This window comes from Pseudomonas sp. H26/SER47-MNA-CIBAN-0231, from assembly GCF_040310465.1.
GTDB lineage: Bacteria > Pseudomonadota > Gammaproteobacteria > Pseudomonadales > Pseudomonadaceae > Aquipseudomonas > Aquipseudomonas atacamensis.
In genome coordinates this window covers 57,072-114,742 of the sequence record NZ_JBEOPW010000013.1, presented here as the reverse complement: position 1 = coordinate 114,742, position 57,671 = coordinate 57,072, and the positions used below count along the sequence as shown (strand labels likewise).

The following is a 57,671-nucleotide window of genomic DNA, read 5'->3' as shown; positions in this document are numbered from 1 at the left end:
ACCAGCCCCAACAGCATCAGCACCCACACCGAAACGAAAAACAGCGCCGCCGTCAGCCGCGCCGTGCGCACATGATCACTGAGCCAGCCACCGAGCATCGAACCGACCAGCAGCCCGGCGCCATAGGCCGAAAGCAACCAGCCCACGGTTTCAATCGCCAGGCCCAGCTCCTGACGCAGGTACAGCGCCATGAACAGCTTGACCATGGCGCTGAGGCGGTTGATGAACAACAGAGCCGCGAGGACCCAGGCCATGGGGGTGAAATAGCCTTTAAGAAGCAGCAGGGGATTCAGCCGACTTGTCACTCCATTGACCTCTTCGAACGACTTGCAGGGACTGGAACACTACCGGTCAACATGGCGGTTGTCGCATACCAGCACATCCAAAACACGGGAAAAAGGAACCGCCCTACAACACGCTGTAGGAAATGTCGCAGGCTGAGAACTTTTGACCTTGCTTTTCAGGCTCGCAGTCTTCAACGACCGAATTGGATTGAGTGCATCAAACAGAAAATCGTCGGCTCGCAGATTGCCTTCGCGAGCAGGCTCGCTCCCACAATTTGACCGCGTACCTCCTCAGAAACAGGCCGGCTGTCAGGCCGCCTTCGCGAGCAGGCTCACTCCTACAATTTGACCGCGTACCTCCTCAGAAACAGGCCGGCAGTCAGGCCGCTTTCGCGAGCAGGCTAGCTCCTACAATTTGACCGCGCACCTATTCAGAAACAGGCCGGCTGTCAGGCCGCTTTCGCGAGCAAGCTCGCTCCCACAATTGGATTGGGGACGACCTCAAGAAACAGGTCGGCTGTCAGGCCGCCATCGCGAGCAGGCTCGCTCCCACAGAAAAGCAAAGCAGCGCAGCTGCCCGCGGCGAAGCCGCCCCACTCAACAATGAGCGCAAGCTCGAGTGCTCTTGATCTTGATCCACCGGCGACGTCGGAAGGCTGAGTGGAGGGATTGATTCGGGGGTGGGAGCGTAGCGACCGTTCGACGCAGTCGAACACAGCGGAAGGAGGTGCAGCGAAGCAAACCGTAGCCGCTGCGCCCGGATCGATCCCGGAGCGAAGGAACCCGAGCCTGCGAGGGCCGAACGTAGGAGCAAGCGTTTTTTGCTTACTTTTTTAGGCGCTTGTAAAAAAGTAAGTCGCCGTAAGGGCGAAACCGCCAGCCGCAGCACCCGCAGCAAAGGATATTCAACCAAAACCCCAACAGCCTGGTCGGCCCAACGGCCGCCAAGAGCAAAACCGGCAGCCCATAAAAAAGCCCCCAAGGCCTACACCTCAGGGGCTTTCAGAAAAACACCTCAAACCTTAATGATGCTCACGCGTCGCGCGGAATTTCACATCCGGCCAGCGCTCTTCCATCAACGCCAGATTCACCCGCGTCGGCGCCAGGTAAGTCAGGTGACCACCGCCATCCAGCGCGAGGTTCTCCACCGCCTTGTTGGAGAATTCCTCAAGCTTCTTCTTGTCGTCACACTCGATCCAGCGCGCCGAATACACGGTGATCGGCTCATACGAGCACTCGACCTTGTATTCCTCTTTCAAACGGCTGGCGACCACATCGAACTGCAGCACACCGACAGCGCCGAGAATGATGTCGTTGCTGCGCTCGGGGAAGAACACCTGCGTCGCGCCCTCTTCCGCCAACTGCTGCAAGCCCTGACGCAACTGCTTGGATTTCAGCGGATCACGCAGACGCACGCGACGGAACAGTTCCGGGGCGAAGTGCGGAATACCGGTGAAACCGAGGACTTCGCCTTCGCTGAAGGTGTCGCCAATCTGGATCGTGCCGTGGTTGTGCAGACCGATGATGTCGCCAGCGTAGGCTTCTTCGAGCTGTTCACGCTCGGAGGAGAAGAACGTCAGGGCGTCGCCGATGCGCACGTCCTTGCCGGTACGCACGTGGCGCATCTTCATGCCTTTTTCGTACTTGCCGGAGCAGATACGCATGAAGGCGATGCGGTCGCGGTGTTTCGGGTCCATGTTCGCCTGGATCTTGAAGATGAAGCCCGAGAACTTCTCTTCCACCGGCTCGACAGTGCGCTCGTTGGCCACACGGGCCAGCGGACGCGGCGCCCAATCGACGACAGCATCGAGCACATGGTCGACACCGAAGTTGCCCAGCGCGGTACCGAAGAACACCGGGGTCAACTGGCCGTCGAGGAATTCCTGCTGGTTGAATTCGTGGCAGGCGCCCTGCACCAGTTCCAGCTGTTCGATGAAGCGCTCGTACTCATCGCCCAGGTGCGCGCGCGCCTCGTCAGAGTCGAGTTTCTCGATGATCTTGGTTTCGGTGCGCTCGTGACCGTGACCGGCGGTGTAGACGATGATGTAGTCGTCGGCCAGGTGATACACGCCCTTGAAATCGCGGTAGCAACCGATCGGCCAGGTGATCGGCGCCGCCTTGATTTTCAGAACGGCTTCGATCTCGTCGAGCAGTTCGATCGGGTCGCGAATGTCACGGTCGAGCTTGTTGATGAAGCTGACGATCGGCGTGTCACGCAGACGGCAGACGTCCATCAGCGCAATGGTCCGTGGCTCTACACCCTTACCGCCGTCGAGCACCATCAAGGCCGAGTCCACCGCTGTCAGGGTGCGGTAGGTGTCTTCGGAGAAGTCTTCGTGACCCGGGGTGTCGAGCAGGTTGATCATGTGTTCGCGATAGGGGAACTGCATGACCGACGTGGTAATGGAAATACCCCGCTGCTTCTCCATCTCCATCCAGTCGGATGTCGCATGGCGATCGGATTTACGGGATTTCACCGTACCGGCCACTGCAATCGCCTTGCCCATCAACAGGAGCTTTTCGGTGATCGTGGTTTTACCGGCATCGGGGTGGGAAATAATGGCGAAAGTGCGGCGTTTCGCGACTTCGGCGGCCTGTTGGGTCATGGGAAATCGCCTGGCGGTGATTCAAAAAAGGGCGGCGAGTATAGCTTAAAAAGTGATCGCCAAACCACCGTCCCTCGGCCGCGCAAAACCCCGTAGGAGCTGCCGAAGGCTGCGATCTTTTGATCTTGTTTTCAGCAGCAAAGTCAAAAGATCGCAGCCTTCGGCAGCTCCAACAGGGTGGCCAAATAGTGTCTAACGTGGGAACCTTTTAAAGCACGGAGACGTCCATCCCCTGTTACGAACTTTCGTCAGGGGCTGAAAAATCAGCAAGTTAGCCTGACGAGGCTGCGCTCATGGCTCGCTTTCAGACCGCTTTGCCGGCTCTGAAAAACGGCTACTTTTCGCGAACGACGCTCCCGGCAGCCAAGGCTTGGCATGCCACACGGGACTGCGCTCGCCGACTACAAAAAAAGGAGTCCGCCTGTGGCTATCCGCTATGGCAAAGGGCTGATGGGAGGTGCGGTGGTGATCGCGCTCCTGGCCCTGCTGGTCCACTGGATCGGCATCAACACGATCGAACACTACCGCGACGATTTGTTGTTTTACCTGCAAGCTCATCTGATTCTCGTCCTCGCTTCCATGCTGGCCGCCCTCGTCGTGGGCATCCCCGCCGGTATCTTCCTCAGCCGCCCGAGCATGGTCGGCCGCGCCGAACGCTTCATGCAGATCTTCAATATCGGCAACACCGTGCCACCGCTGGCCGTGCTCGCGATTGCACTGGGCATCCTCGGCATCGGCAGTGGCCCGGCAATCTTCGCCCTGTTCCTCGCCTCGCTGTTGCCGATCGTGCGCAACACCTATGAAGGCCTGAAAAATGTGCAGGGCTCGCTGAAAGAAGCCGCAGTCGGCATCGGCATGACCCCGCGCCAAGTGCTGTGGAAAGTCGAATTGCCCAACGCCGTGCCGATCATCGTCGGTGGCGTGCGGGTCGCACTGGCAATCAACGTCGGCACCGCGCCGCTGGCGTTCCTGATCGGCGCCAACAGCCTCGGCAGCCTGATCTTCCCCGGCATCGCCCTGAACAATCAGCCGCAACTGCTGCTCGGCGCTGCGTGCACCGCGCTGTTGGCGCTGCTGCTCGATGGCGTGGTCACCCTCGCCAGCCGTCTCTGGCTGGAACGCGGTCTGCGCCCGTCTTAAGGCTTTGCGAAGGAATATTTATGAAACGACTTAGCTTGATCTTAGGCTGCGTCCTGCTGTTCGCAGGAATCGCGCAAGCCGCTGAAAAACCGGTCATCCGCCTCGGCGCCCGGGTTTTCACCGAGCAGACCCTGCTCGCCGAAATCACCGCGCAATACCTGCGCAGCAAAGGCTACGACGCGCAGATCACCGGCGGCCTGGGCAGCAACCTTGCCCGCAGCGCCCACGAAAGCGGCCAGTTGGACCTGCTCTGGGAATACACCGGCGTGTCGCTGGTGGCCTATAACCATGTCACCGAGAAACTCGACAGCGCGCAGTCCTACGCCCGGGTCAAAGAACTCGACGCGAAAAAAGGCCTGGTCTGGCTGACGCCTTCGAAGTTCAGCAACACCTACGCCCTCGCTTTGCCGAAAAAAGTCGCCGAGCAATACCCGCAGATCGGCAATATCAGCCAGCTCAACGAAGTGCTGCGCGCCGAGGCCAAGACCAACCACCTGGTGGCCCTGGATACCGAGTTCGCCAACCGCTCTGACGGTCTCGACGGCATGGTCAAACTCTACGACATGAACCTGACCCGCAAGAACATCCGCCAGATGGATGCCGGCCTGGTCTACACCGCGCTACGCAACGGTCAGGTGTTTGCCGGTCTGGTCTACACCACCGATGGCCGCCTCAATGCCTTCGGCCTGAAATTGCTGGAAGACGACAAGCATTACTTCCCCGACTACACCGCCGCTCCCGTGGTGCGTCAGGCCACGCTGGACGCCAACCCGAAACTGGCCGAGCAACTCAAGCCGCTCGCCGAACTGTTCGACGACGAAACCATGCGCCAGCTCAACGCGCGGGTCGACGTCGACCACGAGAGCCCATCGTCCGTTGCCGCCGATTTCCTGCGCCAGCACCCACTGAATTAAGAGAGGAGAAGTCATGGAATTTCTGAACGCCTTTTCCCATCTCGACTGGCAGCAGGTAATGCACCTGACCTGGCAGCACATCACCCTGGTCGGCATCGCCGTGACCCTGGCGATCGTCATCGGCGTGCCGCTGGGCATCCTGATGACGCGTTTTCCCACCCTCGCCGGGCCGCTGCAAGCCAGCGCCACGGTGCTGCTGACCGTGCCGTCGATTGCCCTGTTCGGTCTGCTGCTGCCGTTCTACTCCAAGTTCGGCCAAGGCCTGGGGCCGCTGCCGGCAATCACCGCCGTGTTCCTTTATTCGCTGCTGCCGATCATGCGCAACACCTACCTCGCCCTCACCGGCGTCGAGCCGGGCATCCGCGAAGCCGCGCGCGGCATCGGCATGACCTTCGGCCAGCGCCTGCGCATGGTTGAGCTGCCGATCGCGGTGCCGGTGATTCTTGCCGGCGTGCGCACCGCCGTGGTGATGAACATCGGCGTGATGACCATCGCCGCGACCATCGGCGCCGGCGGCCTCGGTGTATTGATCCTCGCCTCCATCAGCCGCAGTGACATGTCGATGCTTATCGTCGGCGCGCTGCTGGTCAGTCTTCTGGCGATTTTCGCCGACCTGTTTCTCCAATGGCTGCAACGCTCGTTGACTCCAAAAGGACTCCTGAAATGATCGAACTTCAAAACCTCAGCAAAACTTTCCAAAGCAACGGCAAAGATGTCAAAGCCGTGGACTCGGTAAGCCTGACCGTCAATGAAGGCGAGATCTGCGTGTTCCTCGGGCCATCGGGTTGCGGCAAAAGCACCACGCTGAAAATGATCAATCGCCTGATCAAACCGACCTCGGGCAAGATCCTCATCAACGGCGAAGACACCACCGATCTCGACGAAGTAACCCTGCGCCGCAACATCGGCTACGTGATTCAGCAGATCGGTCTGTTCCCGAACATGACCATCGAAGAGAACATCGTCGTGGTGCCGAAACTGCTCGGCTGGGACAAACAGAAATGCCACGACCGCGCCCGCGAACTGATGAGCATGATCAAGCTCGAGCCCAAGCAGTATCTGCATCGCTACCCGCGTGAATTGTCCGGTGGTCAGCAACAGCGTATCGGCGTGATTCGTGCGCTTGCGGCTGACGCCCCGCTCCTGTTGATGGACGAGCCGTTTGGCGCGGTCGACCCGATCAACCGCGAGATGATCCAGAACGAATTCTTCGAGATGCAGCGCGCGCTGAACAAGACCGTGATCATGGTCAGCCACGACATCGACGAAGCGATCAAGCTGGGCGACAAGATCGCCATTTTCCGCGCCGGCAAGCTGCTGCAGATCGACCATCCGGACACCCTGCTGGCGCATCCGGCGGATGATTTCGTCAGCAACTTCGTCGGCCAGGACAGCACGCTCAAACGCCTGCTGTTGGTGAAAGCCGAAGACGCGGCTGACAACGCGCCGTCGGTCAGCCCGGAAACACCAGTGGCCGATGCGCTGGAGTTGATGGACGAACATGACCGTCGCTACGTGGTGGTCACCTGCGCCGAGAACAAGGCACTGGGTTACGTGCGCCGTCGCGACCTGCACCGCCAGACCGGCACCTGCGCGCAATTCCTTCGTGAGTTCAACGCCACCGCAGCGTACGACGAGCACCTGCGCATCCTGCTGTCGCGCATGTACGAGTTCAACCGCGCCTGGCTGCCGGTGATGGATGCCGAACGGGTATTCCTCGGCGAGGTGACGCAGGAGTCGATCGCGGCTTACCTGAGCTCGGGACGTTCGCGGGGGATGAAGACCAGTATCGTCTCGCCGGCTGAAACCGTCGTCGCCTAAAAATACAGGCCCTGTGGGAGCGAGCTTGCTCGCGAAAGCGAAATATCAGTCGATAACGATGTCGACTGTGAAAATGCCTTCGCGAGCAAGCTCGCTCCCACAGGATCCGAATGATTTTTTCTTCACTCATCAGGCGGAAAAGAATCTCAACATATGATATTCAGAGAGCGCCTGAAAAACTCCGTCCCAAACAGCCAAAATCCCCCTCCCACCCATCTATCGCCGCCAACGTCGCCGATGTTGCCGCTATCGCACTTACCCGCGATCTAGCGGACAAAAGCCGCGAACGTGCAGGTATTTTTAACACTCGAAAATTCGCCGGGAACATCTGCCCGTCATCTCGGTCGGGTAGAAGGAGTGATGAACGCGACGCACGTCAGAAGCGTGCAAAAACGCGACATTTTTAGTTGATCTCGCGCCCCTCACGCCCTAAAGTTCGCGCCGAACGTCCATGCTGGAAACGATCCATCCGGCTCAAGTACTGACGACGAGACAGCGAGGCCAAGGGACAGCTGCACATCCCCAGGCCTTTTTGCTTTCGGCGGCAATGCCTTGGGAAGTAGGCGAACCAAAGTGGGGATACGGAGGGCGTTCATGCACCCATTGTTTTTACGAGTTTGCCCATAGGAGCACCCAGCATGTCGATCCAGGTCGAAGACTATTTCGCGCGCGCTACATTCGACAAAATGAAGGCGTTCGCCGACAAACAGGAAACCCCGTTCGTGGTGATCGACACCGCGATGATCGCCCAGGCCTACGATGACCTGCGCGCCGGTTTCGAATTCGCCAAGGTCTACTACGCGGTCAAGGCCAACCCGGCCGTCGAGATCATCGACCTGCTCAAAGACAAGGGTTCGAGCTTCGACATTGCCTCGATCTACGAGCTGGACAAAGTCATGGATCGCGGTGTCAGCCCGGACCGTATCAGCTACGGCAACACCATCAAGAAATCCAAGGACATCCGCTACTTCTACGAGAAGGGCGTGCGTCTGTTCTCCACCGACTCCGAAGCCGACCTGCGCAACATCGCCAAGGCTGCACCGGGTTCGAAAGTCTATGTGCGCATCCTCACTGAAGGCTCGACCACCGCTGACTGGCCACTGTCGCGCAAGTTCGGCTGCCAGACCGACATGGCCATGGACCTGCTGATCCTCGCCCGCGACCTGGGTCTGGTGCCGTATGGCATCTCGTTCCACGTCGGCTCGCAACAGCGCGACATCAGCGTCTGGGACGCGGCGATCGCCAAGGTCAAAGTGATCTTCGAACGCCTGAAAGAAGAAGACGGCATTCACCTGAAGCTGATCAACATGGGCGGCGGCTTCCCGGCCAACTACATCACCCGCACCAACAGCCTGGAAACCTACGCCGAAGAGATCATCCGCTTCCTGAAAGAAGACTTCGGTGACGACCTGCCGGAAATCATTCTGGAGCCAGGCCGTTCGCTGATTGCCAACGCCGGTATTCTGGTCAGCGAAGTGGTACTGGTTGCGCGCAAGTCGCGCACTGCCGTCGAGCGCTGGGTGTACACCGATGTGGGCAAGTTCTCCGGCCTGATCGAAACCATGGACGAAGCGATCAAGTTCCCGATCTGGACCGAGAAGAAAGGCGAGATGGAAGAAGTCGTGATCGCCGGCCCGACCTGCGACAGCGCCGACATCATGTACGAGAACTACAAGTATGGCCTGCCGCTGAACCTGGCGATTGGTGATCGTCTGTACTGGTTGTCGACCGGTGCGTATACCACCAGTTACAGCGCGGTCGAGTTCAATGGCTTCCCGCCGCTGAAGTCGTTTTACGTTTAAGGAGCAGCTGCAAGTTTCGAGCTGCAAGCTGCAAGAGAAAAGCCCACGAATTTGTGGGCTTTTTTGTGGGTGTTCGGCTGGGGAGGTTTTTTGTACTAGATACCATAGCCCCTCACCCCAGCCCTCTCCCGAGGGAGAGGGAGCCGACCGAGTGGTCTTCCGTCCGACATCGACCTGAACCACCTTGGCGATTATGGATTCGGCAAAACCATTGCAGGTCGGCGTACCTCCCAAGCATCCCTCGGTCGGTTCCCTCTCCCCCTGGGAGAGGGCTAGGGTGAGGGCTCGGCGGTTTCAGCCGCGCTGCAACTCTGCATACCGAGCGGCATACCGACTAGCCATCGCCTGAATTCGCAAGCCTGTCGCATCAGCCAGCGTCTGGCTCGCCACCCGCAGAAAATTCAGATTGCCGGCGGCCAAGGCTTTCTCAAGCCAATCGACCGCTTCATCAACCTGCCCCTCAGCCGCCAACACCGCCGCATAACTGAACTGCCCGCGAAAATCCCCAGCCTCGGCCGAACGCTGATACCACTCGCGTGCAGCAATTGGATCCGCCTGACACACCTGCCCTTCCTCCAGATAACGCCCCAGCAGATTCATCGATTTCGCATGGCCCAACTCAGCCGCGCGCCGATACAACGCCAGCGCTTGCTGATGATCAACCGTCACCCCGCGCCCGGTCGCCAGCAAGTTGGCCAGGTTGTACATCGCCCAATCAAGACCTGACTCGGCAGCGATTCGATAATGCTGCGCCGCCACCGAGGCATCCGCCGCACATCCCCAACCATGCTCATGACAACGCCCGAGCATGTTGCGCGCCATCAGATGCCCGCGACCGGCGGCGATGCCGAACCAGCGCAATGCAAGCGGTTGATCCTGCGCGATGCCCTGACCGTCCAGCAGGATCTGCCCAAGCAACGCCTGCGCTTCAACCTCGCCCTCGCCCGCCGCCAGCAAAATCGCCTGCGCAGCGCGGGCCGGGCTTTCTTCAAGCATCGCCGCCAACCCGGCCGCATCGAGAACTTCCTCGCGGCGCAACTGGAAACTCATACCTCGACCCAACGCCGCAGCAAGTTGTGATAAGTGCCGGTGAGGCGGATCAGCGAAGGGTGATCGGGAACGTCCTGGGTCAGCTGCTGAATCGCCCCGTCCATTTCAAACAGCAATGCGCGCTGGCTGTCTTCGCGCACCAGGCTTTGCGTCCAGAAAAACGAGGCATAACGCGCACCACGTGTAACCGCGTTGACCTTGTGCAAACTGGTGCCCGGATACAACACCATGTCGCCGGCCGGCAGCTTCACTCGCTGGGTGCCGTAGGTGTCCTGGATCTCCAGTTCGCCGCCGTCGTAATCTTCCGGCTCGCTGAAGAACAGCGTCGCCGACAGATCGGTGCGCACCCGCTCGATGCTGCCCTTGGGCTGGCGCACGGCGTTGTCGATGTGAAAATCAAAACTGCCGCCGGCCGTGTAGCAGTTCACTAGCGGCGGGAAGACCTTGTGCGGCAGTGCGGCAGACATGAACAGCGGATTTTTCCACAGCCGCTCAAGCATCGCCGCGCCGATTTCCTTCGCCAGCGGGTGGCCTTCGGGCAATTGCAGATTGTGCTTGGCCTTGGCCGACTGGAAGCCAGCGGTGATCTTGCCGTCGGCCCAATCCGCTTGCTCTAGGGCCTGGCGGATGCGCTGCACTTCGTCTTTTGCGAACAGCCCGGGAATGTGCAGCAGCATGGCAATGTCACCTGATGGCAAGAAGGCGGCAATGGTATTGATTCTTATTGACCGTGTAAAACCCCCAAGACGGATGAACAAGCAGAAACCGTAAGGGCAAATTGTAAAGAATGTAAATTCAATGCGAATAACAATGTTTCGCAATTGATACGAATACCTGTTTACCCTATATTCCGCCGCCTCAAATCCTTGGGGAGGGGAATAAAAATGGCACGTCAACACGCACAATTACCGGTCAGTTCACCACGTCTGCTCGCCTCGGCAATCGGTGTCGCAATCACCGCCGGCTCGGCTGGGCAGATGGTCTTCGCGGCGGAAAAAACCGAGAGCAAAACTTCCGGCAACGCCATTGCCCTGGACGCCACCGCCATCACCGGTGAAGCCCAGGACTCGACCTCCTATCAGGTCGAAAAAGCCTCCTCGCCCAAGTACACCGCGCCGCTGGTCGACACCCCGCGCTCGGTCACCGTCATCCCGCAACAAGTGCTCAAGGACACCGGCGCGCTGAACATGCAGGACGCGCTGCGCACCGTGCCGGGCATCACCTTCGGCGCCGGTGAAGGCGGCAACCCGCAGGGCGACCGTCCGTTCATTCGCGGCTTCGATGCTCAGGGTGACACTTACCTGGACGGCGTGCGCGACACCGGTTCGCAGAGCCGCGAAATCTTCGCCGTGGAAAACATCGAAGTCAGCAAAGGCCCGAACTCGGCGATTGGCGGTCGCGGCGCGGCCGGCGGCAGCATCAACCTGGTGAGCAAGAAAGCCCATCTGGGCAACTCCTTCGACGGTGGCTTCACCTACGGCTCCGACCAGACCCAGCGCTACACCCTCGACGGCAACTACCAGTTCAGCGACAGCGCTGCCGGCCGTCTCAACCTGATGAGCCACGAGAGCAACGTCGCCGGTCGCGACAAGGTCGATTACGACCGTTGGGGCATCGCGCCGTCGCTGGCCTTCGGCCTGGGCACTGATACCCGCGTCAACCTCGACTACTACCATCTGGAAAGCAACGACACCCCGGACTCGGGCATCCCATACACCATTCCCACCGGTGGTTCGGCCGCACGCACCAAGTCCAACCCGGACAAGCCATACGCCGGGGGCGATCACGGCAACTTCTATGGTCTGGATCGCGACTTCCGCAAGGGCCGCACCGACACCGCGACCTTCGCCATCGAGCACGACCTGAACGATGCGCTGACCATCAAGAACACCCTGCGCCACGGCAGCAGCATGCAGGATTACATCCTCACCCAGCCGGACGACAGCAAGGGCAACGTCAACAACGGCAGCGTCTGGCGTCGGGCCAACACGCGGGTGAGCAACACCGAAACCACCACCAACCAGACCGACCTGTTCGGCACCTTGTACGTGGCCGGTTTCAAGAACAGCTTCTCCACCGGTGTCGAATACACACGCGAGCAGAGCGAGAAATCCTCGTACAACGTCAACACCGACACCACGCCGCGTACGACCAATGTGCCTTCCAGCAGCAACTGCACACCGGCGATGATTGGCGCCTCGAGCAATTACAACTGCACCTCGCTGTCGAACCCGAACCCGAACGATCCGTGGAACGGTGCGATCTCGCGCAACTACGCCGGCACCGACACCCAGGCCGACACCTACGCGCTGTACGTGTTCGACACGCTGGAGTTGTCCGAGCAATGGCTGGTGAACATGGGCCTGCGCTACGACCACTTCGACACCGACTACAAGACCTACAACGCCGCAGGGACCACCACCTCCAAGGGTGATGACACCAGCGAATTCGTCACCGGCCAGTTCGGCGTGGTCTACAAGCCGGCGGAAAACGGCAGCATCTACGCCTCCTATGCAACCTCGGCGACGCCGCCGGGCAACACCTTGGGCGAAGGTCAGGAAGGCAACCCGCTGGGCGGCACCCCGGATCGCAGCGGCAACCTGTTGAGCAGCGACATGGAGCCGGAAACCACCAAGAACTACGAGATCGGCACCAAGTGGGATCTGCTCAACGATCGCCTGTCGCTGACCGCCGACATCTTCCGCACCGAGAAGGAAAACGCTCGCGTGCAGGTCGACACCAGCTCCTACGAGAACGCCGGCAAGACCCGCGTGCAAGGCTTCGAACTGTCGGCCAGCGGCAAGATCACCGACAAGTGGCAGGTGTTCGCCGGTTACGCTTTCATGGACAGCGAACAGGTTGACGGTGGCCCGCTGGGTCGCGCCAACGACGGCAACGATCTGCCGAACACGCCGAAAAACAGCGCCAGCCTGTGGACCACGTATCAGGTCACGCCGAAGCTGACGATCGGTGGTGGCGCGTTCTACGTCGACGACGTCTACGGCAGTGTCGCCAACACGACGATGGTCGATTCGTACGTGCGTTACGACGCGATGGCGGCCTACAAGCTGACCAAGAACGTCGACCTGCAACTCAACGTGCAGAACCTGACCGACGAAACCTATTACGACAAAGCCTTCTCGACCCACTTCGCCAATCAGGCGGCGGGACGCACGGCGCTGTTGAGCACCAATTTCCACTTCTGACCAATGTGAAAACCTGTGGGAGCGAGCTTGCTCGCGAAAGCGGTGGCTCAGTGAAGTCGATGCTGACTGACACGACGCCTTCGCGAGCAAGCTCGCTCCCACATAAGATCTGCGAAACGGATCAGGCCCCGTTCATTCAGTTGAACGGGGCTTTTGTGTGTTACGCAAAACGCATCTTGATAACCCACGGCATAATGCGCGCCGTGATGACAATTTCCGAACGGACGGCGAGTGACGTGTTGAAGAAAACCCTGTTCCAGTTGCACTGGTTTTTTGGCATCACCGCAGGACTGGTGCTGGCCCTGATGGGCATCACCGGCGCGGCCTATTCGTTTCAGGACGAGATCCTGCGCGCGCTGAATCCGTCCGTTCTGCAGGTGGAAAAGCAGGTCGCCGGCGTGCTGCCACCAGTGGAACTGGTGGAACGCATTGAAGCTGCGTCCGGCAAGAAAGTCGCGATGCTCTGGGTCGAGACCGACAGCGGTCACGCCGCACGGGTATTCTTCACCCCGCCCAAGGGCGAACGGCGTGGCGAGATGCGCTACTTCGATCCGTACACTGCCGAATTCAAGGGCGACGCCACTGGCCAGGACTTCTTCGGCCTGATGCTGCAACTGCACCGCTTCCTCGCCATGGGCGACACCGGGCGCAACATCACCGGCGCCTGCACCTTGATGCTGTTGTTCTTCTGTCTCTCTGGCCTGTATTTGCGTTGGCCGCGCCAATGGAACAGCTGGCGCGTGTGGTTGACCCTGGACTGGAAAAAGAAGGGCCGCGCGTTCAATTGGGATCTGCACTCGGTGGCCGGCACCTGGTGCCTTTTGGTTTATCTGCTGCTGGCGTTGACCGGTTTGTCATGGTCGTACGAGTGGTACAACAAAGGCCTGACCCGACTGCTTTCCGACGCGCCGCAAAACGAACGCGTACGCGGCGGTCGCGGCCCGGCGCCGGAAGGCCCGGCACCGACCGCCGACTACGCGGCGATGTGGAGCAGCATCTACAGCGCTGCCGGCCCGGGTCTTGCCGCGTACAACATTCGCATGCCGGCGGTGGCCGGCCAGCCGGCGACGGTGTTCTACCTGCTCGACAGCTCACCCCATGACCGCGCGCTGAACCAGATCACCCTCGACCCGGCCACCGGCGTGGTCAAACGCGTCGACCGCTATGCCGACAAAAGCTTCAAGGCCCAACTGCTGACGAGCATTTATGCGCTGCACGTGGGCAGCTATTTTGGCCTCGTCGGGCGCATCATCGTGACGATTGCGGCGGTGTGCATGCCGCTGTTTTTCATCACTGGCTGGCTGCTGTATCTGGACCGTCGACGCAAGAAAAAGCAGATCAAGGATGCCCGCCAAGGTCTCGCACAACCGTCCGCCGATGCTTCGGCGTGGCTGATCGGTTTCGCCAGCCAGAGCGGATTCGCCGAGCAACTGGCGTGGCAGACCGCCGGACAATTGCAGGCCGCCGGATTGCCGGTCAACGTGCAGCCGCTGGCCAATCTGAGCGAACAGGATCTGCGTGAGTCGAACAACGCATTGTTCGTGGTCAGCACCTTCGGCGACGGCGAAGCGCCGGACAGCGCCCGTGGTTTCGAGCGCAAAGTGCTGGCCAAGGCCTCGGCACTCGACAGCCTCAACTACGCCGTGCTCGGTCTCGGCGATCGGCAGTATGCGCACTTCTGCGGCTTCGCCAAGCGCCTGCATCAATGGCTCGGCGAGCACGGCGGCAAGACCTTGTTCGCCCCGGTGGAAGTCGACAGCGGCGATCCTTACGCGTTGCGTCACTGGCAAACGCAACTCGGCCAGCTCACCGGACAGGCGCCGAGCGAAACCTGGCAAGCACCGAGCTATGACAACTGGACGCTGGTCCGTCGCGAACTGATGAACCCCGACAGCAGCGGCGCGCCGGTCTACCTGCTCGGCCTCAAAGCCCCGGACACCCGCAGCTGGCTCGCCGGTGACCTGGTCGAAGTGCTGCCACGCAACTGCCCGTGGGCCATCGAACATTTCCTCGACGGCCTCGGCATTCGTGGCGAAACTCAGGTGAAGGTCAACGGCATCGACGAACCACTGGAAGTGGCCCTCGCCTCACGGCAACTGCCCGAGCACCGCGCGCATCTGGTCGGCTTGCATGCGCAGTCGCTGGTCGACGCGATGGTGCCACTGGCGATGCGCGAATACTCGATCGCCTCGATTGCCGCTGACGGCTTGCTGGAGCTGATCGTGCGCCAGGAACAGCACAACGACGGCAGCCTCGGCATCGGCTCCGGCTGGCTCACCGAACACGCGCCAGTGGGCGGCAGCATCAGCCTGCGCGTGCGGCGCAACAGCGGTTTCCATCTGCCGAACGAACCCGTGCCGATGATCCTGCTGGGCAACGGCACAGGTCTCGCCGGCCTGCGCAGCCTGCTCAAGGCACGCATTGCCGACGGCCAGCAACGGCAGTGGCTGCTATTCGGCGAGCGCAACCGCGAGCACGACTTCCTCTGCCGCGCCGAGCTGGAAGAGTGGCTGGTCAATGGTGATCTGGCGCGGCTGGATCTGGCGTTTTCGCGGGATCAGGCTGAAAAGATTTATGTGCAGGATCGCTTGCGTGAGTCGGCGGATGAATTGAAGAAATGGTTAGCAGATGGTGCCGTCATCTATATCTGCGGCAGCCTTCAAGGTATGGCCTCAGGCGTAGACCAGGCGCTCAACGATATCCTCGGCAGCGCCGAAGTCGAACGCCTGATCGAACAGGGCCGCTATCGCCGGGATGTTTACTAACGCCTGCGAAAAGCCCCTCACCCTAGCCCTCTCCCAATGGGAGAGGGGACCGACTGGGGGATGCTCGAGATCGACGCCGACCTGAGCGTTCTTCACTGAATCCATAGCCATAATCACCTCGGTCGGCTCCCTCTCCTCCTGGAAGAGAGCTGGGCGGGCGGCGTTCCGATGAGGGAAATGGGCTACTGTTAAATCTCCACTCAACTTCACAAGGACCGTGAAGCCATGCCAAGCCGCCCTACCCTCGCCCAATTCGCCCGCCACTTGCGCACCAACCAGACAGATTGCGAACACCTGCTCTGGCAGCGCCTGCGTTCCCGGCAGATAGCCAACCTGAAATTTCGCCGACAGTTTCCATGTCCGCCGTTTGTGCTGGATTTCTATTGTGTGGAGTTGAGATTGGCGATTGAGCTGGATGGTGGCCAGCATTATGAGACGGCCGGGGTGGTTCACGATCGGCGCCGGTCGAACTTCCTGTCTCAACAAGGCATCGACGTCGTGCGATTCAGCAATCTTGAGGTGCTTCAGCAGATGGATGATGTGTTGGAGCAGATCATCAGAATTGCGGCAGAGCGGAAAATGCCCTCACCCTAGCCCTCTCCCAGAGGGAGAGGGGACTGATTGGGGGATGCTCGAGATCGACGCCGACCTGAGCGTTCTTCACTGAATCCAAAGCCATAATCACCTCGATCTTCCAGGTCGATGCATGACGCAAGACACCTCGGTCGGCCCTCTCCCTCCCAGAGGGCGAGGTGACTGATTGGGTGATGCTTGAAATCGACGCCGACCTGAGCGTTCTTCACTGAATCCAAAGCCACAATCACCTCGGTCTTCCAGGTCGATGCATAGCGCAAGACACCTCGGTCGGCCCTCTCCCTCCCAGAGGGCCAGAGGACTGATTGGGGGATGCTTGAGATCGACGCCGACCTGAGCATTCTTCACTGAATCCAAAGCCACAATCACCTCGATCTTCCAGGTCGATGCATGACGCTAGACACCTCGGTCGGCTCCCTCTCCCTCCGGGAGAGGGCTGGGGTGAGGGGCTTTCGATCCAGCGTGATTAAACAGGCTGCAACTTCTGCTCAAACACTGCTACCCCATCCAGATCCCGCAACACCACACTCATCTCCCCGCTCTGCCCTTCGATATTCACCTCACCAAAAAACTGAAACCCGGCAAACGGCGAGGTGTTCTGTGCGGGCGGTGCTTTCTCGAACACCACCTCAGGCCCGAACGTCTTGTCCAGTGGATTCGGCCCGAAACTGCCGGCGTTCAACGGCCCGGCGACGAATTCCCAGAACGGTTCGAAATCCTGAAACGCGGCGCGGTCCGGGTGGTAGTGATGCGCCGCGCAGTAGTGCACGTCCGCCGTCAGAAACACGAAATTACGCACCTGCTGCGCACGTAAAAATCCGAGCAATTCGGCAATTTCCAGTTCACGCCCCTGCGCCGCGCCGGGGTCGCCGTTGGCCACGGCTTCCCAACGCGCAACGCCCGGGCTGACCTCGCCGTCCGGGACGCCAAGGCCGATGGGCATGTCGGCGGCGATGACTTTCCACTGCGCCGTCGACGCCTGCAATTCACGCTTGAGCCAGTCCAACTGCTCGCGGCCGAGAAACGGTTTTGCCGCGCCGAGGTTGTCGTCGTTGGCTTCGCGATAGCTGCGCATATCCAGCACGAATACGTCGAGCATCGGCCCGTAACTGAGCTTGCGATAAATGCGCCCGCCGCCGTCCGCCGCTTGCAAACGCATCGGCGCATATTCCAGCCACGCCTGCCGCGCGCGGCCGACCAGCTTGTGGATATCTTTCTCCTGATAACGCTCATCCAGCTGCTTGCCCGGCGACCAGTTGTTGACCACTTCGTGATCGTCCCACTGCCAGATCTGCGGCACTTCGGCGTTGAAGCGGCGGATGTTTTCGTCCATCAGGTTGTAGCGATAGTTGCCGCGATAATCGTCGAGAGTCTGCGCGACTTTGCCCTTGGCTTCGGTGGTGATATTGCGCCAGATGCGCCCACTCTCGGTAGTCAGTTGCGCGGGCACCGGGCCGTCGGCGTAGATGGTGTCGCCGCTGTGGATAAAGAAGTCCGGCAGACGCAGGCGCATGGCTTCGTAAATGCGCATGCCGCCGATGTCCGGGTTGATCCCGAAGCCCTGGCCGACGGTGTCACCGCTCCAGACAAAACGGATGTCGCGTTTTGTCGTTGGCACACTGCGCAGATGGCCGAACCATGGTTCGCTGGCGACGCCGCTCTGGGCGTCTTCGAAGTGCACGCGATAGAAAATTGCCTGGCTGGCCGGCAGGCCGGTGAGTTCGACGCGGGCGGTGAAATCGCTGCGCGCATCGGCCAGTGGCGAGACGAATTTGCGCGGGTTGCCGAACAGGCTGCCGGTGTCCCACTCCACCACCATACGCGCCGGCCGATCGCTGCGGCTCCAGATCATCGCGCGGTCGCCGAGCAGGTCGCCGGACTGCACGCCGTCGGTGAGCTGCGGACGATCCTTGACCGAGGCAATCACCGCCGGCGCCAGCCCCGGCAGCAACAGCCCGGCGCCGACCGCTTGCATGACGCGACGCCGGCCGAGATTGAAATCGCTCATGGTGTTCTCCCTGCAAAAGGGAAAACTTAAGCACGGGTGTATGAACCGGCTATGACAATGCAGACTCCTGTGGGAGCGAGCCTGCTCGCGAAGGCGTCCTGCCAGTTACCACATCTTCAGCTGGCACTCCGCTTTCGCGAGCAGGCTCGCTCCCACAGGGATTTGGTGTTGTCGGTCAGGCCTTGGCGGGCTCCAGCGGTAGCTCGACAGCCTCCGGCCGTTTGAGCAGCGCATACACCACCGCCGTGACCAGGCTCCCCGCAACAATCGCCAGCAGATACAGCAGCGCATGGTTGATTGCATTGGGGATCGCCAGCACGAACAAGCCACCGTGCGGCGCCATCAGTTTGCAGCCGAAGTACATCGACAAGGCACCGGTCAGCGCGCCGCCAGCGATGCTCGCCGGAATCACCCGCAGCGGATCTTTCGCGGCAAACGGAATCGCCCCTTCGGAGATAAAGCACAGGCCGAGCACGAACGCCGCTTTGCCGGCCTCGCGCTCGGTCTGGGCGAACTTGCGCCGGGCAATGAAGGTGGCGATGCCCAGGCCAATCGGCGGCACCATGCCGGCGGCCATGGTCGCGGCCATCGGTGCGTAACTCTGCGAGGCCAGCAGCCCCACCGAAAACGCATAGGCAGCCTTGTTGATCGGCCCACCGAGGTCGACGCACATCATGCCGCCGAGCAATACGCCGAGCAGAATCGCATTGGTGGTGCCCATACTGTCGAGGAACTGGGTGAGCGCGGCGAGCATGCCGGCGACCGGTTTGCCGACCACGTAAATCATCACCAGGCCGGTGACCAGACTGGCCAGCAACGGGATGATCAGAATCGGCTTCAACGCTTCCAGGCTCTGCGGCAATTTCACATAGCGGGCAATGGCTTTGGCGGCATAACCGGCGATGAAGCCGGCAATAATCCCGCCGATGAATCCAGCGCCCAGAGTGCCTGCGAGCAAACCGCCGATCATCCCCGGCGCAAGGCCCGGGCGATCGGCGATCGAGTAGGCGATGTAACCGGCGAGCAGCGGCACCATCAGCTTGAACGCGGTTTCGCCGCCGATCTGCATCAGCGCCGCCGCCAGCGTGCCTTCTTCCTTGTACGCGGTGATGCCGAACACGAAGGACAACGCGATCAGCAAACCACCCGCCACCACCATTGGCAGCATGTACGACACACCCGTGAGCAGGTGCTTGTAGACGCCGGTTTTTTCAGACTTGGCCGCAGCCTTGCCGTCACTTGCCGCACTTTCCACTGCGCCTTCGGCCAGGGCTCTTTTCAGGGTCGCTTCGGATTGCTTCAGCGCAACGCCCGTGCCGCAGCGATAGATTTTCTTGCCGGCGAAACGCTCGGTAGCGACGTCGATATCCGCCGCCAGCAGCACCACGTCAGCCTCGGCGATGGCCGTTGCGCTGAGCGGGGTTTTCGCGCCCACCGAGCCTTGGGTTTCGACCTGCAATTCATAGCCCAGACGCTTGGCGGTCTGCTGCAACGCTTCGGCGGCCATGAAGGTGTGGGCGACGCCGGTCGGGCAGGCTGTGATGGCGACGATGCGTGGCGCACGTGGCGCGTCAATCGCCGGTTCGATTGCGCTGGCCACGTAGACTTCGGCTTCTTCAGCACCGCGACGCAGTACCGCTTCGACATCCTGCAGCGCCTGCGCCGGAGCGATCTGGAACACGCGCTTGCCGACAAACCGGCTCATGTCCACCGCGCCAGTGGTGACCAGCAAGACCCACTCGGCGGCTTCGATGGTCGCCGCCGACAACTCGCGTTCCGGGTGTGCCGGATCGACCACTTCAACGCTGGTGCTCCAGCCCTGACGCTGCGCCGCTGCATCGAGCAGACGCGCGCACAGCACACTGGTGACCATGCCGTTCGGGCAAGCCGTAACAATGGCTAACTTCATCACAAACCCTCTTATTGTTCTGTCAGGGGGCGCACGCGCACGCCCTGTTCGAGCTGCGCCAGTTGCGCAGCGTCGTTGATGCCAAAACCGATCTGGGTCACCGCCATTGCCGCAATCGCGGTGGCGGTGCGCAGGGTTTGCTCCGGCGTATCAGCACTGAGCAGACCGTGGAGCATGCCAGCCAGCAATGAATCGCCGGCACCGACCGTGCTCGCCACGCTGACTTTCGGCGGCGAGGCATGCAGGGCCGAGCCGACACTGAACCAGTTGACCCCGTCGGCGCCGTGGGAGATCACCACGTGCTCGATGCCTTGCGCATGCAAACGTGCGGCGGCTTGTGCTTCGGCGATCGGCGAGACCACTTCGCAGCCGAGGGCGTGGGCCAGTTCTTCGGTGTTCGGTTTGATCAGCCAGGGGCTGGCCTGCAACGCGACGCGCAAGGCTTCACCACTGGAATCGAGGGCGACTTTCAAGCCGAGCGCGTTCAAGCTTTCAATCAGCTCGCGCAACCATTGCGCAGTGACGCCACGCGGCAGACTGCCGGCGACCACCACCGCATCGTGCCCCGGTGCGATCTTCTGCAAGCGATCAAGCAAGGCTTGCTGCGCCGTTGCATCGACCACCGGGCCAGGCCCGTTGATGTCGGTGATGCGCCCGTCCTGCTCGGCGACCTTGATGTTGCTGCGCGTCTCGCCCGGCACGCGGATGAACGCGTCGACGAAACCGCGCTTGGCGAACAGGGTTTCGAACGCTTGCTGATTGTCTTCGCCGAGAAAGCCGCTGACGGTGACCTGATGGCCAAGATCCGCCAGCACTTGCGCGACGTTGACGCCTTTGCCCGCAGCGTGGGTGTGCATCTCCTCGCTGCGATTGACCTGACCGGCATCGAGCCGTGACAGCTCGACGGTGAGGTCGAGTGCCGGGTTGAGGGTCAGGGTAAGAATCTTGGCCATTTACAGGGCCTCCACTAATGCGCGCACTTCATTCGCGCTGCCCACGGCCAGGGCCTGTTGAGCGAGGGTTTGCGCCTGGGGCAGGCTGAGTTCACGGATGCGCGCCTTGACTTCGGCAATGCTGCGCCCGGACACGCTGAGCTCGTCGACACCGAGGCCGACCAGCACCGGCACCGCCAGCGGATCTGCCGCCAGTTCGCCGCAGACGCCCACCCATTTGCCATGGGCATGGGCGGCGCGCACGGTGATGTCGATCAGTTGCAGGACCGCCGGGTGCAAGCCGTCCGCTTGAGCAGACAGGGTCGGGTGACCACGGTCGATGGCCAGGGTGTATTGGGTCAGGTCGTTGGTGCCGACGCTGAAGAAGTCGACTTCCTTGGCCAGCACTGGCGCAAGCAACGCGGCCGACGGCACCTCGATCATGATCCCCAATTGCAGGTCGGCGACTGGAATTTCCAGACGCAGGCGTTCGGTCATGTCGCGGGCCTGGCGCCACTCTTCGACGCTGCCGACCATCGGGAACATGATCCGCAGCGGACGGTTGTCGGCCGAGCGCAGCAAGGCGCGCAGTTGCGCTTCCATGATCTGCGGCCGCTGCAGGGTCAGGCGAATGCCGCGCACGCCGAGGAACGGGTTTTCTTCCTTGGCGATCGGCCAATACGGCAACGGTTTGTCGCCGCCGACGTCGAGCGTGCGCACCACCAGCGGCCGCCCGGCCAGACCATCAAGGACGCGACGGTATTCGGCTTCCTGGGTCGCCTCATCCGGCGCCTGTGGGTGGGCCATGAAAATCAGTTCGGTGCGCAGCAGACCAATGCCTTCGGCGCCCTGCTCCACCGCGCTGGTCACGCCTGCGCTTTCGCCGATGTTGGCGAACACTTCGACGGCGTGGCCGTCGGTGGTGTGTGCCGGTTGATGGCGTTGTTCGGCGGCGATCTTCAGGCGTTGCTCGCGGGTGTCGCGCTCTTCAGCGGCACGCTTGAGGGTCGCGGCATCGGCGTCGACATGCAGACGGCCACGCTGACCGTCGAGCAACAGCGGCGTGCCCGGCTCGAGCAACAGCACCGCTGCACCCGCGCCGACCAGTGCTGGAATACCGAGCGCGCGGGCGACGATGGCGCTGTGCGCGGTAGCACCGCCGCGCGCGGTGAGAATCCCCGCAACCCGCGCAGGATCCAGGCGCGCGACATCGGACGGGCCGACTTCGTCCATCACCAGAATGTACGGTTGCTCAGGTTCGTTCGCGGTTTGCACGCCACACAATTGCGCCAGCACTCGACGGCCGATGTCACGCAGATCCGCAGCACGCTCGGCGAGCAACGCGTCCTGCAGCGACTCCTGCTGTTTGGCGGCGGCTTCGATCACTGCCATCCACGCCGCTTCGGCGCTTTCGCCTTGCTTGAGGCGGGTGTCGACTTCGTCGGTCAGATCCGGGTCGTCGAGCATTTCCTGGTGAGTGATGAAAATCTCGCGAATCGCCTTGGCCTTGCTGCGTTCGATCAAGCCTTGGATGTCGCGGCGCACGTCGCTCAGCGCTTGCTTGAGGCGCTCGCGCTCGATCGCGGCAGATTCGCCGCGCAACGGGTAGTCGATGGCTTGCAGCACCTGAATGTGCGCAGGGCCGATGGCGATGCCCGGTGCGGCAGGTATCGCCTGCAACAGGCTGCCGGAGGCCGGGGCGATCAGCACTTCGGCGATGTCGGCGATCACTTCGCGCTGCTGACTCACGGCCGGCAGCGGCTCGACTTCCTCACCGAGGCCTTCTTCAATCGCCGCGAGCAAGGCCGGCAAGGCATCGCTGGCGATGCTCGGTTCGGCAATCAGCTCCAGCACCTGACCGCGCCGGGCGCCGAGGCTGAGCAGTTTGCTCAGGCTCTTCACCGATACGGCGCTGTCTTGGCTGTCGACGATGCGCACGCGGATTTCGCCATCAAAACTCTTCGCCAGTTGCGCGAGGATCTTCGCCGGCCGCGCATGCAAACCGTGGGCGTTGGCCAGGGCAATACGTGCACTCGGCCAATCGGCAGGCAGTTCACCGCCCAGCACTTCGAGGACTTTGCGGCTGCTGGTGGCGCGGCCCAGTTCGTGGCCGCGACCTTCGATCAGCAACGCGCACAAACGCTCGAGCAACGCCTGATGCGCTTCGCCCAGACTGGCGAGGCAGAACAGTCCGCTGAGCGGCTGGCCGAGGTAGCGCATCGGTTTGTCCGGGGTGACGAACGCCAGTCCCGGACGCTTCACGGTCTGCTCGCTGTGCAGCCACCACAGGCCATCGCCCAGTGGCAGCGCTTCGACTTGCTGCAACACGCCGGCAAAGCCGTTGCTCACACAATCGGCCTGACGCAGCAGACGTGCGCCGCGCCAGACCAGTTCTTCGAAATCGTCGGCCGACACGCCGAGGCCGATCATCTGCGCATCCAGCGCCAGTTCCTGCGGCGCGCCTTGCAACAGTTTAAGCAGCGCTTCGGGGGAGCTGGCGCGACGCAGGGCCTGGCCCAGATCGGTCTCGCCGAGGGCGCGGGTCAGCAGTTGCAGCAGGCGCAGGTGTTCGTCGGATTTCGCCGCGATGCCGATGGCCAGATAAACGATCTGGCCATCGCCCCAATCGACGCCATCAGGAAACTGCATCAGGCGCACGCCGGTGGCGAATACCTGATCGCGGGTTTCCGGGGTGCCGTGGGGAATGGCGATGCCTTGACCGAGAAAGGTCGAGCCCTGGGCTTCCCGGGCCTGCAGGCCGGCGAGGTAGCCGTCGGCAACCAGACCGTCGGCAACCAGATGACTGGCCAGCAATTGCAGGGCAGCGGGTTTATCCACGGCCGACTGGCCCATGGATATCTGCTCTATAGTGAGCTCGAGCATGCGATCTCCTTTTTGGCGCAGTTCAACGCCAGGTATTGTTTTGAATGGTTCACAGCTTAGGCGCTCTGCCGCGCTTTTCAGCGGCAGTTTTGGCGGTTTCACGGCAGGACCGGCCAAAGGCGTCTAAAACGTAGAAAATACGCTTGCTGAAACGTTTAATCTAGATTGATCGGCACGTTACTCGATAATGTCTCATCCTTGAAGTCCAACTGGTCGGATCTGCCCAAGCAATAAGTCGACTGCCCTTATCGGGTAGGATTGGCGAAAATGTCGCGGCATGCTCGAAAAAACAAGGAAATACCGGGTTGAAACTCAGTGATATCGCGCGGTTGGCCGGCGTCTCCGTCACCACCGCCAGCTACGTCATCAACGGCAAGGCCGAACAGCAACGCATCAGCAACGCGACCGTCGAGCGCGTGCGCGCGGTGGTCGATCTGCACGGCTTCACGCCCAATCCGCAAGCGGCCGGCCTGCGCAGTCGGCACACGCGCACCCTGGGCTTTATCCTGCCGGATCTGGAAAACCCCAGTTACGCGCGGATCGCCAAGTTGCTCGAACAAGGCGCGCGAGCTCGCGGTTATCAATTGCTGATCGCCAGCTCCGACGACGCGCCGGACAGCGAGCGCCAGTTGCTGCAACTGTTCCGCGCCCGTCGTTGCGATGCGCTGATCGTTGCCAGTTGCCTGCCGGCCGGTGATGACAGCTATCGCCAGTTGCAGGCCAAGGGTCTGCCGATCATCGCCATCGACCGGGTCATGGAACCGGAGCATTTCTGCTCGGTGATCAGCGACGACCGCGAGGCCAGCCTGCATCTGACCCAGAGCCTGCTCGATCCGCAGCCAAAGCAGATCGTGCTGCTCGGCGCACGCCCGGAGCTGAGCATCAGCCAGGAGCGTGCCGCCGGTTTCCGCGCAGCGCTCAACGATTTCAAAGGCGAGGTGCTGGTCGAGCACGCCGAGTCGTTCAGCCGCGAGTGCGGCAAGCAATTGATGGAAGAACTCCTGCAGCGTCTGGGGCATTTGCCTGACGCGCTGGTGACCACTTCCTACGTGCTGCTGCAAGGCGTGTTCGATGCGCTGCATGATTTCCCGCTGAAATCGAGGCCGCTGCGCCTCGGCACCTTCGGCGACACGCAGTTGCTGGATTTCCTGCCGCTGCCGGTCAATGCCATGTCCCAGCAACACCAGTTGATCGCCGACAAGGCCCTGGAACTGGCGCTGGCCGCCGTGGAGCAGGACGACTACCAACCGGGCGTGCAAGCCATTGCGCGGACCTTCAAGCAGCGTATTCATCGGGACTGAATCGTGGAGCTGATCGACAGCCACACCCACCTCGACTTCCCAGACTTCGACGCCGATCGCGCCGAGTTGCTGGCCGAAAGCCGCGCTCTCGGCGTGCGGCGCATCGTCGTGCTGGGCGTGCATCAGGGCAACTGGCAACGGGTGTGGGATCTGGTGCAGAGCGATGCCGAGCTGTACGCGGCGTTCGGATTGCACCCGGTGTTTCTCGATCAGCATCGGCCCGAGGATTTGCATGCGCTGGGGGACTGGCTGACGCGCTTGCGCGGACATCGTCAGCTGTGTGCGGTGGGCGAGATCGGCCTGGATTACTTCATCGAAAACCTCGATCGCGAACGGCAACAGGCGTTGTTCGAAGCGCAGCTGCAACTGGCGGCGGACTTCGAGTTGCCGGCGCTGATCCACGTACGCCGCAGCCACGCAGCGGTGATCGCCACGCTCAAGCGCTTCAAGCTCAAACGCGCCGGCATCATCCACGCCTTCGCCGGCAGCCGTGAGGAAGCGCGGGAATACATCAAGCTTGGTTTCAAACTGGGCCTCGGCGGCGCACCGACCTGGCCGCAGGCATTGCGCATGCATCGGGTGCTGCCGGAACTGCCGCTGCAATCGGTGGTACTGGAAACCGACTCACCAGACATGGCCCCCGCCATGTTCCCCGGCCAGCGCAACAGCCCGGCGCATCTGCCGGCAATCTGTGCGGCGTTGGCCGAGCTGATGAATATCACGCCTGAACAACTGGCCAACGCCAGCACCGCCAACTGCTGCGAAGTCTTCGGCTGGTAATACTGCCGTCCCCTGTGGGAGCGAGCCTGCTCGCGAAAGCAATCTGTCAGTGACATCGTCAATGCCTGACCCACCGCCTTCGCGAGCAGGCTCGCTCCCACATCAGACGCGAAATGCGCTGATCAGTTGTTTGAGCTCAACCACCTGCGCCGACAGCGCGCGGCTGGCATCTTCGGTCTGGTGCGCACCTTGCGCCGTGCGTTCGCCGGCACGGTTGATCTCGACGATATTCTGGTCGATGTCATGGGCCACGGCGGTCTGCTGTTCCACGGCAGCGGCGATCTGCTGGTTCTGATCGACGATCATGCCCACCGCGCCAAGAATGTTCTCCAGCGCCTGCTGGACCTTCTCCGACTGGCCCACCGTGCCATTGGCCATCTGATGACTGACGCCCATGGCCTTCACCGCCGCGCCGACGCCGCCATGCAGTTTGGCGATCATCTGCTCGATTTCTTCGGTCGATTGCTGGGTGCGCTTGGCCAAGGTGCGTACTTCGTCGGCGACCACGGCAAAACCGCGCCCCTGCTCGCCGGCCCGCGCGGCTTCGATAGCGGCGTTAAGCGCCAGCAGGTTGGTCTGTTCGGCGATGCTCTTGATCACCTCAAGCACACGGCTGATCGACTGGCTGTCGCTGGCCAGTTGATTGATCACCAGCACCGACTGGTCGATTTCGCTGGCGAGCGCGGCAATGCTGCCCTGTTGTGATTCCACCAGCCCGCGCCCGCTGAGGGTTTCGTCGTTGACGCTGTGGGCGCTGCTCACCGCAGCGGCGGCACTGCGAGCGACTTCCATTGAGGTCGCCGACATCTGGTTCATCGCCGTCGCCACTTGTTCGATTTGCGAGCGCTGCCCGGCCACAGCCTGATTGCTCTGCGCCGACACGCTCTCCACCTGCCCGGCCTGTCGCTCGACTTCGCCAACGGTGTGGCCCACGCGTTCGATCAAGTCGTGAATCTTCTTCACCGTACCGTTGAACACCTCGCCCAACTCGCCCAGCTCATCGCGGCTGCTGGCCTTGAAGTTGACGGTCATGTCACCGGCCGCGACCTTGTCCATCATCGCGCCCAGGCTTTTCAGGGTGGTCCGGGTCGAGGCGTAGAAACCGCCATAAAGATAGAAAATCAGCACGAACACCACCGAAAGCGCCGAGGCTTGCAGAATCATGTGCGTGCGGTTCTGCGCCAGACGCTGCTGCAATTGCCTGTCGAGGAATTTCAGCGTGGCCTGATTGAGCTGGTAGGTGTGTTCCATCAGCCCGGTGACCTGATCGTAGAATGCCTGCCACGGCGCATCGAGGGTGTCGGCCATTACCACTTGTTCTTCGAACAGCTCGCTGGCCTGTTTGAGCGAAGCCTTGCTGCTGTCGGCCTGGGCGCTGAGGGATTCGCGTGCAGCGCTGCTGGAACCGAGGGCGTCCTGCAGTTTCAGAGCGTACTCGGCCTGGAGTTTTTCGATCTGCACCAGCAGCTCGTCAAAACGCGTGCTGGAGGAACTGTTGAGAAAGCCCTGGCCCAACGAATACGAGCCCATCGCCCGGCCTTCGCCGAGGGTTTGCGTCACGCTGGGGGTAATCAGCGTCACCAGTTCGCTGAGCTGACGAATGTCGCTCTGGTTGTCGCGGCTCAACCCGGCCTGACTGGTGATGATCTGGCTGAAAATCTGCGCACTGGCCAGCAACTTGCCGATCAACGCGCTTTTGCTTTGCAGCGAAGTCTCCGCCTGCTGGGCCTTGAACGCGGCGATCATTTCATCGCGCTTGGCCTCGAACTGCTTGATCTGCTCGGGATCTTCGGTCATCGCCGTCAGCCCTTCGAGGCGCGCGAGCACAGCCTGCTCCAGCGTCTGGATCTGCGCTTCGACATTGCCGGCCTTGCCGGACTGGCCGAGGGTGACGTCGATCTGCACCAGATTGTTCAAGGTCTCCAGATCCCGGCGCAGGCTCAGGCTGCTGCCCAGCAGGTCGAGGCTTTGCAGTTCGACGCGGGTGCCCTGAAATTCGCGATAGGAGTCGCGCACCAGATAGAAATTGGTCACCAGCATCGGCACCAGGAACAGCACGCTGATCAGGCTGAACTTCATGCCGAAGCTCAGACGGTTCATCAGCGAGACGGCGGGATAGAGCAAGCTCTTCACTGGAAGTCTCCCTTGGTTTTTCTTGTTTTTATTGGCAGGCGCGGGACGACAGCAGATAGCCACTATCGGGCGCTATCTCTGTATAGCGTAAATCGGCGGGAGGTTTTGTAACTTATGGTTACTGATGAATGGTGGAACAGGGTTTTCAGGGCTGCGGCGCAGCCCCTCGGGGATGAATCCCCTCGCCACAATGAGTTTCACTCTGGCTTATCAGTGAACCAGAACCGTCCACAAGGCAAACCCGGCATACCACAGCACCGCCGCGCGCAGCAGCAGTTCCCACAGGCAATCGAGGGTGTTTATGCCGTCCGGGCCGACCACTGGCGGTGGAACTTCCCCGGCGGCCAGGCCGACCTTGTTGATCAACTGCGCAGCGCTGATGTTCCAGTTCAGCAGCTCATGCAGCATCACTCGGCTGACCGCGACGAAGTTGCCGACCAACGCAAGACTTGCCGCCAGCAAACGAACCGGCACCCAATCGAAAGCGTGACGCAATTGCGCAGCACGCTCGACCAGCGCCGGATTGCAGCCGTGCTCTTCGGCCAGCGCCAACAAGCGATAAGCCAATGCCGCCACCGGCCCGAGGAGGAAGTACCAGAAGATCACCGCGAAGAAACTCTGATACGCCTGCCACAGCAGATGCCCCTGCACTTGCTCAAGCAATTGCTCGCCACTGTCGGCGCAGATGTCCAGGTCGCGCTTGGCCACGTGGGCCGCCGCTTGCAGATCCTCACGGCGCCAGGCATCGCGGAACGGTCCGAGTCCGCCGAGCAGGTCGCCACGCCCGAGGCTGTTAATCACCACCAGCAAATGCACCGGCAGCGCCAGCAAACCGTACGCCACCGGTTCCAGCACCAGCAGCAACAGCGCCAGCAACGCCACCGGGCACAGCACCAGAATCGTCAGCACCAGCCACGGTTGCCTGGCCAGCCGTTTGCTGTTTTCGAGTTTGTGCAGTTCGCGGATCCATCCGCCGTCGCGTTGAAGCCGATGGCGCAGGGCCGAAAACTTCTCGATCCACACCGCCAGCAGTAACACCAGAAAACTCATTGTCCTTCCTCTTTTGCCAGGGCTGCGCGGTAGCGTGCCCAGTCGAATGCCGGTCCTGGATCGGTCTTGCGCCCCGGCGCGATATCGCTGTGGCCACAGATACGCTGATCGGTTATCGCCGGAAAGCGCTTCTGCAACTGCCGGGTCAGCGCAGTCAACGCTCGATACTGTTCATCGGTAAACGGCAGATCATCGGTGCCTTCCAGCTCGATGCCGACGGAAAAATCGTTACAGGTTTCACGACCCTCGAACACTGAAACGCCTGCGTGCCACGCCCGCTCCAGACAGGAGACAAACTGGGTGACCTTGCCGTCACGTTCGATCAGAAAATGCGCCGATACGCGCAGGTCAGCGATGCCTGGAAAGTAGGGGTGTTCGGTGACATCCAGACGATTCTGGAAAAACTCCTGCACCTTGCCCGTGGCGAATTGCGCCGGCGGCAGGCTGATGTTGTGGATGACCAACAGGGACACTTCGCCCGCCGGGCGCTCATTGAAGTTGGGTGACGGGCAGATCTGCACGCCATGACACCACCCGCTCGCGGGATCCAACTGCATACCGATTCCTTCAACGCCGACCATGTGGGCGCCCAGTATGCCGCGATCCGCCCCCGGCGCGCGATCACTTGCCGCGATTGAGTCGCCGCAGGTCGCCCAGCACCGATTCCAGTGCGCGGTCGAACAGCAAGGTGTCATCCAGCGCACGCGCGGCGCCTCGGCTGAAAGCCAAGGCGAGGTCGGTGCGGCTGTGCTCCAGCACCTTCGTCCCGGTGCGGTCGACGAAGACATATTTGCCGGTCTCTTCGATGATCGCGGCGAGTTTGCAACGCAAGGTCTGTTCCTCGTCTGCGTCGAACACCACCCAGTTGCCCACACGCAACTGCTCGACCTGAGACAGACCGGCAGCGTCTTGCGCCAGGCGCGGCGCCGGGGTGGCTGCTGCCTGGTCGGCACTGTGCTGCAAGACCTCGGGCGTGACTTCGATCAGCGGCATGGCGCTGTGATCGGCATCGTCGGAACGTTCCAGCACGCGTACGTGCAGAGCCTCCAGTTCACTGAAAAATTCGCTGGTGGCAAACGGGTCGAACGCGGTGCTGCTCAGGCCATCGCGCAGTGACTTGAGCAAACCCGGGACCAGTGCCAGCAGGCGCAGGCTGGATTCGCCGTCGTCATGGCGCTGCACGCTCCAGACCAACTGTTCCATGGTCTGCACGTCGGCGTGCCATTCGGCGGACTGATCACCGTGCTTGAGGCAGGTCAGCAACAGCACTTTGCTCCAGGCCTGCTGGACGAAACTCACCACCGTCGCCGGCAGCACTTTGCCCAGTAACGCCTGTTGCAACGCCTGCGCGACACGCCGCTGAGCCAGCTCGGCCTTCGCCCGGCCTTCCTCGGCGTCCCGCAAGCGTTGTTCCAGCAGTTCAGTGCGACGGCGTTCTTCCTGAGTGAAGGCGAGGAAGTCGGCGAGCAGTTCGGAGAAGATCGCCGGGTCGTCGACAAACTCGCTGAGCAAGCGCTGTACCACTTGCTCGATGCGCACATAGAGGTTGTCGCGCTCAGCGCCGTCGCAATCGCTCCAGCCCATTGCGGCCTCGGCGATTTCGTTGAGCAGGCGCCGCGCCGGGTGCGTGCTGCGGCTGAAGAAACTCTTGTCGAGCACGGCGACCTTGAGCATCGGAATCTGCAATCGGCCGATCAGCGCCTTGAGCGCGTCAGGCACGTTGCGATCGTCGAGGATGCAGTCGAAGACCATGGCGATCAGGTTGATCACATCTTCGTCGGCAGTCGCGACGACGCGGGAGCGGCCACTTCTGACGCTGACCCGGGTCAGCAGTTGCTCGAGCTGATGGCGCAGATCGAAATCTTCCTGAGCCTCCAGCGCCGGTACGTATTGCTGCAAGTGCGACAACAAACGCAACAGGTCGCGGGTGTTGATCGGATGCGCCGGGGCGCCGGGCTCCAGGGTCGGTGTGACGCGGCCGCGCACCTGGGCGAGCAATTGCTGCATCGCGGCGAACACTTCCTCGATGCCTTCGTCCGCTGGCGGCTCGTCGAGATCTTCAATCAATGTGTCGCTGTCCGCAGGCTCGACCATGCGACGAGCCACGGCGGGCTTCAGATGTGGCAACACGCCGGTGGCGAGCAACAGCTGATTGGCCTCGCCATACAGCTGCTCGGTGTCAGCCAGCACATAGCGTTCGAACAGCTTGAGCAGGATCAGCTTGACCTTGATCTCGACGCCGAGATTACGCCCGGCCTGCAGGAAGTATTCGCAGAGCATCGCCGGACTCAGCGGGTTGTGCTGATCGTCCAGACGCTTGCCGAGCATCGAGCTGAAGCGTGCGGTCAGTTGATCGAGAGCGAAGCCGTCGCGCTTGAGCACGCGACTGACCATGGTCTGCACGGCCACGGTGCGCTCCATGGCATCGGTGCGCGGCGCCGACTCTTCGAGCACCGGCGTGCGTGGCAGGGTGTTGGCGGCGGGGTCGTATTGGGTAAGGCCGGCGAAAGCCTCAAAGAACAGTTCAAGAAAGCCGCGCTCGATATTCTTGCGCTTGAGGCGCAGGTCGCGCATGGCTTCGAAAAAGATGTTCTGATCGACATCGTTGCGCGCCCGGTCGGCCATTTCGAACAGCGTGTCGTCAGCGTTATCGAACAGCTCCTGCAAATCGTGGCGCAGCTGCTGGGCAGCCTTGTCGCGAACCTGCAGCAGAATCACCGGCAAGCGGGCAAGCGGCGAGTGGTCCGCCAAATCGGCAGTCGCCCGGTGCAAAGGCACCACTTTCCCGTCGTTGCGCATCCAAGCCTCCTGGAACGGTGATTCGGTTCGTCGCTTTCGACACTGCCCCAGCGGAGTCGTTCGTCAAAGCCATGACGTCAAATACAAGGCGGATTATCTGGCAAAAGAGGCCGGCGATGCTATAGGCCTCAGGGTTTCCCCTATACGCCATACACCTCGCACTCAGCGCAGGAAAATCGACCAGATGCGCCAGGCACGCACGTTCTCGCCTTGGGTTGGCTCGCGCCCTGCCCCTATAATCGAACCACTTTGTTTGTGGAGTCCGTTATGCCGAATCTACGTCTCGCCGATCTGACCGCCGAAATCGAAAACAACGTGCGCCGTGCGTTGCTCGAAGACGTCGGCAGCGGCGACATCACCGCGCAACTGATCCCGGCCGAACGCCTGGCCAAAGCCACCATCATCACCCGTGACGACGCCGTCATCTGCGGCACCGCATGGGTCGATGCGGTGTTTCGCCAGCTCGATCCCCGCGTGGCGGTTCATTGGCAAGTGGTCGACGGCCAGCGGGTCAAAGCCAATCAGCCGCTGTTTCATCTGGAAGGCCCGGCGCGCTCACTGCTGACCGGTGAACGCAGCGCATTGAACTTCCTCCAGTTGCTGTCCGGCGTGGCGACGCGCGCGCAGTACCTGGCGGACTTCGTCGGCGAGACTCAGGTCAAGTTGCTCGACACCCGCAAAACCCTGCCCGGCCTGCGTCTGGCACAGAAATACGCCGTAACCTGCGGCGGCTGCCACAACCATCGCATCGGTCTCTACGACGCCTTCCTGATCAAGGAAAACCACATCGCCGCCAGCGGTGGCATCGCCGAAGCCGTGGCCGCCGCACACAAGATCGCCCCGGGCAAACCGGTTGAGATCGAGGTGGAAAGTCTTGAAGAGCTGAAGCAGGCGCTGGAAGCCGACGCCGACATCATCATGCTCGACGAACTGAGCCTGGACGACATGCGCGAAGCGGTTCGCCTGACCGCCGGCAAAGCGAAACTGGAAGCCAGCGGCGGCATCAACGAAAGCACGCTGCTGCCGATCGCCGAAACGGGCGTGGATTACATTTCGATTGGTGCGATGACCAAGGATGTCAAAGCGGTGGACCTGTCGATGCGACTGAGCCTCTGAGCATTCGCGCAAGAAAAAACGCCAGCCTGTTGAGGCTGGCGTTTTTGTTCAGACCACCAGATTGTTCATCTCGCAGTACTCTTCCCACTCGACACCCAATACTTCCGCCGCTTCCTTGTGCAGCACGAGGCGCTGCGCCTCGAACTCCTCCGGCGTGCTCGTGTACTTGAGGGTCAGCTCCCACGGCTGCAAGCCCTGCGCTTCGGCTTCGTCTTCGAAGGACCACTGGATCTGGTCTTTCTGATCATCGGGACTCAGGTCCTTGATCTCATCCTTCAGGTCCGGCACATCCAGAAGGTATTTTTCCAGCGCTTGTTCGTGGCGTTGCTCTTGGGTCAATTCAGTCATGGGGTTCTCGCTGATCTTAGGAATGGAGGATGGATCTGGATCATCAAGGATCTCTCTGACGCGGACTGGCCGGCCTTCGGAACCATTCGGGATCATCTGAAAACTGCTAAGCGATGCTCATGCAGGCACCGAATATAGGACGTTTGCATGACGAATTACACGGCTCTTTACATCTCTTGCACAAAAAGCTGACCTGCGGAACATGTATCGACGTGGCACGCTGAGGAGTTGGTGCCCGAGACAGGAATCGAACCTGCGACCTTCGCGTTACGAGTGCGCTGCTCTACCGGCTGAGCTACACGGGCGGTGGGCTAAACCTAGCACCGGACTCGAGCTGCGGCAAATTTGTGGGTTGTCTGATGGTTTTCTTTTGAGAACCACATTTGTGGCGAGGGGATTTATCCCCGTTCGGCTGCGAAGCGGCCGTGAATCTGGCACCTCGGTGTTTCAGGCGCTCGGCAGTGTCTGGTTTTACGACTGCTTCGCAGCCGAACGGGGGATAAATCCCCTCGCCACAATTTCTTTATTTCAGATAAAAAAATGCCCCCGCCGTTTGCACGGCGGGGGCATCTTCATTGCGCTAAAGCGTTGGGGTGATTAAACGCCCGAAGCCTTGGCAGCTGCCACGTCTTTGATGGACAGCTTGATACGGCCGCGGTTGTCCACGTCCAGTACCAGCACTTCCACTTCCTGACCTTCTTTCAGAATGTCGGTGACTTTCTCTACGCGAGCGTCGCTCAGCATCGAGATGTGCACCAGACCGTCCTTGCCCGGCAGGATGTTCACGAATGCGCCGAAGTCGACGATACGCTCAACCTTGCCGACGTAGATCTTGCCGATCTCGGCTTCTGCAGTGATGCTCAGAACGCGCTGACGAGCAGCTTCTGCAGCATCCTTGGTTTCGCCGAAGATCTTGATCGAGCCGTCGTCTTCGATGTCGATCGAAGCCTTGGTTTCTTCGCAGATCGCACGGATGGTCGCGCCACCTTTACCGATAACGTCACGGATTTTGTCGGTGTCGATCTTCATCGCGATCATGGTCGGAGCGTTGGCCGACAGTTCGGTACGCGACTGGCCAATGATCTGGTTCATCTGGCCGAGGATGTTCAGGCGCGCTTCAAGGGCCTGGCCCAGAGCGATTTCCATGATCTCTTCGGTGATGCCCTTGATCTTGATGTCCATCTGCAGCGCAGTCACGCCTTTGGCGGTACCGGCTACCTTGAAGTCCATGTCGCCCAGGTGATCTTCGTCGCCGAGGATGTCGGTCAGAACGGCGAACTTCTCGCCCTCTTTAACCAGACCCATGGCGATACCGGCCACCGGTGCTTTCATCGGTACACCAGCGTCCATCAGTGCCAGGGAAGCACCGCACACGGAAGCCATCGAGCTCGAACCGTTGGATTCGGTGATTTCCGATACCACGCGGATGGTGTACGGGAACACGTCAGCGGCTGGCAGCATGGCCGAAACCGAACGACGGGCCAGACGGCCGTGACCGATTTCGCGACGACCGGCGCCCCCCATGCGACCACACTCGCCTACCGAGAACGGCGGGAAGTTGTAGTGCAGCATGAACGGGTCTTTCTTTTCGCCTTCCAGGGTGTCCAGCAGTTGCGCGTCACGGGCGGTGCCCAGTGTTGCCACAACCAGCGCCTGGGTTTCGCCACGGGTGAAAAGTGCCGAACCGTGAGTCTTTGGCAGCACGCCGACTTCGATGTTCAGCGGACGTACAGTCTTGGTGTCGCGACCGTCGATACGTGGCTTGCCGTTAACGATGTTTTCGCGAACGGTGCGGTATTCGATTTCGCCGAAGGCTGCTTTGACTTCAGCAGCGCTTGGCTGGCCTTCTTCACCGGACAGCTTGGCAACCACTTGGTCCTTCAGCTCACCCAGGCGAGCGTAACGGTCGGCCTTGATGGTGATGGTGTAAGCCTGGGAGATCGCTTCGCCGAACTCGGCACGGATAGCGCCCAGCAGTTCGGTGGCTTCTGGCGCAGGAGCCCAGTTCCAGGTTGGCTTGGCGGCTTCGGCAGCCAGTTCTTTCACAGCGTTGATCACAACCTGGAATTCGTCGTGAGCGAACAGTACCGCGCCCAGCATCTGGTCTTCGGTCAGCTCTTTGGCTTCCGATTCAACCATCAGCACGGCGTCGGAAGTACCGGCAACGACCATGTCCAGGCTCGAAGCGGCCTGCTGCTCGTAAGTCGGGTTCAGCAGGTAGCCGGTGCTTTCGTGGAAAGCCACGCGAGCGGCGCCGATCGGGCCGTCGAACGGAATGCCGGAAATGGCCAGGGCTGCCGAGGTACCGATCATCGCAGCGATGTCCGGATCGGTCTTCTTGCTGGTGGAAACGACGGTGCAGACAACCTGCACTTCGTTCATGAAGCCTTCTGGGAACAGCGGACGGATCGGACGGTCGATCAGTCGGGAAGTCAGGGTTTCTTTCTCGGAAGGACGGCCTTCACGCTTGAAGAAACCGCCAGGGATCTTACCGGCAGCGTAAGTCTTCTCCTGGTAATGAACGGACAGAGGGAAGAAGCCCTTGCCCGGATCGGCTTGCTTTGCACCGACAACAGTCACCAACACGCTGACGTCGTCGTCAACGGTGACCAATACTGCGCCGGAGGCCTGACGGGCGATACGGCCTGTCTCGAGGGTAACGGTCGATTGACCGAACTGGAATTTTTTGATTACCGGGTTCACGGTGTCCTACCTTCTTTGTGGCTCTTGGGGGAAACGGTTTCTTGCGAATTCTTGGGCAATCTCGGGAATCGGCCCGATGGCAATTGTCCGGGTGCTACAGGTAAAGCCATGCTGCAGATAAAACTTGAGGCTGGGAGCCTGCAAGGCGCCAGCGGAAAACCGCTGACGCCCGACAGACCACCAACCTCATAGCGCAATCGCTGATTAGCGACGCAGACCCAGGCGAGCGATCAGAGCGGCGTACCGGCTCACGTCCTTGCCTTTCAGGTAGTCCAGCAGCTTGCGACGCTGGTTAACCATGCGGATCAGACCACGACGGGAGTGGTGATCTTTACCGTTGGCCTTGAAGTGACCTTGCAGTTTGTTGATGTTGGCGGTCAGCAGTGCAACCTGCACTTCTGGCGAACCAGTGTCACCAACAGCTTGCTGGTAGTCAGCAACGATTTGAGCTTTTTCTTGAACGTCGAGAGCCATGAGGCAATCCTTCCTTATCAGGAAACTGTTTCAGGGAAACAGCTTCAACAGGCCAGGGACAAATCCCTGTATCTATAAATGAGTAGTGACCATGCCTGTTAACAGCCACACTCGCCGGCCCGCTTGCGCAGACCGGTTCCGGTCATTCTGACCGAATCAAGCGACGCGGCGCGATGCGCCCGTCTTCGCTCACTTCACCGATACCGATGAAGCGACCATTGTGATCCTGTACCCGCACCATGCCGAACTTCGGCGCATCCGGGGCACGTACCGGCTGGCCGTTGAGCCAGTAGAACGCACTCGCTTCGGAAAAGTGCAGCAACGGCCAATCCTGCAGGCCGCTGTCCGATGGCATCAGGAAGCGATCGACCGCTTCGTTGCCGCCTTCGGCATGTACCGCTTCCAGCTCTTCGAGGGTCACGGTCTGCGCCAGGGTGAAAGGCCCGGCCTGGGTCCGACGCAGTTCTGCGACGTACGCACCACAACCGAGTTGCTCACCGATATCCTCCACCAGGGTGCGAATATAGGTACCCTTGCTGCAGTCCACTGCAAGCCGCGCAGTATCGCCTTCGAAGGCCAGCAATTCCAAGCGCGCAATAGTAACAGAACGCGGTTCGCGCTCCACTACTTCGCCTGCACGTGCCAGTTTGTACAGCGGCTGGCCATCACGCTTGAGTGCCGAGTACATCGGCGGTATCTGACTGATTTGCCCGCGAAATTTCGGCAGAACCGCTTCGACATCGGCGCGACCAACGGTCACCGGACGTTCCTGCAAAACCTCACCTTCGGCATCGGCCGTAGTGGTGGTCTTGCCCAGTTGCGCCAGGGTCTCGTAGCCCTTGTCGGAATCGAGCAGGTATTGCGAGAACTTGGTCGCCTCGCCGAAGCACAGCGGCAACACGCCGGTGGCCAACGGATCGAGGCTGCCGGTGTGCCCGGCCTTCTCGGCATTGAGCAGCCAGCGCACCTTCTGCAATGCAGCGTTGGAGGTGAACCCCAATGGCTTGTCGAGCAGAATGATACCGCTGACGTTACGACGGATACGTTTGACCTGAGCCACCGAATTACTCCTTGGTGTCTTCAGGTGCTGGAGCGGCAACGTGCTGATTGTCTTCAGCCACGGCGCGCTCGATCAATGCCGACAAGTGCGCGCCACGCACGACAGATTCGTCGTAGTGGAAGTGCAATTGCGGCACGCTGCGCAGCTTCATTTCGCGGGCCAATTGCATACGCAGGAAGCCTGCGGCGGCGTTGAGCACCTTGATGCTTTGCGCGATGTCTTCAGCGTTGTCCTGGCCCATCACGGTGATGAAAATCTTCGCGTGACCGACGTCACGGGACACTTCCACAGCGGTAATGGTGACCAGGCCGACGCGCGGGTCTTTGACTTCGCGACGGATCAGTTGCGCCAGCTCGCGCTGCATCTGATCGCCGATACGTTGGGTACGGCTGTATTCTTTTGCCATGATTTGTTACCTGTTACTGCCCAGCGGTGAAACCCGCAAGGTCTGAAAGCGGCAAACGCCCGGCCTGACAAAAGCCAGACCGGGCGTTGCGTTTAGAGTCCGGACGCTGTGCCGTGCATTTGCATGCTACGGCCCATCGTGGCCCTTGAAGTGCGCGAGTCAGAGGCTGCGAGCAACCTGAACCTTCTCGAAGACTTCGATCTTGTCGCCGACTTTGACGTCGTTGTAGCTCTTCACGCCGATACCGCATTCCATGCCGGCACGTACTTCGGAAGCGTCATCCTTGAAGCGGCGCAGGGATTCCAGCTCGCCTTCGAAGATAACGATGTCTTCACGCAGTACACGGATCGGACGGTTACGGTGCACGACACCTTCGATCACCATGCAACCGGCGATCGCGCCAAACTTCGGCGAACGGAACACGTCACGCACTTCGGCCACACCCAGGATGTTCTCGCGAACATCGCTGCCGAGCATGCCGGTCAGGGCTTTCTTGACGTCTTCGATGATGTCGTAGATCACGTTGTAGTAACGCATATCCAGACCTTCCTGCTCGACGATCTTGCGAGCGCCGGCATCGGCACGCACGTTGAAGCCGAACAGTACAGCGTTGGAAGCCAGTGCCAGGTTGGCGTCGGATTCGGTGATACCACCGACACCGCCACCCACGACGCGCACTTGTACTTCGTCGTTGCCCAGGCCATTCAGGGCACCGTTCAACGCTTCCAGCGAACCACGGACGTCGGATTTGAGGACGATGTTGAGCGTCTTCTTCTCGGCCTGACCCATGTTTTCGAAGATGTTTTCCAGCTTGCCGGCGTGAGCGCGAGCCAGTTTGACTTCGCGGAACTTGCCTTGACGGAACAGAGCCACTTCACGGGCTTTCTTCTCGTCGGCAACCACGCTCATCTCGTCGCCAGCGTCCGGGGTACCGTCCAGGCCGAGGATCTCGACAGGGATGGATGGACCGGCTTCCTTGATTGGCTTGCCGTTCTCGTCGAGCATGGCACGTACACGGCCGTAGTTCGAACCGACCAGGACCATGTCGCCTTGACGCAGCGTACCGTCCTGAACCAGCACGGTTGCCACCGGGCCACGACCCTTGTCGAGACGCGATTCAACCACCACACCACGACCAGGAGCCGATGGAGTAGCTTTCAGCTCGAGAACTTCGGCCTGCAGCAGAACGGCTTCAAGCAGCTCGTCCACGCCAGTACCCATCTTCGCCGAAACCGGAACGAATGGTGTGTCGCCACCCCAGTCTTCGGAAGTCACGCCGTGAACCGACAGCTCGCTACGGATGCGATCGAGATCGGCGCCCGGCTTGTCGATCTTGTTCACTGCTACCACCAGCGGCACGCCAGCTGCCTGAGCATGCTGAACCGCTTCGATGGTTTGCGGCATCACGCCGTCGTCCGCTGCAACCACGAGGATCACGATGTCGGTCGCCTTGGCACCACGGGCACGCATTGCGGTAAACGCAGCGTGACCCGGGGTGTCGAGGAAAGTGACCATGCCGCGATCAGTCTCAACGTGGTATGCACCGATGTGCTGGGTGATACCGCCGGCTTCGCCAGCAGCTACCTTGGCACGACGGATGTAGTCGAGCAGGGAAGTCTTACCGTGGTCAACGTGGCCCATTACGGTCACGACTGGTGCACGGGAGAACGACTCACCTTCAAACTTCAGGGACTCGGCCAGGGAATCTTCCAGAGCGGTGTCGCTGACCAGGGTCACTTTGTGGCCCAGTTCTTCGGCTACCAGCTGAGCAGTTTCCTGATCAAGCACCTGGTTGATGGTCGCTGGGGTACCCAGTTTGAACATGAACTTGATGATTTCAGCCGCTTTGACCGACATCTGATTGGCCAGATCGCCAACCGTGATGGTCTCGCCGATCTGCACATCACGCACGACAGGGCCGGTCGGGCTCTGGAAACCGTGGGCGTTGCGCTTCTTCAGCTTGGCCTTGCCGCGACCACCACGACGGAAGCCATCGCTTTCTTCGTCGGTAGTGCGTGGCGCCACACGTGGCGCCGGGGCTTTTTCTTTGACCGATGCGCGATGCGGAGCGTTTTTGCGCTCGCCATCACCACCACCGCTGCGACGATTGTTGTCGTCGGCACGTGGCTTGTCCGGACGGCGCTGTTCGTTCTGCTTGTTGCGAACGTCAGCCGATGGAGCAGGAGCAGCAGCCACCGGTGCGCTTTCGCGAACAGGTTCGGCAGCGGCAGCCGGCGCCGCAACGGCGTCGCTGGCAGCGGTTTGCGCAGCAGCAGGCTGGCGACGCGCTTCTTCTTCGGCGCGTTGCTTGGCTTCTTCTTCAGCCTTCTGACGGGCAGCATTTTCTACTGCGCGACGCTCATCCAGTTCACGCTTGCGCTCGGCTTCGATTTCTTCCGGGCTGCGCTGTACGAAAACTTTCTTCTTGCGAACTTCAACGCTGATGCTCTTGCTACCAGCCACACGAAGGGTGCTGGTGGTTTTACGCTGCAGCGTGATCTTGCGTGGTTCTTCCACTTTCGCCTTGTGACTGCTCTTCAAGTGAGTCAGCAGGGATTGCTTCTCACTGTCAGTCACATTTTCGTCGGCGGCGGTGTGCGGCAGACCTGCCTCACGCATCTGCTGCAACAGGCGCTCTACCGGTGTTTTGACCTCATCGGCCAGTTGTTTCACCGTGACTTGCGTCATGCACTTCTCTCCTCAGGCCGCGCCTAATTACTCGAACCAGTGGGCTCGGGCGGCCATGATCAACTTGCCGGCACGATCATCGTCAATGCCGTCGATGTCGAGCAGGTCGTCAATAGACTGCTCGGCCAGGTCTTCGCGGGTAATTACGCCGCGCACCGCCAGTTCCATCGCCAAATCCTTGTCCATACCCTCAAGCGAGAGCAGGTCTTCGGCCGGATGGGCGTCTGCCAGCTTTTCCTCAGTAGCGATGGCTTTGGTCAACAAGCGATCCTTGGCGCGAGCACGAAGCTCGTTGACGATGTCCTCGTCAAAGCCGTCGATGTTGAGCATTTCCTCCACCGGTACGTAGGCAATCTCTTCCAGGCTGGTGAAGCCTTCATCTACCAGCACCTGAGCCAGTTCTTCGTCGACTTCCAGCTCGTCGATGAAGTTGCGCAGGATGTCGCCGGTTTCTGCTTGCTGCTTAGCCTGGATGTCCGATTCGGTCATCACGTTCAGGGTCCAGCCAGTCAACTGGCTCGCCAGACGCACGTTCTGACCACCGCGACCGATGGCCTGAGCCAGATTGTCTGCGCCAACGGCGATGTCCATGGCATGGGCATCTTCGTCAACGATAATTGCCGCAACCTCGGCCGGGGACATGGCGTTGATCACGAACTGGGCCGGGTTGTCGTCCCACAGCACGATATCAACACGCTCACCGCCCAACTCACCCGATACCGCCTGGACGCGCGAACCGCGCATACCGATGCAGGCACCTTGTGGGTCGATGCGCTTGTCCTTGGAACGGACGGCGATCTTGGCTCGCGAACCCGGATCACGGGAGGCGGCCATGACCTCGATGAGGCCTTCGGCGATTTCCGGCACTTCGATACGGAACAGCTCGATCAGCATTTCCGGCGCGGTACGCGACAGGATCAGCTGCGGGCCGCGGTTCTCGGTGCGGATTTCCTTGAGCAGCGCACGCAGACGCACGCCGACACGGAAGGTTTCGCGAGAAATGATGTCTTCACGGGCCAGCAACGCTTCAGCATTGTTGCCCAGATCGACGATCACGTTGTCGCGGGTAACTTTTTTCACGGTGCCGGAGATGATTTCTCCCAGGCGCTCGCGATAGGCGTCGACCACTTGAGCGCGCTCGGCTTCGCGAACTTTCTGCACGATGACCTGCTTGGCAGTCTGTGCAGCGATGCGGCCGAATTCAATGGATTCGATTTTCTCTTCGACGACGTCACCGACCTTGGCACCAGGATGCGTTTCGGCAACCTTGCTTGGCCAGGTCTCGATGGCCGGATCGTCGAGATCATTCTCTTCGACGACCGTCCAGCGACGGAAGGTTTCGTAGGAACCGGTGTGGCGGTTGATTTCCACACGCAGGTCCACTTCGTCTTCAAAACGCTTTTTGGTAGCAGTGGCCAGAGCCAGCTCCAGCGCTTCAAAAATTACGCTTGCCGGTACACCCTTTTCATTGGATACCGACTCAACAACCAGCAGTACTTCTTTGCTCATCGTACGCCTCGCCTTTCGCAAGCCATTGGATCCGCGGGATCCGCGTCTCAGTCAAAACTGGGAATAATGTTGGCCTTGTCGATCATATCGATCGGCAACAGGAACTCGTGGTCTTCTACCTGCACCACGACGTCCTGCTCTTCTACACCGCGCAGAAGGCCCTGAAAATTGCGTCGACCTTCGAAAGGCGAGCGCAGCTTGATCTTCACTTGTTCACCGGCAAATTTGGCAAACTGCTCAAGAGTGAACAGCGGGCGCTCCATGCCAGGCGAGGAAACTTCAAGGGTGTATTCAACGGAGATAGGATCTTCAACATCCAGAACACCGCTGATCTGACGGCTGACAATGGCGCAATCGTCCACCAGCACGCCACCCTCTTTATTGATATAAACGCGCAACATCGAGTGACGACCCTGAGCCGAAAACTCGATACCCCAGCATTCATAGCCCAGGGCCACGACCACCGGGGCCAGCAAGGCCTGCAACTCTTCTAGCTTGCTCGACACCTGAACCCCCTAGTGCATGATATGTGCATGCTTTGCAAAATAAAAAAATGGGCATAACGCCCATCCTTGAAACGCCGTCGAACAGCGGCGTTGAAAGTATCCAGCTAACAAAAAGCCCCTTAAAAGGGGCTCCTTAAACTGGTTGCGGGGGCCGGATTTGAACCGACGACCTTCGGGTTATGAGCCCGACGAGCTACCAGACTGCTCCACCCCGCGACAAAGCTGGGGCGGAAGTATACGACCGATCCCTTTTAGGGTCAATGTAACCTTCCACCTGCAAGAAAGCCCGCAACAGCGGGCTCTCCTGACTAATTGGTACCGAGAAGGGGACTCGAACCCCTACACCCTATGGGCACAACCACCTCAAGGTTGCGTGTCTACCAATTCCACCACCTCGGCAATACTACGTTTGAAACTCTTCTTACTTCTGCTCTTGAGCTGGAGGCACGTCAGTCGCTGGAGTAGCCGACTTTTGCTCTTGAAGCACCGGGACATCATCAGAAGCCGGTTGTTGCTTAGGTACTTCCAACACTGCTGGATCTGGAAGACCTGCTTGAGTCAGCTGATGAGCTTTCTCTTTAGCAAAGTAACCTAACCCCAAGCTGGTTATGAAGAAACCGGCGGCAAGTATAGCAGTAAACTTACTAAGAAAGGTAGAGGAACCTTGGCTTCCGAACACAGTATTTGAAGCACCTGCTCCGAAAGACGCGCCAGCGTCCGCACCCTTACCCTGCTGCAGCAAAACCAGAGCAACTACGCCCAATGCACCCAGCAGATGAAAAACGACTACGACTGTTTCCAGCATTTTTTCAGTTTCCCGCGGCGCGACAGATCGCACCGAACTCATCTGCATTCAGGGAAGCTCCACCAATGAGCCCCCCATCGATATCCGGCATGCCGAACAGTTCGACCGCATTGGCCGCCTTCACGCTGCCGCCGTATAGAAGCCGCACACCTCGTGCGACTTCAGAATTCTCTGCCGCCAACTGCTCGCGAATGGCTTTATGCACATCCTGAGCCTGTTGCGGCGTTGCAGTCAGCCCGGTACCAATGGCCCAGACCGGCTCGTATGCAATCACTGCCTTGGCAAAGGCACCGACACCCAGCTCCTCGATGATGCTGCCCAGCTGACGCCCGACAACTTCAAGAGTTTTTCCGGCTTCGCGCTGCTCGAGGGTTTCCCCTACACACAACACCGGAATCAAGCCACATGCCTGTGCCGCTGCGAACTTGCGATTCAGCATCCCGTCTCGCTCGCCCATAATCTGGCGGCGTTCGGAGTGCCCGACAAGCACCAGGGAACAACCTGCATCCACCAGTTGGCTGGGAGCAATCTCACCAGTCAACGCACCTTGCATGGCTTCCACCGCAGAATTCTGCGCGCCGACCGAAATCGACTTGCCTTTCAAGCCATCAATCACTTGATTGATGTACAAGCAAGGCGGGAACACCGCGACATCAACACCGCTTGGCAAGGCCAGATGACGAAGGCCGTTGATCAGCTCAGCGACGCTGGCGCGGGTACCGTGCATCTTCCAGTTACCAGCTACCATAGGGCGACGCATGCTGTACCTCGTCGGTCAAAGTGGGCGCAGATGTTACCCAACACAATCATGGCTTGCAAGCCGTATCAGGCAGAAACTTCGGTTACCAGTTTTGCCAGCTCTTCGGCATAGCCGCGAACCTGGTTTTCGTCCTCGCCTTCGACCATTACGCGCACCAGAGGCTCTGTGCCGGACTTGCGCAGAAGCACGCGACCGCGCCCCGCCATCGCCTGAGTGACACGGGCACTGGCCTCCTTGACAGCCGGATGCTCCAGCGGGCTTTCACCGCCGCCAAAGCGAACGTTGATCAGCACCTGAGGGCACTTGCGCAAAGCCTGCCGCGTTTGCGCCAGACCTTCGTTGCGGGATTTCAGAGCCATCAACACCTGCAGAGCCGCGATGATCGCATCGCCCGTGGTGGTGTGGTTGAAGCAGACCACATGCCCGGAGTTTTCCCCACCAACGAGCCAGTTGCGCTCTTGCAGTTCGGCAATCACGTAGCGGTCACCGACATTGGCGCGAACGAACGGGATCGACAGATCCGCCAAGGCCAGCTCGAGACCAAGATTGCTCATCAATGTACCGACGACGCCACCCTGCAACTTGCCACGCTCATGCAGATCGCGGGCAATGATGAACAGCAGGTCATCACCATCGACGATGGTGCCGGTGTGATCGACCATCAATACCCGATCACCATCACCATCGAAGGCGATACCCAGGTCCGCATGCTCAGCCAGAACGGCGGCCTGCAATGGCCCCATATGCGTGGAACCGCAGTTATCGTTGATGTTCAGCCCGTTCGGCTGAGCGGAAAGCACGACGACTTCGGCACCCAATTCACGGAAGACGCTCGGCGCTACCTTATAGGTCGCACCATGCGCGCAGTCGATAACGATCTTCAGGCCGGCGAAATTGGTCCCGGTAGGCACGCTGCTTTTGCAGAACTCGATGTAGCGACCCGATGCATCATTGATTCGCGATACTTTGCCGATCTTGCTCGACTCGACGACGGTCATCGGCGTATCCAGCAACTCTTCGATCATCAGTTCCAATTCATCGGGCAGCTTGGTGCCTTTGCCGGAGAAGAACTTGATGCCGTTGTCATCATGCGGGTTGTGCGATGCACTTATCACGATACCGGCTTCAGCCTGGAACGTACGCGACAGATAAGCGATGGCAGGCGTCGGCATCGGGCCGAGCAGCATCACATCGGCACCCGCCGAGGTCAGGCCCGCCTCGAGCGCCGACTCGAACATATAACCGGATATCCGCGTGTCCTTGCCAACCAGCACCTTGCAGGCACCCATCTTGCGGAAAGCCATGCCGGCCGCCCAGCCGAGCTTGAGCATGAAGTCAGGCGTGATCGGGTATTCACCAACACGACCGCGAATGCCGTCGGTACCAAAATATTTCTTGCTCATAAGTGCTCCATCATTCTTATTCGGCTGATTCTACGGCCGCGATCATTCGCACTACATCGACAGTTTCCGCCACGTCGTGGACGCGCAATATCCGCGCGCCCTTGACCGACGCCAGCGCTGCCAGCGCCAGTCCGCCGTGCAGACGCTCGCCTACGGGACGGTTCAAAGCGTGGCCAATCATACTCTTGCGCGAAACACCTACCAGCAATGGCCGCCCCAGCGCATGCAAGGTCTCCATGTGCTTGAACAAGCTTAGGTTGTGCTGCAAGGTTTTGGCGAAGCCGAAGCCGGGATCAAGAATGATCCGCTCGGCAGGAATGCCCGCTTGGGCACACTGATCCATGCGTTCGGCGAGAAACTCACCGACCTCGCGAGTGACATTCTGATACTGAGGATTATCCTGCATATCGCCCGGCTCGCCGAGCATGTGCATGAGGCAGACCGGCAATCCGGTGGCCGCCGCCGCATCCAGCGCGCCATCGCGACGCAACGAACGCACATCATTGATCAGTCCGGCACCGAGCCGTGCGGTTTCGCGCATGACTGCCGGGGTGGAAGTATCGACCGAGATGATGACATCCAGCTCGCGATTGATCAGCTCGACAATCGGCGCGACGCGCTCAAGCTCCTCCAGAGGAGAGACCGCTCGCGCACCCGGCCGGGTCGATTCGCCGCCAACATCGATCAGCGTCGCGCCAGCCAACACCATGGCTTCGGCGTGGCGCAAAGCCGCATCGAGCTGGCTGTAACGGCCGCCGTCAGAAAAGGAATCAGGAGTGACATTGAGAATGCCCATGACATGCGTCTGGGCCAAATCAAGAACCCGGTTGCCGCAAGGCAACCGGGTCAGGGACTGTACAGAAGTCATTTCAAGCCTTAAACGTCAGCAGCCGGACCGCCAATTGGTTTTTCCGGACGCTCGTCCTGCACGACAGGCGGCGGAGGCGTACCGGTGCCACCCGACCAGTCGCGAGGTTCGCGAGGCGTGCGACCCGCCATGATGTCGTCGATCTGCTCGGCATCGATGGTTTCGTACTTCATCAGCGCATCAGCCATGGCATCCAGTTTGTCACGGTTATCCGTGAGGATCTGCTTGGCGGTGCCGTAGCACTGATCAATGATACTGCGCACTTCGGAGTCGATCAGCTTGGCGGTCTCACCGGAGAAGCTGGCAGCCTGGCCGCCACCGCCGCGACCGAGGAACACTTCGCCCTCTTCTTCGGCATACATCAGCGGACCGAGTTTTTCCGACAAGCCCCATTTCGTCACCATGTTCCGGGCAATCTGACTTGCACGCATGATGTCGTTGGACGCGCCGGTGGTTACACCGTCAAAGCCCAGGGTCATTTCTTCTGCGATACGGCCACCGTACAACGAGCAGATCTGGCTGATCAGCGCACGTTTGGACAGGCTGTAACGATCTTCTTCCGGGAGGAACATGGTCACACCCAGCGCACGACCGCGCGGGATGATCGACACCTTGTAGACCGGATCATGCTCAGGCACGACGCGACCAACGATGGCGTGGCCGGCTTCGTGGTAAGCAGTGTTCTGCTTTTCTTTCTCGGACATGACCATGGATTTGCGCTCGGCGCCCATCATGATCTTGTCTTTCGCCAGTTCGAACTCTTTCATCTCGACGATGCGTTTGCCGCTACGAGCAGCGAACAACGACGCTTCGTTGACCAAGTTGGCCAGGTCAGCACCGGAGAAGCCAGGAGTACCACGTGCGATCACTGCCGGAGCAACGTCGTCGCCCATTGGCACTTTACGCATGTGCACTTTCAGAATCTGCTCGCGACCACGAATATCCGGCAAGCCAACCACCACCTGACGGTCGAAACGGCCCGGACGCAGCAGCGCAGGGTCGAGTACGTCCGGACGGTTGGTCGCAGCAATCACGATGATGCCGTCATTCATTTCGAAGCCGTCCATCTCTACCAGCAACTGGTTGAGAGTCTGCTCACGTTCGTCGTGACCGCCACCCATGCCGGCACCACGATGGCGACCCACGGCATCGATTTCGTCGATGAAGATGATGCAAGGGGCGTGCTTCTTGGCCTGCTCGAACATGTCGCGGACGCGGCTGGCGCCGACACCGACGAACATTTCGACAAAGTCGGAACCGGAGATGGTGAAGAATGGCACTTTCGCTTCGCCGGCAATCGCCTTGGCCAGCAAGGTTTTACCGGTACCCGGCGGGCCGACCATCAGTACGCCGCGCGGGATACGACCGCCCAGACGCTGGAACTTGCCCGGATCACGCAGGAACTCGACCAGCTCGCCGACTTCTTCTTTGGCTTCGTCGCAACCGGCAACGTCAGCCAAAGTGGTTTTCACCTGATCTTCGGACAGCAGGCGTGCCTTGCTCTTGCCGAAGCTCATCGGCCCGCCCTTGCCACCGGCGCCGCCCTGCATCTGGCGCATGAAGAACATGAACACCGCGATGATCACCAGGATCGGGAAGCTGGCCACCAGGAGCTGAGTCCAGATGCTTTGCTGTTCAGGCTGCTTGCCTTCAACCACAACATGATTGTCGACCAGATCGCCGATCAGGCCATTGTCCTGAATTGCCGGACGAATGGTCTTGAAGCTGTCGCCATCGGTGCGCTTGCCGGTAATCACATAGCCGTCAACGGCTACGCGCTCGACCTTGCCATCCTTGACCTGCTGGATGAAGTCGGAATAGTTGAGGGTCTGCGGCTCGTTAGGGCTGGAGAAGTTGTTCATCACCGTCACCAAGACTGCCGCGATGATCAACCACAGGATCAGATTCTTTGCCATATCGTTCAATTAACTACCCTCTGAAGCAAGCTCCGCTACTGGCGCGCGCTTCGCATGATATTCACCGGCCTAACTTACTACATTACCTACAACTCTGGCAGGCGCCGTCTGTAACCCTTTGTGAAACACTTTCTACACAATATTCGCTTATGCCTGCGGAGCGAAATATGAAAAACCTATCGCCCCGCCGAAAAACCTTGTTTTACGCATCACCGCCGCGATAACCCCAGGCCAGCATGTACTGCTCACGGGAGCTGCCACGGGAAGAGTCTGGCTTGATCATCTGGATCTTGTCGAATTTCTTCCGAGCGTCCTTCAGATAAACGTCAAACCCTTCGCCCTGAAAAATCTTGATGACGAAATTGCCACCCGGCTTGAGGATCCGTTCCGCCAGGTCCAGAGCCAGCTCACAGAGGAACATGGCCTTGGGCATATCCACTTCGGGCGTACCACTCATATTGGGGGCCATATCGGAAATCACAAGGTCAACCTGCGAATTACCCACGGCCTCAAGGATTTGAGCCAGCACCGAGTCCTCAGTGAAGTCACCTTGAATGAAGGTCACGTCCGGAATGCCGTCCATTTCAAGAATGTCAGAAGCGATCAGACGCCCCTGGCCACCGATCAGTCGACTGGTGACCTGCGACCAGCCACCCGGCGCCGCGCCGAGGTCGACCACGCTCATGCCCGGACGGATGAGTTTGTATTTTTCCTGGATCTCCAGCAGCTTGTAACTTGCACGCGAGCGGTAGCCATCCTTCTGCGCCTGCTTCACATAAGGATCGTTGACATGTCTTTTCAGCCAACCAAGGCTTGTCTTGGAACGCGCCATTGGGCACCTCGATGATTAGGGTCGTGATTAGTTGGGCGGATCCACGAACCCTCGGGTAAAATGGCCGCCATTTTACAGAATCCAGACGAAAGGGTCAGATTATGCCGCTCACTCCAGAGCAGAAGAAACAGTACAAATCCATCGGCCACCACCTCAAACCAGTGTTGACGGTGGCGGACAACGGTTTGACTGAAGGTGTCTTAGCCGAGCTTGAACGCGCCCTGGCGGATCACGAGCTGATCAAGATCAAGCTCAACATCCTCGATCGCGAGTCGCGCCTGGCGCACATCGCCGAGCTGTGCAAGGTCGGCAAAGCGGACCTGGTTCAGGTCATCGGCAAGATGGCTCTGGTCTACCGCAAGAACTTCAGCGCCAACAAGCAGCTGTCGAACGTTCATCGCTTCAAGTGATGCGCAGGGTCAAGGGTGTGCTTCGCGCACCCTGCCACTCCATCCCGGCACCGGCTGCATGACCAGCACCAACCCGGAAAATCCCAGCACCAGATAACTGAATACCTGCCAGCGCTGCGCATCCGGCCAGCCGACACGCACAGCGACATACATCGCGCACGCGTACAACGCCATCAACAGCACCTGCCCGCGAAAATCCCGCCATAGACTGCCAAGGCCCTCGGCCTGTACCAGCACCAAAGCCTGAAAGATCACGCACAGAGCGGCGAACCCCACCACCAGCACTTCGAATGCACTGGCGACTTCGTCGATCAACAGCGGCGCCAGGCCGATCTGGCCCAACGCCGGCTGCAAACCGATATGAATCAACCATAGGCCACCGACCCAAAGCATCTGGGTCAGTTGCCAAAGCATGGCGCCCGCATGCAGCGGGCGCCTTCTTTCAGATGTGACGAACTTCGACAATCTCGTACTCGATCACGCCGCTCGGCGTTTTGACGGCGACGACGTCACCCTCTTCCTTGCCAATCAAGGCGCGGGCCAGCGGCGAGCCGACGGAGATCTTGCCGAGTTTGAAGTCAGCCTCATCCTCACCCACGATGTGGTAAGTGACGCTTTCATCAGTCTCGACGTTGGCGATCTCGACGGTGGTACCGAAAATCACTTTGCCGGTATGAGGAATGGTCGTGACATCGATGATGACCTGATTCTGAATCCGGCCCTCGATGTCACGAATACGCGCTTCGACCATGCCTTGCTGTTCGCGGGCAGCATGGTATTCAGCGTTTTCCTTCAAGTCACCCAACTCGCGGGCCGTACCGATGTCCTGGCTGAGCTTCGGACGGACGACCTTGGTCAGGTGAGCATACTCCTCTTCCAGGGCGCGAGCGCCCTGAACAGTCATTGGGTACTTGGTTATGCTCATGCCTTCAATCCTGCGTGTAGATCCTGCAAGCGGCGCACGGTCTTTTCCGGACCGAACTTCAGCGCTTCGCAGATCGCTTCGCCCGCAGCAATAGTGGTGGTGCAGTAGATCTTGTGCTGCAGGGCGTTGCGACGAATGGAGTACGAATCGGCGATCGACTGACGACCTTCGGTGGTGTTGATGATCAGCGTGACTTCGTCATTTTTGATCATGTCGACCACGTGTGGACGACCCTCGGTCACCTTGTTCACGCGGCGCACTTTCAGACCTGCGGCTTCGATCAGCTTGGCAGTGCCGGCAGTGGCGACCACTTCGAAGCCCAAGTTGATCAGATCACGGGCCACGCCTGCAACCAGTGGCTTGTCGTCATCGCGCACGCTGATGAACGCGGTACCGCCGGTCGGCAGCACTTCGCTGGCGCCCATCTGCGCCTTGGCGAATGCTTCGCCGAAGGTGTCGCCGACGCCCATCACTTCACCGGTCGACTTCATCTCTGGGCCGAGGATCGGGTCAACGCCAGGGAACTTGGCGAACGGGAACACCGCCTCTTTCACGCTGTAGAAGTTCGGGATGATTTCTTTGGTGAAGCCGATTTCCTTCAGGGTCTTACCGGCCATCACGCGCGCAGCGATCATGGCCAGGGAAACACCGATGCACTTGGAAACGAACGGTACGGTACGCGAGGCGCGCGGGTTGACTTCGATGACGTAGATGTCTTCGCCCTGCAAAGCCAACTGCACGTTCATCAGGCCGACAACGCCCAGTTCCAGAGCCATTTTCTTGACCTGTTCGCGCATCTCGTCCTGGATGTGTGCCGGCAGCGAGTACGGCGGCAGCGAGCATGCGGAGTCACCGGAGTGAACGCCCGCCTGTTCGATGTGCTGCATGATCGCGCCGATCACTACATCTTTGCCGTCGCAGACCGCATCCACGTCCATTTCGATGGCGCAGTTGAGGAAGTGGTCGAGCAGCACCGGGCTGTCGTTGGACACTTGTACCGCGTCACGCAGATAGCGCTTGAGTTCGTCTTCCTTGTAAACGATTTCCATCGCACGGCCGCCCAACACGTAGGACGGGCGCACCACCAGCGGATAACCGATCTTCGCGGCAGCACGAACCGCTTCGTCTTCGCTGCGCACGGTGGCGTTTGGCGGCTGACGCAGGTTCAGGCGCTCGACCATTTGCTGGAAGCGCTCGCGGTCTTCAGCGCGGTCGATAGCGTCAGGGCTGGTGCCGATGATCGGCACGCCAGCAGCTTCCAGGGCGCGAGCCAGTTTCAGCGGAGTCTGGCCGCCGTACTGGACGATCACGCCTTTCGGCTTCTCGACGCGGCAGATTTCCAGTACGTCTTCCAGGGTTACCGGCTCGAAGTACAGACGGTCGGAAGTGTCGTAGTCGGTGGAAACGGTTTCCGGGTTGCAGTTGACCATGATGGTTTCGTAGCCGTCTTCGCGCAGGGCGAGCGCAGCGTGAACGCAGCAGTAGTCGAACTCGATGCCCTGGCCGATACGGTTCGGACCGCCGCCCAGAATCATGATCTTGTCGCGACCCGACGGTGCTGCCTCGCACTCTTCCTCGTAGGTCGAGTACAGGTAAGCGGTGTCGGTAGCGAACTCGGCGGCGCAGGTGTCAACGCGCTTGTAGACCGGGAACACTTCCAGCTTCTGACGATGCGTGCGCAGGTTTTTCTCGGTCACGCCCAGCAGCTTGGCCAGACGCTGATCGGAGAAGCCTTTGCGCTTGAGCTTGAACATCAGGTCGCGGTCGATCGAGGACAGACCGAGGGTCTTGACCTTCTCTTCGTCCTTGATCAGGTCTTCGATCTGCACCAGGAACCAAGGGTCGATCATGTTCATGCCGAAGATGTCTTCGACCGACAGACCGGCGCGGAAGGCGTCCGCCACGTACCAGATACGCTCGGCGCCCGGCACGGTCAGTTCACGCTTGAGCACGCTCATGCTGTCCGGGTTGCTCAGATCGAGCTTCTCGTCCAGACCGCAAACGCCGACTTCCAGACCGCGCAGAGCTTTCTGCAGGGATTCCTGGAAGGTCCGGCCGATGGCCATGACTTCACCGACCGACTTCATTTGCGTGGTCAGGCGCGCGTCAGCCTTGGCGAATTTCTCGAAGGCGAAGCGTGGCAGCTTGGTGACAACGTAGTCGATCGACGGTTCGAAGGACGCCGGGGTCTTGCCGCCGGTGATGTCGTTCGACAGCTCATCAAGGGTGTAACCCACAGCCAGCTTGGCCGCGACCTTGGCGATCGGGAAACCGGTGGCTTTCGAAGCCAGTGCCGAGGAACGCGAAACACGCGGGTTCATTTCGATCACGACCATACGGCCAGTGTTCGGGCAGATACCGAATTGAACGTTGGAACCACCGGTCTCGACGCCGATCTCGCGCAGTACCGCCAGCGAGGCGTTACGCAGGATCTGGTATTCCTTGTCGGTCAGCGTCTGGGCTGGAGCTACGGTGATCGAGTCGCCGGTGTGCACGCCCATCGGGTCGAAGTTTTCGATCGAGCAGACGATGATGCAGTTGTCCTTTTTGTCGCGGACAACTTCCATTTCATATTCTTTCCAGCCGATCAGCGATTCGTCGATCAGCAGCTCTTTGGTCGGCGACAGGTCCAGACCACGGGCGCAGATTTCTTCGAACTCTTCACGGTTGTAAGCGATACCACCACCGGTGCCGCCCATGGTGAAGGACGGACGGATGATGCACGGGAAACCGAGGGTTTCGAGGACCGCGTTGGCTTCTTCCATGCTGTGGGCGATGCCGGAACGCGGGCACGCCAGGCCGATGGATTTCATCGCCTTGTCGAAACGCGAACGGTCTTCAGCCTTGTCGATGGTGTCGGCGTTGGCACCGATCATCTCTACGCCGAACTTCTCGAGAACGCCTTCGCGCTCCAAGTCCAGAGCGCAGTTCAGAGCGGTCTGGCCACCCATGGTTGGCAGTACGGCGTCCGGACGCTCTTTTTCGATGATCTTGGCCACGGTCTGCCACTTGATCGGTTCGATGTAGGTGGCGTCGGCCATGTCCGGGTCGGTCATGATGGTGGCCGGGTTGGAGTTCACCAGGATGACGCGGTAACCCTCTTCGCGCAGGGCTTTGCAGGCCTGGGCGCCGGAGTAGTCGAATTCGCAGGCCTGGCCGATCACGATCGGGCCAGCGCCGAGAATCAGGATGCTTTTAATGTCTGTACGTTTTGGCATGGTTTGTCACTCAAATCCGCAGGTCAGTCGGCAAGCCGTCTTGATCGATTTCTGAAGTCCCGAGGGGGCCGCCGGAACCGGGGCCGCCCTCGAGGCCTTCTCTCTACAGTCTCAAGGCGAACGCTTAGCGTCGCTTGACCATCTCGTTGATGAAGCGGTCGAACAGTGGCGCGACATCGTTCGGGCCCGGGCTCGCTTCAGGGTGACCCTGGAAGCTGAACGCGCTCTTGTCGGTGCGCTCGATGCCTTGCAGGGTGCCGTCGAACAGCGATTTGTGGATCGCGCGCACGTTGGCTGGCAGTGTGGCTTCGTCTACCGCAAAACCGTGGTTCTGGCTGGTGATCATCACCACGCCTGTGTCCAGATCCTGCACCGGGTGGTTGGCACCGTGGTGGCCGTGGCCCATTTTCAGGGTCTTGGCGCCGGAGGCCAGAGCCAGCAACTGGTGGCCGAGGCAGATGCCGAATACCGGCGTCTCGGTTTCCAGGACTTCCTTGATCGCCTGGATCGCGTAGTCGCATGGCTCCGGATCACCAGGGCCGTTGGACAGGAACACGCCGTCCGGCTTCAGCGCCAGCACATCGGCGGCTGGAGTCTGCGCAGGCACTACGGTGACGCGGCAGCCGCGCTCTACCAGCATGCGCAGGATGTTGACCTTGACGCCGTAGTCGTAGGCGACCACGTGATATGGCAGCTCGGAAGCTTCGATGGTCGCGTGGCTGTCGGTTTTCAGATCCCAGACAGTCGAGCGCCATTCGTATTGGGTCTTGGTGCTGACGACTTTCGCCAGATCCATGCCCTTCAGGCCCGGGAAGCCTTGCGCAGCGGCGATGGCCGCTTCTTCGGAGATGTTGTCGCCGGCCATGATGCAGCCGTTCTGAGCGCCTTTTTCACGCAGGATGCGGGTCAGGCGACGGGTGTCGATACCGGCGATTGCCACCACGTTGTTGGCTTTCAGGTAATCGGACAGGGACATCGTGTTACGCCAGTTGCTCGCTACCAGCGGCAGGTCACGGATGACCAGGCCAGCGGACCAGACGCGGTCGGACTCGGCATCTTCCGGCGTGGTGCCGGTGTTGCCGATGTGCGGATAAGTCAGGGTAACGATCTGTTGGGCGTAGGAAGGATCGGTAAGGATTTCCTGATAGCCGGTCATTGCGGTGTTGAACACCACCTCACCAACGGTCTGACCGTCGGCTCCAATGGCTTCGCCGCGAAAAATGCTGCCATCAGCAAGGGCGAGTATGGCTGGCTTAGTCAAGAAGACCTCCCGTAAATAACGCATGAAAGGGCAATCGCAGGTTGTAAAAAAGCGGAGTGACGTATGGACACGTCACCCCGCTTCTTCACTGAAATTATTCTGCGCGCTTTTAGTGGACACACTAAAGCTGTAGCTTACAGAAAAGGGCGTTTTTGGTCCACCGCTAAAGAGCCTTAAAGGCCGGAGAATGCGACAGGTCGTCGCCAAGCGGTAAAAACCGGCGCAAAACGGGACGTTTGCGCCGGGTTCAGCAACGACTCAACGCAGGTCGAGCACGTCTTGCATGTCGTACAGGCCCGGCTCGCGACCGTCCAGCCACAGCGCCGCACGCACCGCGCCCTTGGCGAAGGTCATGCGGCTCGATGCCTTGTGGGTGATCTCGACGCGCTCGCCATCGGCAGCGAACAGCACGGTGTGATCACCAACGGTGTCGCCAGCACGCACGGTGGCGAAACCAATGGTTTCACGCTCCCGAGCACCGGTCTGGCCTTCACGACCGTAGACCGCGACCTTCTTCAGATCACGCCCCAGGGCATCGGCAATCACTTCACCCATGCGCACAGCCGTACCTGACGGAGCATCGACCTTGTGGCGGTGATGGGCTTCCATGATCTCGATATCGACATCGTCGCCCAGCACGCGCGCAGCGGTGTCGAGCAACTTCAGGCAGAGGTTGACGCCGACGCTGAAGTTGGCGGCGAAGACGATCGGAATGTCCTTGCCCGCCTCGGCCAGCAATTGCTTCTCTTCAACACTGAAACCGGTGGTGCCGATGATCATCGCTTTGCCGTGTTTGCGGCAGAACGCGAGATTCTTCAGGGTCACGGTCGGGTGAGTGAAGTCGATCAGCACATCGAACTCTTCGACCACACGATCCAGATCACCGGACAGCGGCACGCCGATACGGCCCAGCGCTGCCAGCTCACCGGCATCCGCGCCAACCAGCGTGCTGTCGGGACGATCGACCGCCGCCGTCAGACCGGCGCCCGGCGTCTGCTGCACCGCTTCAATCAGGGTCTTGCCCATGCGCCCGGCGGCGCCCATCACTGCAATACGTCGCATGCCGACTCCTTACAAATCGCCGAAGAAACGCTTCACACCGTCGAACCAACCGGTGGTTTTCGGCGAGTGGCTGTTGTCGTCGGCCAGGGAGCTGCGGAATTCTTCCAGCAGTTCACGCTGACGACGGTTGAGGTTGACCGGCGTTTCCACAGCGACACGGCACATCAGGTCGCCGGCACCGCCGCCACGCACTGGCGCCACGCCTTTACCGCGCACGCGGAACTGCTTGCCGGTCTGCGTGCCTTCGGGGATTTTCAGTTTGACCCGACCGTCGAGGGTCGGAATTTCCAGCTCGCCGCCCAGTGCAGCGTCGACGAAGCTGATCGGCACTTCGCAGAACAGATGCTTGCCGTCACGCTGGAAGATGTCGTGTTCGCGCACATTGATCACAACGTACAGGTCGCCAGTCGGCCCGCCCTGGGTACCCGCCTCGCCTTCGCCGGACAGACGAATGCGGTCGCCAGTATCAACACCGGCAGGCACTTTGACCGAGAGGGTTTTGTACTCTTCGACACGACCGTCGCCGTGGCAGGAGTCGCAAGGATCGGAAATGATCTTGCCCTGGCCATGGCAGCGCGGGCAGGTCTGCTGCACCGAGAAGAAGCCCTGCTGCATGCGCACCTGACCGATGCCGCCGCAGGTCGGGCACGTCGTCGGCGACGAGCCTTTCTTGGCGCCGGAACCATCGCACGGCTTGCAGTTGACCAGTGTCGGAACGCGGATATTCACCGACGTGCCGCGCACCGCTTCTTCCAGATTCAGTTCCAGGGTGTAGCGCAGATCGCTGCCACGCTGGGCGCCGCCACGGGCACCGCCGCGACCGCCACCGAAGAAATCACTGAAGACATCGCCGAAGATGTCCGAGAAGTTCTGGCCACCGAAACCGGCACCGCCGCCGCCCATGCTCGGATCGACGCCGGCATGACCGTACTGATCGTATGCCGCGCGCTTGCTGGCGTCGGACAACACTTCATAGGCCTCGTTGGCCTCTTTGAATGCTTCTTCCGAAGCCTTGTCGCCGGGATTACGGTCGGGGTGGTGCTTCATGGCCAGACGGCGATAGGCCTTCTTCAGGTCCGCTTCGCTCGTGCCCCGCTCGACACCCAACACTTCGTAATAGTCACGCTTTGCCATAAGTTCTTTGCACTCTTAAGGACGTTCGGCAAACCCCTCCTGAGCCTCGCCAAACTCGTTGAGCCCCCATTAAGGCCCGGACCCAACTCACGTCAATTCAACGATCCTGGTCTTGATTGATGCGGTATCTGCGGCGCGAAAAGCAGGAGCATTCCCGGCCATACCGCCAACATCCGAACGGTGTCGCATGCTGTAAAAATTCACGTATTCCAGATACGCCAACGCGGGAGGCAAGCTCCCGCGCGGCGACATCCTACCAGTCACCGCCGCAAGGCAGTCAACCGGGCGAC

The 57,671-nt window shown here is 60.3% G+C and carries 44 protein-coding genes and 3 tRNA genes (1 of these 47 only partly in view); 12 read left to right on the top strand and 35 right to left on the bottom strand.

Annotated elements, in window-relative coordinates:
• Together AAEZ10_RS19285 and AAEZ10_RS19280 are read right to left on the bottom strand one after the other, a co-directional pair.
• Positions 1-305: the beginning of an MFS transporter gene (locus AAEZ10_RS19285; protein ID WP_479685216.1), read on the bottom strand. Its footprint begins 877 nt before the window's first position; the window shows 305 of its 1,182 coding nt (coding positions 1-305); the start codon lies at positions 303-305; its stop codon lies beyond the left edge, outside the window.
• 1,001 nt (positions 306-1,306) lie between these two features.
• Positions 1,307-2,890: a peptide chain release factor 3 gene (locus AAEZ10_RS19280; protein WP_016771727.1), complete on the bottom strand. Its 1,584-nt coding sequence runs from the start codon at positions 2,888-2,890 to the stop codon at positions 1,307-1,309.
• Positions 2,891-3,340: 450 nt separating this feature from the next.
• Between AAEZ10_RS19280 and AAEZ10_RS19275 the strand changes: the two genes are divergently transcribed.
• From AAEZ10_RS19275 to AAEZ10_RS19255, 5 genes are all read left to right on the top strand, one after another.
• Entirely contained in the window at positions 3,341-4,030 is a 690-nt protein-coding gene (locus AAEZ10_RS19275; RefSeq protein ID WP_166554532.1) for an ABC transporter permease, read from the top strand.
• Positions 4,031-4,050: 20 nt separating this feature from the next.
• Positions 4,051-4,944 (top strand): glycine betaine ABC transporter substrate-binding protein, encoded by an 894-nt coding sequence (locus AAEZ10_RS19270; RefSeq protein WP_016771730.1) that lies wholly within the window; start codon positions 4,051-4,053, stop codon positions 4,942-4,944.
• A 13-nt stretch (positions 4,945-4,957) separates the two neighbouring features.
• Positions 4,958-5,611 carry an ABC transporter permease gene (locus AAEZ10_RS19265; RefSeq protein WP_039759484.1) on the top strand — a complete coding sequence of 218 codons (654 nt, stop codon included), beginning with the start codon at positions 4,958-4,960 and terminating at the stop codon, positions 5,609-5,611.
• On the top strand, positions 5,608-6,765 hold the full coding sequence (locus AAEZ10_RS19260; RefSeq protein ID WP_016771732.1) for an osmoprotectant ABC transporter ATP-binding protein OsmV: 1,158 nt from the start codon (positions 5,608-5,610) through the stop codon (positions 6,763-6,765). Before AAEZ10_RS19265 ends, AAEZ10_RS19260 begins: the two co-directional genes overlap by 4 nt.
• A gap of 638 nt (positions 6,766-7,403) precedes the next feature.
• The gene (locus tag AAEZ10_RS19255) at positions 7,404-8,567 is read left to right on the top strand and encodes a type III PLP-dependent enzyme (protein ID WP_016771733.1); all 1,164 of its coding nucleotides are present in this window, start codon (positions 7,404-7,406) and stop codon (positions 8,565-8,567) included.
• Between the two features lie 294 nt (positions 8,568-8,861).
• On the opposite strand, the gene AAEZ10_RS19250 is transcribed toward AAEZ10_RS19255, so the two are convergent.
• Positions 8,862-9,617, bottom strand: a complete 756-nt coding sequence (locus tag AAEZ10_RS19250; RefSeq protein ID WP_350570528.1) for a tetratricopeptide repeat protein — start codon at positions 9,615-9,617, stop codon at positions 8,862-8,864.
• Positions 9,614-10,294, bottom strand: coding sequence for a Fe2+-dependent dioxygenase (locus AAEZ10_RS19245; protein WP_024011586.1), 681 nt, complete (start codon positions 10,292-10,294; stop codon positions 9,614-9,616). Before AAEZ10_RS19245 ends, AAEZ10_RS19250 begins: the two co-directional genes overlap by 4 nt.
• 207 nt (positions 10,295-10,501) lie before the next feature.
• Between AAEZ10_RS19245 and AAEZ10_RS19240 the strand changes: the two genes are divergently transcribed.
• The 3 genes from AAEZ10_RS19240 to AAEZ10_RS19230 all read left to right on the top strand — a co-directional run bounded on the left by AAEZ10_RS19240 (position 10,502) and on the right by AAEZ10_RS19230 (position 16,182).
• A complete protein-coding gene (locus AAEZ10_RS19240) occupies positions 10,502-12,823 on the top strand; it encodes a TonB-dependent receptor (protein WP_350570525.1) in 2,322 nt (773 codons plus the stop codon).
• Positions 12,824-13,059: 236 nt separating this feature from the next.
• Positions 13,060-15,588 (top strand): PepSY domain-containing protein, encoded by a 2,529-nt coding sequence (locus AAEZ10_RS19235; protein WP_350570576.1) that lies wholly within the window; start codon positions 13,060-13,062, stop codon positions 15,586-15,588.
• 225 nt (positions 15,589-15,813) lie between these two features.
• Positions 15,814-16,182, top strand: a complete 369-nt coding sequence (locus tag AAEZ10_RS19230) for an endonuclease domain-containing protein (protein WP_056782898.1) — start codon at positions 15,814-15,816, stop codon at positions 16,180-16,182.
• A 466-nt stretch (positions 16,183-16,648) separates the two neighbouring features.
• On the opposite strand, the gene AAEZ10_RS19225 is transcribed toward AAEZ10_RS19230, so the two are convergent.
• From AAEZ10_RS19225 to ptsP, 4 genes are all read right to left on the bottom strand, one after another.
• Positions 16,649-18,190 (bottom strand): alkaline phosphatase D family protein, encoded by a 1,542-nt coding sequence (locus AAEZ10_RS19225; protein ID WP_350570523.1) that lies wholly within the window; start codon positions 18,188-18,190, stop codon positions 16,649-16,651.
• A 175-nt stretch (positions 18,191-18,365) separates the two neighbouring features.
• Entirely contained in the window at positions 18,366-20,099 is a 1,734-nt protein-coding gene (locus AAEZ10_RS19220) for a PTS fructose-like transporter subunit IIB (RefSeq protein WP_350570521.1), read from the bottom strand.
• 11 nt (positions 20,100-20,110) lie between these two features.
• The gene (gene pfkB / locus AAEZ10_RS19215; RefSeq protein ID WP_217852348.1) at positions 20,111-21,052 is read right to left on the bottom strand and encodes a 1-phosphofructokinase; all 942 of its coding nucleotides are present in this window, start codon (positions 21,050-21,052) and stop codon (positions 20,111-20,113) included.
• Positions 21,053-23,914, bottom strand: coding sequence for a phosphoenolpyruvate--protein phosphotransferase (gene ptsP, locus AAEZ10_RS19210; protein ID WP_130899409.1), 2,862 nt, complete (start codon positions 23,912-23,914; stop codon positions 21,053-21,055). It abuts the gene before it with no gap.
• A gap of 305 nt (positions 23,915-24,219) precedes the next feature.
• Here ptsP and cra point away from each other — a divergent pair, with 305 nt between their 5' ends.
• Positions 24,220-25,215 carry a catabolite repressor/activator gene (cra, locus tag AAEZ10_RS19205; RefSeq protein ID WP_024011578.1) on the top strand — a complete coding sequence of 332 codons (996 nt, stop codon included), beginning with the start codon at positions 24,220-24,222 and terminating at the stop codon, positions 25,213-25,215.
• A gap of 3 nt (positions 25,216-25,218) precedes the next feature.
• On the top strand, positions 25,219-25,995 hold the full coding sequence (locus tag AAEZ10_RS19200) for a TatD family hydrolase (protein ID WP_122750850.1): 777 nt from the start codon (positions 25,219-25,221) through the stop codon (positions 25,993-25,995).
• A gap of 102 nt (positions 25,996-26,097) precedes the next feature.
• Here the strand turns inward: AAEZ10_RS19200 and AAEZ10_RS28005 are convergent, their stop codons facing one another.
• The 4 genes from AAEZ10_RS28005 to AAEZ10_RS19180 all read right to left on the bottom strand — a co-directional run bounded on the left by AAEZ10_RS28005 (position 26,098) and on the right by AAEZ10_RS19180 (position 31,977).
• Positions 26,098-26,787, bottom strand: coding sequence for a methyl-accepting chemotaxis protein (locus AAEZ10_RS28005; protein WP_370695133.1), 690 nt, complete (start codon positions 26,785-26,787; stop codon positions 26,098-26,100).
• Positions 26,788-28,338: 1,551 nt separating this feature from the next.
• Positions 28,339-29,178 carry a regulatory signaling modulator protein AmpE gene (gene ampE, locus AAEZ10_RS19190; RefSeq protein WP_350570517.1) on the bottom strand — a complete coding sequence of 280 codons (840 nt, stop codon included), beginning with the start codon at positions 29,176-29,178 and terminating at the stop codon, positions 28,339-28,341.
• Positions 29,175-29,735, bottom strand: a complete 561-nt coding sequence (gene ampD / locus AAEZ10_RS19185) for a 1,6-anhydro-N-acetylmuramyl-L-alanine amidase AmpD (RefSeq protein WP_350570515.1) — start codon at positions 29,733-29,735, stop codon at positions 29,175-29,177. Before ampD ends, ampE begins: the two co-directional genes overlap by 4 nt.
• Before the next feature lie 64 nt (positions 29,736-29,799).
• Positions 29,800-31,977 (bottom strand): DUF1631 domain-containing protein, encoded by a 2,178-nt coding sequence (locus AAEZ10_RS19180; protein ID WP_350570513.1) that lies wholly within the window; start codon positions 31,975-31,977, stop codon positions 29,800-29,802.
• 267 nt (positions 31,978-32,244) lie between these two features.
• Between AAEZ10_RS19180 and nadC the strand changes: the two genes are divergently transcribed.
• Positions 32,245-33,093: a carboxylating nicotinate-nucleotide diphosphorylase gene (nadC, locus tag AAEZ10_RS19175; protein ID WP_110646634.1), complete on the top strand. Its 849-nt coding sequence runs from the start codon at positions 32,245-32,247 to the stop codon at positions 33,091-33,093.
• Between the two features lie 48 nt (positions 33,094-33,141).
• Here the strand turns inward: nadC and AAEZ10_RS19170 are convergent, their stop codons facing one another.
• The 17 genes from AAEZ10_RS19170 to rlmE form a co-directional block, all read right to left on the bottom strand.
• Positions 33,142-33,441, bottom strand: coding sequence for a DUF6388 family protein (locus AAEZ10_RS19170; RefSeq protein WP_073473849.1), 300 nt, complete (start codon positions 33,439-33,441; stop codon positions 33,142-33,144).
• Positions 33,442-33,670: 229 nt separating this feature from the next.
• A tRNA-Thr gene (locus AAEZ10_RS19165) sits at positions 33,671-33,746 on the bottom strand.
• Between the two features lie 292 nt (positions 33,747-34,038).
• A complete protein-coding gene (pnp, locus tag AAEZ10_RS19160; protein WP_024011572.1) occupies positions 34,039-36,144 on the bottom strand; it encodes a polyribonucleotide nucleotidyltransferase in 2,106 nt (701 codons plus the stop codon).
• Between the two features lie 204 nt (positions 36,145-36,348).
• Entirely contained in the window at positions 36,349-36,618 is a 270-nt protein-coding gene (gene rpsO, locus AAEZ10_RS19155) for a 30S ribosomal protein S15 (protein ID WP_016771751.1), read from the bottom strand.
• A gap of 142 nt (positions 36,619-36,760) precedes the next feature.
• A complete protein-coding gene (gene truB / locus AAEZ10_RS19150; protein WP_024011571.1) occupies positions 36,761-37,678 on the bottom strand; it encodes a tRNA pseudouridine(55) synthase TruB in 918 nt (305 codons plus the stop codon).
• 4 nt (positions 37,679-37,682) lie between these two features.
• A complete protein-coding gene (gene rbfA / locus AAEZ10_RS19145; RefSeq protein ID WP_016771753.1) occupies positions 37,683-38,084 on the bottom strand; it encodes a 30S ribosome-binding factor RbfA in 402 nt (133 codons plus the stop codon).
• A 159-nt stretch (positions 38,085-38,243) separates the two neighbouring features.
• A complete protein-coding gene (gene infB, locus AAEZ10_RS19140) occupies positions 38,244-40,772 on the bottom strand; it encodes a translation initiation factor IF-2 (RefSeq protein WP_024011570.1) in 2,529 nt (842 codons plus the stop codon).
• Positions 40,773-40,799: 27 nt separating this feature from the next.
• Positions 40,800-42,281, bottom strand: coding sequence for a transcription termination factor NusA (gene nusA, locus AAEZ10_RS19135; RefSeq protein WP_024011569.1), 1,482 nt, complete (start codon positions 42,279-42,281; stop codon positions 40,800-40,802).
• A 47-nt stretch (positions 42,282-42,328) separates the two neighbouring features.
• Entirely contained in the window at positions 42,329-42,787 is a 459-nt protein-coding gene (gene rimP, locus AAEZ10_RS19130; protein ID WP_073473852.1) for a ribosome maturation factor RimP, read from the bottom strand.
• Between the two features lie 139 nt (positions 42,788-42,926).
• A tRNA-Met gene (locus AAEZ10_RS19125) sits at positions 42,927-43,003 on the bottom strand.
• A gap of 97 nt (positions 43,004-43,100) precedes the next feature.
• Positions 43,101-43,186: transfer RNA gene (locus tag AAEZ10_RS19120), tRNA-Leu, on the bottom strand.
• A gap of 22 nt (positions 43,187-43,208) precedes the next feature.
• A complete protein-coding gene (gene secG, locus AAEZ10_RS19115) occupies positions 43,209-43,592 on the bottom strand; it encodes a preprotein translocase subunit SecG (protein ID WP_016771756.1) in 384 nt (127 codons plus the stop codon).
• A 4-nt stretch (positions 43,593-43,596) separates the two neighbouring features.
• Positions 43,597-44,352 carry a triose-phosphate isomerase gene (gene tpiA, locus AAEZ10_RS19110; protein WP_007915248.1) on the bottom strand — a complete coding sequence of 252 codons (756 nt, stop codon included), beginning with the start codon at positions 44,350-44,352 and terminating at the stop codon, positions 43,597-43,599.
• A 65-nt stretch (positions 44,353-44,417) separates the two neighbouring features.
• Complete coding sequence (glmM, locus tag AAEZ10_RS19105; protein WP_073473855.1) at positions 44,418-45,755, bottom strand: phosphoglucosamine mutase; 1,338 nt, start codon at positions 45,753-45,755, stop codon at positions 44,418-44,420.
• Positions 45,756-45,771: 16 nt separating this feature from the next.
• Positions 45,772-46,623, bottom strand: coding sequence for a dihydropteroate synthase (gene folP / locus AAEZ10_RS19100; RefSeq protein WP_071174357.1), 852 nt, complete (start codon positions 46,621-46,623; stop codon positions 45,772-45,774).
• A gap of 8 nt (positions 46,624-46,631) precedes the next feature.
• Entirely contained in the window at positions 46,632-48,539 is a 1,908-nt protein-coding gene (gene ftsH, locus AAEZ10_RS19095; protein WP_016771759.1) for an ATP-dependent zinc metalloprotease FtsH, read from the bottom strand.
• Between the two features lie 202 nt (positions 48,540-48,741).
• Positions 48,742-49,371 carry a 23S rRNA (uridine(2552)-2'-O)-methyltransferase RlmE gene (gene rlmE, locus AAEZ10_RS19090; RefSeq protein ID WP_056782866.1) on the bottom strand — a complete coding sequence of 210 codons (630 nt, stop codon included), beginning with the start codon at positions 49,369-49,371 and terminating at the stop codon, positions 48,742-48,744.
• A 101-nt stretch (positions 49,372-49,472) separates the two neighbouring features.
• Here rlmE and AAEZ10_RS19085 point away from each other — a divergent pair, with 101 nt between their 5' ends.
• Positions 49,473-49,781 carry a YhbY family RNA-binding protein gene (locus AAEZ10_RS19085; protein WP_016771761.1) on the top strand — a complete coding sequence of 103 codons (309 nt, stop codon included), beginning with the start codon at positions 49,473-49,475 and terminating at the stop codon, positions 49,779-49,781.
• A 9-nt stretch (positions 49,782-49,790) separates the two neighbouring features.
• Here the strand turns inward: AAEZ10_RS19085 and AAEZ10_RS19080 are convergent, their stop codons facing one another.
• The 6 genes from AAEZ10_RS19080 to dnaJ form a co-directional block, all read right to left on the bottom strand.
• Entirely contained in the window at positions 49,791-50,195 is a 405-nt protein-coding gene (locus AAEZ10_RS19080; protein ID WP_016771762.1) for a hypothetical protein, read from the bottom strand.
• A gap of 28 nt (positions 50,196-50,223) precedes the next feature.
• Complete coding sequence (greA, locus tag AAEZ10_RS19075) at positions 50,224-50,700, bottom strand: transcription elongation factor GreA (RefSeq protein WP_350570574.1); 477 nt, start codon at positions 50,698-50,700, stop codon at positions 50,224-50,226.
• 2 nt (positions 50,701-50,702) lie between these two features.
• On the bottom strand, positions 50,703-53,924 hold the full coding sequence (gene carB, locus AAEZ10_RS19070) for a carbamoyl-phosphate synthase large subunit (RefSeq protein WP_016771764.1): 3,222 nt from the start codon (positions 53,922-53,924) through the stop codon (positions 50,703-50,705).
• Between the two features lie 124 nt (positions 53,925-54,048).
• Complete coding sequence (carA, locus tag AAEZ10_RS19065) at positions 54,049-55,185, bottom strand: glutamine-hydrolyzing carbamoyl-phosphate synthase small subunit (protein ID WP_273527925.1); 1,137 nt, start codon at positions 55,183-55,185, stop codon at positions 54,049-54,051.
• A 258-nt stretch (positions 55,186-55,443) separates the two neighbouring features.
• A complete protein-coding gene (gene dapB / locus AAEZ10_RS19060) occupies positions 55,444-56,247 on the bottom strand; it encodes a 4-hydroxy-tetrahydrodipicolinate reductase (RefSeq protein ID WP_350570505.1) in 804 nt (267 codons plus the stop codon).
• A 9-nt stretch (positions 56,248-56,256) separates the two neighbouring features.
• Positions 56,257-57,381, bottom strand: coding sequence for a molecular chaperone DnaJ (dnaJ, locus tag AAEZ10_RS19055; protein ID WP_016771767.1), 1,125 nt, complete (start codon positions 57,379-57,381; stop codon positions 56,257-56,259).
• Between the last annotated feature and the right edge of the window lie 290 nt (positions 57,382-57,671).

Bases quoted from the DNA above. Each gene is read 5' to 3' on its own strand.
- AAEZ10_RS19280 (WP_016771727.1), bottom strand. From the start codon at position 2,890: ATGACCCAACAGGCCGCCGAAGTCGCGAAACGCCGCACTTTCGCCATT.
- AAEZ10_RS19275 (WP_166554532.1), top strand. From the start codon at position 3,341: ATGGGAGGTGCGGTGGTGATCGCGCTCCTGGCCCTGCTGGTCCACTGG.
- AAEZ10_RS19270 (WP_016771730.1), top strand. From the start codon at position 4,051: ATGAAACGACTTAGCTTGATCTTAGGCTGCGTCCTGCTGTTCGCAGGA.
- AAEZ10_RS19265 (WP_039759484.1), top strand. From the start codon at position 4,958: ATGGAATTTCTGAACGCCTTTTCCCATCTCGACTGGCAGCAGGTAATG.
- AAEZ10_RS19260 (WP_016771732.1), top strand. From the start codon at position 5,608: ATGATCGAACTTCAAAACCTCAGCAAAACTTTCCAAAGCAACGGCAAA.
- AAEZ10_RS19255 (WP_016771733.1), top strand. From the start codon at position 7,404: ATGTCGATCCAGGTCGAAGACTATTTCGCGCGCGCTACATTCGACAAA.
- AAEZ10_RS19250 (WP_350570528.1), bottom strand. From the start codon at position 9,617: ATGAGTTTCCAGTTGCGCCGCGAGGAAGTTCTCGATGCGGCCGGGTTG.
- AAEZ10_RS19245 (WP_024011586.1), bottom strand. From the start codon at position 10,294: ATGCTGCTGCACATTCCCGGGCTGTTCGCAAAAGACGAAGTGCAGCGC.
- AAEZ10_RS19240 (WP_350570525.1), top strand. From the start codon at position 10,502: ATGGCACGTCAACACGCACAATTACCGGTCAGTTCACCACGTCTGCTC.
- AAEZ10_RS19230 (WP_056782898.1), top strand. From the start codon at position 15,814: ATGCCAAGCCGCCCTACCCTCGCCCAATTCGCCCGCCACTTGCGCACC.
- AAEZ10_RS19225 (WP_350570523.1), bottom strand. From the start codon at position 18,190: ATGAGCGATTTCAATCTCGGCCGGCGTCGCGTCATGCAAGCGGTCGGC.
- AAEZ10_RS19220 (WP_350570521.1), bottom strand. From the start codon at position 20,099: ATGAAGTTAGCCATTGTTACGGCTTGCCCGAACGGCATGGTCACCAGT.
- pfkB (WP_217852348.1), bottom strand. From the start codon at position 21,052: ATGGCCAAGATTCTTACCCTGACCCTCAACCCGGCACTCGACCTCACC.
- ptsP (WP_130899409.1), bottom strand. From the start codon at position 23,914: ATGCTCGAGCTCACTATAGAGCAGATATCCATGGGCCAGTCGGCCGTG.
- AAEZ10_RS28005 (WP_370695133.1), bottom strand. From the start codon at position 26,787: ATGGAAGTCGCTCGCAGTGCCGCCGCTGCGGTGAGCAGCGCCCACAGC.
- ampE (WP_350570517.1), bottom strand. From the start codon at position 29,178: ATGAGTTTTCTGGTGTTACTGCTGGCGGTGTGGATCGAGAAGTTTTCG.
- ampD (WP_350570515.1), bottom strand. From the start codon at position 29,735: ATGCAGTTGGATCCCGCGAGCGGGTGGTGTCATGGCGTGCAGATCTGC.
- AAEZ10_RS19180 (WP_350570513.1), bottom strand. From the start codon at position 31,977: ATGCGCAACGACGGGAAAGTGGTGCCTTTGCACCGGGCGACTGCCGAT.
- nadC (WP_110646634.1), top strand. From the start codon at position 32,245: ATGCCGAATCTACGTCTCGCCGATCTGACCGCCGAAATCGAAAACAAC.
- AAEZ10_RS19170 (WP_073473849.1), bottom strand. From the start codon at position 33,441: ATGACTGAATTGACCCAAGAGCAACGCCACGAACAAGCGCTGGAAAAA.
- rpsO (WP_016771751.1), bottom strand. From the start codon at position 36,618: ATGGCTCTCGACGTTCAAGAAAAAGCTCAAATCGTTGCTGACTACCAG.
- rbfA (WP_016771753.1), bottom strand. From the start codon at position 38,084: ATGGCAAAAGAATACAGCCGTACCCAACGTATCGGCGATCAGATGCAG.
- infB (WP_024011570.1), bottom strand. From the start codon at position 40,772: ATGACGCAAGTCACGGTGAAACAACTGGCCGATGAGGTCAAAACACCG.
- nusA (WP_024011569.1), bottom strand. From the start codon at position 42,281: ATGAGCAAAGAAGTACTGCTGGTTGTTGAGTCGGTATCCAATGAAAAG.
- secG (WP_016771756.1), bottom strand. From the start codon at position 43,592: ATGCTGGAAACAGTCGTAGTCGTTTTTCATCTGCTGGGTGCATTGGGC.
- tpiA (WP_007915248.1), bottom strand. From the start codon at position 44,352: ATGCGTCGCCCTATGGTAGCTGGTAACTGGAAGATGCACGGTACCCGC.
- glmM (WP_073473855.1), bottom strand. From the start codon at position 45,755: ATGAGCAAGAAATATTTTGGTACCGACGGCATTCGCGGTCGTGTTGGT.
- folP (WP_071174357.1), bottom strand. From the start codon at position 46,623: ATGACTTCTGTACAGTCCCTGACCCGGTTGCCTTGCGGCAACCGGGTT.
- ftsH (WP_016771759.1), bottom strand. From the start codon at position 48,539: ATGGCAAAGAATCTGATCCTGTGGTTGATCATCGCGGCAGTCTTGGTG.
- rlmE (WP_056782866.1), bottom strand. From the start codon at position 49,371: ATGGCGCGTTCCAAGACAAGCCTTGGTTGGCTGAAAAGACATGTCAAC.
- AAEZ10_RS19085 (WP_016771761.1), top strand. From the start codon at position 49,473: ATGCCGCTCACTCCAGAGCAGAAGAAACAGTACAAATCCATCGGCCAC.
- AAEZ10_RS19080 (WP_016771762.1), bottom strand. From the start codon at position 50,195: ATGCTTTGGCAACTGACCCAGATGCTTTGGGTCGGTGGCCTATGGTTG.
- carB (WP_016771764.1), bottom strand. From the start codon at position 53,924: ATGCCAAAACGTACAGACATTAAAAGCATCCTGATTCTCGGCGCTGGC.
- dapB (WP_350570505.1), bottom strand. From the start codon at position 56,247: ATGCGACGTATTGCAGTGATGGGCGCCGCCGGGCGCATGGGCAAGACC.
- dnaJ (WP_016771767.1), bottom strand. From the start codon at position 57,381: ATGGCAAAGCGTGACTATTACGAAGTGTTGGGTGTCGAGCGGGGCACG.